Genomic DNA, 57671 nt, shown 5'->3' on the forward strand with positions numbered 1-57671 from the left:
TCTTCCCCTGGACCCAACTGGACGGGGAGGGCAGCCCCTTCGTCACGGTCTTCACCAAGATCGGCATCCCGGCGGCCGCGACCATCATGAACCTGGTCGTGATCACCGCCGTGCTGTCGGCGGTGAACGCGAGCGTGTTCACCAACAGCCGCACCTTCTACAACCTGTCGCTGCAGGGCAACGCGCCGAAGTTTCTCGGGACCGTCAATGCCCGGAACGTTCCGTCCCGGGCGATCACGCTGGTGTTCGTCACGGTGTTCGGGAGCGTCCTGCTCAACGCCCTGATGCCCGAGCAGGTCTTCGAGATCTTCTCCTCGGTCACCGTCTACGGCCTGGCCTGCGCGTGGGCGTCCATCGCGATCAGCCACCTGCGGTTCCGAAGGATCAGGATCCAAAACGGCCAGGAGGACCAGATCCGCTACAAGATGCCGTTCTTCCCCTACGGCAACTACCTCGCCCTGGTGTTCATCGCCGCGGTACTGGTCTGCATCGCCCTCCTCCCGGACATGCGCACCTCGCTGCTCGTCTCAGGAGGCTGGGTGCTGGTGGTCTTCATCGCCTACACGGTTCACACGAGAGCCGGCAGGAACAACCGAGCGAAGCCGTCCCCGGCACAGACCGAGAGTGCGCGTATCGGGTGATCGTCCGCCGCTGAGATGCGGGCCTCGAACGCGGCCCGCATCTCAGCGTTCGGCCCGCTGCCACGGCGCGTCGGGGCGGGTGGCATGCGCGTCGGCGGCGAGCCGCAGTGCGTACACCGGCCGAGCGGTGCCGCAGACGGGCCCGAGGTACTGGTGCCCGGTCAGGTGGCACCAGGCGGGCAGGTCGAGCGGCGCGGCAGGGTCGGTGGCGATGACGTGAACGACGGTGCCCGGTGCCGCCCCGCCGATGGCCCGGCGCAGGCGGAGCAGGAGGGTGACACAGAGCAGGCCGGTGCCGTCGACCGTGAGGTCGGCTCCGCAGGACGGGATGGGCCGGTTCACCGGCTGCTCGCGCTGACGGCGATGGCCGGGAGCACGGCGAGGGCGAGGACGCCGCCGGTGAGGGCGAGGACGGGGTAGCCGGCGGCGGAGACGACGAGTCCTGAGCTCAGACCGCCGGTGGCACCGGCGATGGCGATGGACACGTCGACCATTCCCTGCGTCTTGGCGCGGGTGGCCGGCGGCACGGCATCGGTGATCATGGCGGTGCCGGAGACAAGGCCGAGGTTCCAGCCCAGCCCCAGCAGGGCGAGCGCCAGGGCGAGCACGACAACGGAGTCGGCGGGCGCCGCGGCGGCGGTGATTCCGGCGGCGAGGAGGGTCAGTCCGGATGCGGCGGCGATCGGCGTACGGCCGTAGCGGTCGACGAGCCAGCCGGTCAGCGGTGAGGGCAGGTACATGGCGCCGACGTGGATGGCGATGACGAGGCCTGATGAGGTGGTGCCGTGGCCGTGGTCGTGCATGTGCACGGGAGTCATCGTCATGATCGCGACCATGACGAGCTGGGTGAGGATCATCGTCAGCGCGCCCGGAATCAGCCCCGGTCCGCGCGTCTTGTTCACGCCGGCCTGCGTCGGCTGCCGGAGGTCGAGGCTGCGGGACAGCAGGAGGGGATCCGGACGCAGCCAGACGGCCAGGACGAGGGCGGCCAGTGCGTAGGCGACGCCGGCGAGGAGGAAGGGTCCTGCCAGCGTGGGGATGCCGAGACGGTCGGCGAGGTCGCCGGTGGGTGCGGCGAGGTTGGGGCCGACGACGCCGCCGAGGGTGGTGGCGACCAGGACGGTGGAGACGGCGCGGGCGCGGTGGGCGGGGGCTGCGAGGTCGGCTCCGGCGTAGCGGGCCTGGAGGTTGGTGGCCGTACCGGCGCCGTAGACGAACAGCGCGATGAACAGCAGCACGGGGTTGTCCACGACGGCCGCGGCAATGACGCCCGCGCTGCCGACGGCACCGGTCAGATACCCCGCCGCCAGACCGGGGCGGCGGCCCCGGGCCTGGGAGATGCGGCCGATGGTGACCGCGGCGAGCGCGGAGCCGGCCGTGAACAGGGCGCTGGGCAGGCCCGCGAGGCCGGTGGAACCGAGCATGTCCTGCGCGAGCAGGGCGCCGACGGTGATGCCGGCCGCGAGCCCCGCCCCGCTCAGGATCTGGGCGCCGACCAGGACGGCGAGGACCCGGCGCTGCTCCGCGGGACGCGGGGATATACCGTCGGAAGTGTCCGGGACGGTGCTTGTCACTGGCGGATTTCTCCTTCAGAGCTACAGAACGTCGCAGACGAGATAGCCGTCGATGCGGCGCAGGTGATCGCTCTCGGGGTCGGGGGGCAGCGCGTGGCCGAGGTCGCGCGCGCGGACCTCGCTGATCCACTGGTCGTGCTGGTACTCGTGGTTGATGAGCGTGGTGAGCAAGTGGGTCGCCACGACGGCGAGTTGGGCGGGGGCACCGACCCGGCCGGCGGCGATGTCCCCGATCCGGGCGTGCACACGTTCGGCGACGGTGTCACGGAAATCGGCGAGCCGGTCGACCGTGGGCAACGCGCCGCGGAACTTCTCCGGGTTCGCCGAGTCCATCAGGGCGTCCAGCTCCGGGTCGGGGCTGGGCTCGGCCGCGGTGAGGTTGCGGATCATGAAGTGGGCGACATGGGCCTGGTGGCCCAGATGCCAGCCGATGGCGCTGAAGTCCTCGCGTGGGCGCCAGATCACCTCGTCCGGGGTGAGGTCCTTCCACAGGTTGTCGGTGTAGGCACGGGCGCGGTCATACTCGCGCAGCAACGCGTCGATCTGGATCATGAGTTCGTCTCAACCGCTTTCAAGGGCATGGGTTTTCAGGGCCAGGACTGCGTGCACCGCGCGCTCGGCGGCGGCGAGGGCACCCTCGATGTGCCCGGCGTACTGGTCGGCCGTCTCGGTCGAGGCCCAATGCAGCCTGCCGTCCAGCGCGGGCCGCTGGTAGAGGGGATGGCCGAACAGGGAGTAGTCGGCCAGGTGGTGGACGGCGGGCGGCGCGGTCCACCGCTCGCCACTCCAGTCCTGTATGTGAAGCGAGTCGGGCTCAGCGGCGGCAGGGCCGAACAGCTGGGCAAGCTGGGCGGTCACCGCCTGCTCGAAGCCGGGACCGACGGCCCGGGCCGGAGCGAAGCCGAACAGCGCGGCGGGCCGTCCGTCGGGCCCCGACATGTCGTGCAGCTCCTGCAGCGGGCCGGTTCTGCTGGCCGCTGCCCCCGCGAGCCCCACCTCCCGCCAGAAGGCGGCAGGGTAGCGGGCGACGACCTTGGCGACCGCTCCCATCCACACCGGGGTCGTGCGGGCGAGGCGGACCAGCTCCGGCGGCAGCTCCGGGCCGAAGTCGATATGCGCGAGGGCGAGCGCGGGTGGTACGGCCACGACGACGTGCTCGGCGTGCAGCACCAAATCCGGCGTACGGACTTCGAGGCCGCCGGTGGCGCGGCGGTGGATCGCGGTGACGGGGCTGTCCAGTCGTACGACATCCGCGGGTAGCTCGGCCGCGAGCGCACGGGCGAGGGCCCCGGCCCCCGGTGCGAAGCGGCGGGCGGGGGCGTCGAGCAGGTTGCCGGGCAGCCGGCGTACGCCGGTGGCGTCCTGCACGAGCGTGTCGCCGGCGAGGTGCTGCTCGAAGGTGTCGATGCCGAGCCGCGCGGCGAGATCCGCGACGCGCCGCTCCCCGTCCCAGCACCAGGTGGCCCCCAGGTCGAGGGCCCCGGGTGACGCCGGCTCGCTGAGCAGCCGCCCGCCGATGCGGTCGCGGGCCTCCAGGCACACGGTGTCGCGGCCGGCGGCGACCAGGGCGGCGGTCGCGGCCAGTCCGGCGATCCCGGCACCGGCCACGACGACGTCGTGGCCGTGATGCTGGAGCATCTACGGCTCCCTCTCTGTTTGTAGCGGTGGTCAGGTGCCGGGAACGAGGACCATCCGGAAGCGGGCCTTGCCCTCTTGCTGGGTGTCGAGCGCCTGCTGCGCCTCCTCCAGCGGGACGGTCTGCACCTGGGGGCGGACACCGGTGGCGACCGCGAAACGCATGGCCTGTTCGGTGTCGGCGGGGCTGCCGGTCAGATGACCGGAGACGCTGCGCGCGCCCATGACGAGCTTGGCCAAGGGCAGTTGGAGGGGCGATCCGTCGAAGCCGACGACGGTGAGCCGCCCGTGCGGGGCGAGCCCGTCCACCAGCTCGGCGAGCGGTTTGCTGCTGGAGGCCGTGGACAGGATCAGCCGCGCCCCGCCCAACTCCCGCAGGGCCGCTCCTGGTTCGTGCAGCTCGGTGTCGACGTAGTGCCGCGCGCCCAGTTCCTCGGCGAGCTTCCGCTTCTCCTCGCCCCGGCCGATCGCCACCGTCTCGAACCCCATGGCCGCGGCGAACTGCACCGCCAGATGCCCCAGACCCCCGATCCCCAGGACGGCGACCAGGTCGCCCGGACCGGCGCCGGAGTGCCGCAGGGCGTTGAAGGTGGTCACGCCCGCGCAGCCGAAGGGTGCGGCCTCCGCCGCCGACAGGCTCTCGGGGATCCGGGCGAGGGTGGCAGCGGGAACGGTGATGGTGCTTGCCCAGCCCCCGGCGTACGACATGCCCGGGATCTTCCGCTCCGGGCAGTGGACGACATCGCCGGTACGGCAGGCGGAGCAGTGCCCGCAGCTGCCGCCGAACCAGCCGACGGTCACCCGCTCCCCCACCTCCCACCCCTGCACCTGGGGCCCCAGCTCCGCGATGACACCGGCGACCTCATGCCCCGGAGTGACCGGGAAGCCGGTCGCCGGAGCGGGATTGCGGACCGTACCGATGTCGGCGCCGCAGATTCCGGTCGCCTCCACGTCGATACGCACCTCGCCGACCCCGGGCGGCCGCGTCTGGACCGGGACGACCCGTACGGCAGCCCCGGGCTCCGCCACTTGTGCGGCCCTGTGGACATGATTAGCGTTCGGGGACATGGAAATCCCTCCTTGAATAAAGAGGACGCGGATATCCACGGAATATCTCGCGCGCGGTTCGGTCTGTACGGTAGGGCGTCCGGGACGAGCTCGGTAGAGGATCATGGTGAATGGGGGTATAAAGAGCGGCTATAGCCATGAGAGGAAAGCAGCATGAACATCGAAGGGCTGCGCTACGCCAGGGCCGTCTCCGCGACGAAGTCGTTCAGTGCGGCCGCCCGGGCCTACGGGGTCACCCAGCCCGCTCTGTCCAACGGCATCGCGCGGCTGGAGCAGGAGCTCGGCGTGACGCTGTTCGAGCGCTCGCCGCGCGGGGTACGGCCGACCGCGGACGGCACCCGGATCCTGCCCATGATCGACCGAGCCCTCGACGCCCTGGACGCTGTCGTCGCCGAGGCCCGGCGGCTGGCCCGGCCGGCATCCGACACGATCCGCATGGGTGTCTCCCCGCTGATCGGGGCCGACCTCGTCGCCCGGGCCTTCGACGCCGCCCGCACCCTGGACCGTCCCCGGGACCTGGTCCTGCGCGAGGCGGATCTCACCCACCTGCGCGAGGATCTGAAGGCAGGAAACCTGGACGTCCTCCTCGTGCCGGCCGTGCAGGCCATGCCCACGTTCCGGCACCGCGTCATCGCCCGCGAGCCGGTGGTCGTGATCGACCCCGCCGACTCCCGGACCCAGAGCCCGGTCGAGCTGCGGGCCGCGGCCGACGCCGCCTACATCCTCGTACCGGACAGCTGCGGCCTGACCACCTTCACCACCGACCTCTTCCGCGACCACGACCTGCCGCTGCGCACCTACCCCGGAGAAGCCTCCAACTACCGGGTACTGGACGAGTGGGCGCGGATGGGCGTGGGCGCCGCGCTGCTGCCCCAGTCCAAGACCACGCATGACCAGGGCAGCTCCCGTCCCCTGGTCCGGGCCGGGACTCCCGTGGAGATCGCCTACGAGGCCGTCTGGGACAACAGCACGCCGCTCGCGGCCGACCTGGAGGACTTCGTCGCGGCTCTCACTCAGCTTGCCGACGAGGCCCCCGGTGATTGAAGGAGGTTATGCCTCGATTAATCTGGCGCCTCCGGTCGGATTCATTTCCATTAATTCAGGTCGCCGCCAAGGCGTATCCGGGCCCACGAGACGGCACGGGAAAGGAACAGCACAATGACGAGCGCGGACGCCGCCGTACTCGATGACCCGGTGGGTGCGTCACTCCGTGGACATCATGCAGGCCTGGCCCGCCAACTCGGCCGTGCCGCCACGTACTTGCCGGATGTCGCGACCTTCTCAGCGGTGTCCCCCACCGCGGACTCGACGGACTGGGGCCATCTCGCCCGGCTGCTCGGTTCGGGCGGGTTCGCCGACATGTTCAGCTGCCCGGCGATCCCACCGCCGGACTGGGAGCCGGTCTTCGTCCTCGAAGGCCGGCAGATGATCTGGCCTCGTGGCCGCCCTGGTCAGGCTGGTCCCGACGGTGTGGTCGAACTGGGTGCGGCCGATGTGCCCGAGATGCTCGACCTCGCCGCGCGGACCCAGCCGGGGCCGTTGTGGCCGCGCACCCACGAACTCGGCACCTATCTCGGCATCCGCGTGGGCGGCAGGCTGGTGGCCATGGCGGGCGAACGGCTGCGGCCTCCGGGATGGACCGAGATCAGCGCCGTGTGCACAGCCCCCGAGGCCCGCGGGCGAGGCCATGCCGCCCGCCTGGTGGGCGCACTCGCCGCAGGCATCCTGTCCCGGAACGAACGCCCCTTCCTGCACGTGGCCGAGGCGAACACCGGCGCGATCGCACTCTACGAACGACTCGGCTTCGAAAGCCGCACGCACGTGACCTTCCGAGGGTTCCGGACGCCCTGAGCGGTGGAGCAGTCGTACGGGATCTGGGTCGGCCGCCCCGTCGTGGATCTCCTCACGGTGCACAGCCCCGCACGAGGACGGCGGCCTCCTCGTCGAGTTCAGCTCGACGCGCCGGCGTGGTCGCGCGGCTCACCCCAAGGGTGCCGAAGACCTGCAATGCGGCGGAGACTTGGCACCGTTTCACTCAGGTCGAGCAGAAACACGTCGCAGCCTTCCTGCCGACGACAACCGGTCCCTGCTTCGGGCCGTGCACCTGTCCAGTAACGCGGCAAGTGCTGTACGCCGCTGCATCTCGGCAATGCTCAGAGGACGATGCGGGTTCCTTGCCAGCATCGAGACAATGTTCGGTCCGACGTACCACAGCCCCCGTGAGCGGGGCGCTGGCCGTAGCTGCTTGACCAGGTGGAAGACCTCGCTGGCTACGCAGCGTTTGAGGCGTCGGACGATTTCGCGTCGGGTCTTGCCCTCCTTGGTCCGGCGCTCGTAATTGCCCTAGGTGCGTGCCGGCACCGCAGCACGCCGGGGGCACCGCCTGCGCTTCCGCGTCAACGGACAGGCGGCAGCACGGAAGTGGGCGATCTCGGCAGAGCCGTACGGTGTACCGCACGGCTCTGCCTCAGGTGCTGTGCAGCTGTCGTGCCACCTCGGCGATCGAGCCCGAAAGGGAGGGGTACACGGTGAAGGCGTTCGCGATCTGTTCGACCGTCAGATTGTTGTCGACCGCGATCGAGATCGGGTGGATCAGTTCCGAAGCGCGCGGTGACACGACCACCCCGCCGACCACGATGCCCGTACCCGGCCGGCAGAAGATCTTGACGAAGCCGTCCCGGATGCCCTGCATCTTGGCGCGCGGGTTGCGCAGCAGCGGCAGCTTGACGACGCGGGCGTCGATCTTGCCGGCGTCCACGTCGGCCTGGGAGTAGCCGACGGTGGCGATCTCGGGGTCGGTGAAGACGTTGGAGGACACGGTCTTGAGGTTCAGCGGGGCCACGGCATCGCCGAGGAAGTGATACATGGCGATGCGCCCCTGCATCGCCGCCACCGAGGCGAGGGCGAAGACGCCGGTGACGTCACCCGCGGCATACACACCAGGCGCGGTCGTCCGGGACACCTTGTCGGTCCAGATGTGCCCGGACTCGCGCAGCCTGACCCCGGCCTCCTCCAGGCCCATGCCCGCGGAGTTCGGGATGGCGCCGACGGCCATCAGACAGTGGCTGCCACTGATGACACGCCCGTCGGCGAGGGTGACCTCGACCCGGTCGCCGACCCGCTTGGCGGCGGCGGCGCGCGAGCGGGCCATGACGTTCATGCCACGACGCCGGAAGACGTCCTCCAGCACCGCGGCGGCGTCCGGGTCCTCACCCGGCAGCACGCGGTCCCGGGACGACACGAGGGTGACCCGCGACCCGAGCGCCTGATAGGCGCCGGCGAACTCGGCACCGGTGACACCCGACCCGACCACGATGAGCTCCTCGGGCAGCTCAGTGAGGTCGTACACCTGGGTCCAGTTCAGGATCCGCTCGCCGTCGGGCTGGGCGTCGGGCAGCTCACGAGGATGACCACCGGTGGCGATCAGAACCGCGTCCGCGACGAGCGTCTCCTCGCTCCCGTCGGCGGCACGCACGACAACCTTCCGCGACCCGTCGAGGCCCTGCATGCCCTCCAGCCGGCCACGGCCGCGCATCACACGGGCACCGGCGCGCGTGACGGAGGCGGTGATGTCGTGGGACTGGGCGAGCGCGAGCCGCTTCACACGCCGGTTGACCTTGCCCAGGTCGACGCCCACGACACGCGCGGGCGTGTCGATGTGCGGGGTGTCGTCGGCGACGATGATCCCCAGCTCCTCGTACGACGAATCGAAGGTGGTCATCACCTCGGCCGTAGCGATAAGGGTCTTCGACGGCACACAGTCGGTGAGCACCGACGCCCCGCCCAGACCGTCGCAGTCGACGACGGTCACCTCCGCGCCGAGCTGGGCGGCCACCAGGGCCGCCTCGTATCCGCCGGGTCCGCCACCGATGATCACGATCCGAGCCATGTGCCCTCATCCGCCGGTCTTTCTCTGCTCGCCGCGCACCGTACCCGGGAGAAATGCCGTGCAGCCAGAGGGAAAACCGATCCGCGCTTTGTGCACACCGAATCTGAACAAGCAAAATGAGCAGAATTGTCTTTGCTTTCTGAATGCGCATAAACGCGCCAGTCGTTGCGCCGCGGCGGTAATCACATGTCCAATTGGGCGACCACCCGCCCGGTTCCCGGACAGCGCCTCGGCGGGTGGCCCAGGCAGAGGTGGACCCGGGAGTGCGGCAGGAGTAGAAAGGTGCCATGGCTCAGGTGCCGGGCCGCCGCCCGGTTTCTCCGGATGCCCCGGCCAGGGACGAATCCGCGAGCCGGCAGCGCGGCCGTCTGCGGTCGGTGCTGAATGTGCACAGCGTGATCGGCCAGATGTTCGTCCTCCAGTTGGTGATCATCCTGGGGCTGGTGGTCGCGGCCGTCGTCCTGCTGGTGCTGACCCTCCAGCGCGAGAGCACCCGTGACGCCAAGGACCGCTCCCTCGGCGTCGCGCAGGCTTTCGCCCAGGCTCCCGGAGTCGCCCAGGCCCTGCGGTCACCCGACCCGACAGCCGTGCTGCAGGCCCGGGCCGAGGCGGCCAGGGAGGGCTCCGGCATCGACTTCGTCGTCGTGGTGGACCGGGACGGGATCCGTCGCACGCATCCGAACCCCGAGCTCATCGGCGAGGACAACGACGAGGACATGAGTCCCCTGCTCGCCGGCCGGACGATCCAGAGCGAGACGACCGGCTCCCTCGGCCCGCAGTACCGCGCCTTCGTCCCCGTCCGGGCCGCCGACGGAGCGGTGGTCGGCGCGGTCAGTGCCGGCGTCACCATCGAGAACGTCGATGACAGGGTCGCGCAGGAGATCCCGGCCCTGCTGGGCGCGGCCGCGGGCGCGATGGCCCTCACCGTGGGTGGCGCGGCGCTCCTCAGCCGACGGCTGCTCCGTCAGACCCACGGCCTCGGCCCGACCGAGATCACCCGCATGTACGAGCACCACGACGCGGTCCTGCACTCGGTACGGGAGGGCGTGGTCATCGTCGACGGCGCCCGTCGTCTGCTGCTGGCCAACGACGAGGCACATCGGCTGCTCGACATTCCTCCGGACGCGCAGGGCCGCCGGACGGACGAACTCGGGCTGACGGCACCGGTCGCCGAACTGCTCGCCTCGGGCCGGGCGGCCACCGATGAGGTGATCTTCGCCGGAGGACGGCTGCTGGCCGTGAACCAGCGGCCCCTCGACCGGTACAAGGGCCCTCGGGGCAGCGTCGTGACGCTGCGGGACTCGACCGAGCTGCGCGTGCTCGCCGGAAGGGCGGAAGCGGCGACCGAACGCCTCAAGGTGCTGTACGACGCGAGCGTCCGGATCGGTACGTCCCTCGATGTGACCCGGACGGCGGAGGAACTGGCCGAGGTGGCAGTGCCGCAGTACGCCGACTTCGTCTCCGTCGATCTCGCCGAGCCGGTGCTGCACGGCGACGAGCCCGTGGGCGCCGAGAAGGAGCTCAGGCGCACCGCGGTACGAGGCATCCGAGAGGACCCGCCGTTCTATCCCCTCGGGTCACTGATCGAGTTCGTCCGCGCCACACCGCAGGCTGTTGGCCTCAACCGCGGCAGGGCCGTCCTCGAGACCGACCTGGCCGACGCCTCCGGACTCTGGGCCCAGGACGCCGAACGTGTCCGGCAGATAGTCGACTACGGCGTCCACTCCCTGATCACCGCCCCGCTCTACGCCCGTGGAGTGGTACTGGGCGTGGCGAACTTCTGGCGGTCACAGCGCTCCGAGCCGTTCGAGGACGACGATCTCGCCCTGGCGGAGGAACTGGTCGCCCGCGCCGCGGTCTGTATCGACAACGCCCGCCGCTACACCAGGGAGCACACGACAGCAGTGGCGCTCCAGCGCAGTCTGCTGCCCCGCCGGCTGCCCGAGCAGAACGCCGTCGACATCGCCTACCGCTACCTGCCGGCGCGGCAGGGAATGGGCGGTGACTGGTTCGACGTCATCCCCCTGCCGGGGGCCAGGGTCGCGCTCGTGGTGGGCGACGTCGTCGGGCAGGGCCTGTCCGCCGCGGCCGCCATGGGCCGCCTGCGTACGGCAGTGCGCACCTTCTCCTCGCTGGACCTGATGCCCGACGAACTCCTCGCCCGCCTCGACGAACTGGCCGTGGGCGAGGAGACCCGGGAGGCCGACGACGCGATCGTCGGCGCCACCTGCCTGTACGCCGTCTACGATCCGGTCGCTCGCCGCTGTGCCCTGGCCCGAGCCGGACACCCCCCGCCCGCGCTGACGCTTCCCGACGGAACCGTGCGCTACCTCGAACCGCCCGCGGGTCCGCCGCTGGGCGTCGGCGGTATGCCCTTCGAGGCCACCGAGACGGAGGTGCCGGAGGGCAGCAGGCTGGTGCTCTACACGGACGGTCTGCTCGAGCACCGCGACCGGGACATCGACGTGTGCCTGGACACCCTGGCCGGCACCTTGCGGGATGCAGACGGAACGCTCGAGGACACCTGCGGTGCGGTGCTCGACGCCCTGCTGCCGGAGCCCCAGCGCGACGACATCGCGCTGTTGGTGGCCCGTACGCACGTGCTGCGAGCGGACCGGATGGCACGCTGGGACGTGCCCCGTGACCCCGCGGCCGTGGGCCGGGTGCGCAATGCCGTGGCCGACCAGCTGACCGCGTGGGAGCTGGACGAACTCGGCTTCGTCACCGAGCTGGTCCTCAGCGAACTGATCACCAATGCCATCCGTTACGCCTCGGGCTCGATCGGCGTCCGGCTGCTCCACGACCGCAAGCTGATCTGTGAGGTGTCCGACGGCAGCAGTACCTCACCTCGCCTCCGGTACGCGGCCACCACGGACGAAGGCGGACGCGGTCTGTTCCTCGTGGCGCAGCTCGCCGACCGCTGGGGCACGCGCTACACGGCGGAGGGCAAGGTCATCTGGGCTGAGCAGACGCTGCCCTCCCGGACGGCGTGAGTCTCCTGTGACCGCAGCCACGGTCATGCCGTGGACGGGCCCCACCGTGCGGGGGACGAGTCATGCCGCCGCCCGGCCCTGGCGGACCAGTACCTGCCGCAGGGCGTGCAGCAACGCCTGCGCGCGGGGATCGCTGGTGACATTGGGCTGCAAGGTGTTGGTGACATAGGCGAAGGAGACACCCAGATCGGGGTCCGTGAAGGCGAGCGTGCCGCCGCGGCCCGGGTGTCCGAAGGCCATGGGCGACGTCATCGGGGAGGCGGGACCGTGCAGCATGAAACCCAGCCCGAAACGCGTTCTGCTGAGCAGCACCTGATCGGCCCCCGCCGTGTGGAGGCGGCGTGCCTGGGCCAGCGTCCGCCGGGTCAGGATGCGCCCCGCGGCCAGGGCGGCGTAGAAACCGGCGAGTCCACGGGCGGTGGCGATGCCGTTGGAGGCGGGGAGTTCGGCGCTCCACCAGGCGGGGTCGTTCTCGTCGGGAGACGGGGTGACGGTGGCGAAGGCCCGGCGGGTGAGCGAGTCGGCGTCGGAGTAGGCGGCGGCGACGCTCGCGCGCGGACGCGTACGCAGCGCCCCGCCGGACACGTGCGGTGATGCGGCTGCGGCGACCCGTCCGACCCTGTGGTGGTGCTCTGCCGGGAGGCCTATCCACACGTCCAGGCCGAGCAGGTCGGTGAGGTCCTCGGCGAGCACCGTGCCGAGTGAGCGCCCGTCCACCCGGCGGACCAGCTCGCCGAGCAGCCAGCTGAAGGTCTGGGCGTGGTAGCCGTGGGACGTACCGGGTTCCCACAGGGGGTGCTGTGCGGCGACGGCCGACGCACCGGTGATCTGGTCCCCCGCCCGTGCCCGGTCCAGGGCGTGGTCGAGGGCGGCCAGACCGGCCTGGTGGGACAGCAGCTGACGGGTGGTGATGCGCTCCTTGCCCGCGGCGGCGAACTCCGGCCAGTGATCGGACACGGGAGCGTCCAGATCGATCAGTCCCCGGTCGGCGAGCAGCAGCACCACGGTGGCGGCCACGCCCTTGGTCGCCGAGCGCAGGACCTGGACCGTGTCGCGGGTCCACGGCCTGCCCTCCCCGGCCGGGGCGTCGGCGTCTGCCGTGCCGCCCCACAGGTCGACGACGAGTTCGCCGGCACGGTGGACGGCGACGGCCGCGCCCCGGTCGCCGCGCTCTACGAAGTTGGCTGTGAAGGCGTCTCGCACGGCCCCGAATCCCTCGGCCGTCGCGCCATGAACGTGCGGTCCCTCAGCCGGTCTGTCAGCAGCCCCGGGTGGCAGCACGGTGATCACTTCCTTGCTCATAAACCGTTTATGACGGTGGGGCCTTTTCGCGGAGTCGAGACAATGGCACCGTTGCGTATTGCTCTTCCGGTCGGCAGCCCTTTCGCTTCTGCTCGTCCGGCACGGTAGATGCACCGCATACGGCGCCACCAGAGCGCTATTCATTGAGCGGATTACGAGCGTAAGGATCTTTGCGCCCTATTCGCTCGTTTCGCTTACTCCGCCGCGCGCAGGTGCCTGATCGGCATTTAGCGCATACTGCTCCCGGACCCACCTCTTGTTGACGCGCGTTTCGCCGCCTACGGTCGTCCGGGCCGCGGCACCCTGGGTCGGCTCATGGGCGAGTGCGGTGGTATTTCGAGTCCTGACGCCGGGAGGCGCGTGATGATCGACGTGCTGGTGGTGGACGACGACCACCGGGTTGCCCGCGTCAACGCGGCCTACGTCACCAAAATCCCGGGCTTCCGGGTCACGGGCCAGGCGCACACGGCCGCGCAGGCGCTGGGCGTTCTCGAACAGGGCACGATCGACCTCGTGCTGCTCGACCACTACCTGCCCGACGAATCCGGCCTCGCGCTGGTGCGGCGGCTGCGGGAGCACGGGCTGCACTCGGACGTGATCATGGTGACGGCGGCACGGGACATCGCCACCGTGCAGGCGGCCATGCGCCACGGCGCGCTGCAGTACCTGGTCAAGCCGTTCACCTTCGCCGGACTGCGCGTCAAGCTGGAGGGCTACGCCGCACTGCGCCGGACCCTCGCCGACGCCGGTGAGGCCGAACAGCACGAGGTCGACCGCATCTTCGGCGTGTTCGGTGGCTCGGCCCCGGACGCGGCCACCCTGCCGAAGGGCCACTCCACGTTCACCGTCGAACGAGTGAGAGAGGCGCTGCGGACGGCACCGGGCCCGCTGCCGGCCATCGAGGTCGCGGCGCAGGCCGGCCTCAGCCGTCAGACGGCCCAGCGCTACCTGCGACTGCTGGAGCGCGCAGGCAGGGTCCGGATGAGCCTGCGTTACGGCGAGAGAGGCCGCCCCGAGCACCTGTACACCTGGGTGGCTCCGCAGGGCGAGCAGCCGCATCATGACCCTCGCCCGATGCTTCGCCGGGCTTGAAGCCGGTTCCGTGAGCGCTGGCAACGACGGTTCCGTAGGCGTCGAGGTCGAATCCCGCGGAAGCGAAGAGCACCTCGGCGCGGCTGATGTCGATGTAGCGTTCCAGGTCCTGGGCTTGTTCGTCGGTGACCGGCAGAGCGACGGTACTGGCTCCGACGGTGGCGCGCAGCGCGATGAAGGAACGGATGGGGGCCACGGCGGCGATGTGTGGACTGTGCGTCGTGAAGATGAGCGAGGTGCCGCTGCGCAGCAGGTAGCCGAAGAGGTGCCGTTGCAGGCTGACGTGGAGGTGTGCTTCGGGTTCTTCCACGGCCACGAGGGTGGCGACGAACGTCCAGGCGTCCCGATCCGGCCAACGTCTGCCGGACTACTACGGCAGGTCTTCCCGGGCGAGCAGGCCTGCGGCGGCACAACATGATCCCGGCACAGCGGAACGCGTACTTACCCGGGATCTCGTCGTGTCGATCGCTCGCCGCTCGACGTCAGCAACCGCAGTGGTCCGGAGCTCGTGTTCGGCGTGCCCTATGGCTTGTTGTCGGCTTGAGGGCAGTTCCCTCCGGGAGTCGTCCGCCGGCATCAAGCCCGGGGCGCCCTCTACCACGGCGGCGCGTGAACGGCGGAATACCCGCGCCGTGACGGCAGTGGGCACACCACCATAAATAGAACACATATTTCGCTAGCGAATGCATGTCCATTTCTCATCGCTCACACGGCTCTCACGGAGTGTCTCGGCTGCTTGGGCCGCTACGCCGGCGGCTATGGTCCGGCCGCGGTCGACAGAGCGTCCGGATGAGCTGGGATGTCCGGCGCCCCGGCGGGCAACGGTTGAGAGTCTGCACGAGTGAAGGACGGTGGCGCATGGCACGGTCGGGTCGTTGCTGGACAGTCCGGCTGGTCCCCAAGGGGCGTCCGGCCGAGGGCACGAGTGTTATCGACTGCTCGGCACCGCTGTGCAGACCGCCTGGTGAACGCTACCGCGATCCGCGATCCGCCCGGGCAGCGGCGCTGCATCATATCCGCGCGCACGTGCAGCAGATCCGAGTGTCCACGACGGGTGTCTGCCGCTGCAGGGCCGCGGGCTGTGCCTGGCATGGCGGCCGCCGCAAAGGCTGTGGTGGTCCGGTGGTCCTTGTGCTGGTGCCCGGTGTAGCGGACCGGGTGTGGACGGTCGCCGAGGTGTGTTCGGAGTGCGCCCGCGTTATCCCGCGCAGCGCCGTTCTCAAGAGCGGCGCCGCTCCGGTCGGGTCCCCACCGGATCAGGTGAGCGGCAAGTCGCGTGCGCGGAAGCCGGTGAGGGCTTTGCCATGTCCGGTCTGCGCTCAGGAAGGTGCGCTTCAGGCTCGCCGCACGGCCGTAACCACCCCGCCGTCTGCGTGGGTGCCTTCGGCAGCGGAGGCTGCCGGCGTCGGGGCCGTGGTGCGGCAACTCAGCGAGGCCGGTGCCGGGCGATCTGCGCCGGCACGGCTGCTGGCGTTGCTGCTCGCTCTGCGCAGTGGCCACAGTGGCACGGCCTGGCTCACGGCCGAGGATCTCCAGCCGCATCGCACCGGGTTGTCCGAGACTGCCGTACACGAACTCCGTGCAGACGGCTGGCTGCGCAGCCCCGTTTCGACGCCGACGTCCGAGGCGCCGGTCATGGCCTGCGCGCTGACTGAGAACCGCCTGGGATTGCAGACAGGGCTGTCCCGGCACTGCGGCCGGACCGTGGACGACTGGGTGTGGCGGGTGGCCAGCCACCCGCTACTGCGGGGCCTTCGCGCGGATGTGCGTCTGGCCGCCGTGTATCTCATGGCACGCGGCCACCGGGAGCACACAGGTCAGGTGCGCCCGCGGCTGCTTGCCCGACACTGCGCTCACCCTTCACCCGAGGACGGCGCTCAGGCTCTGCGGGTGCTGCTCGGCGCGGGCTGGCTCGGCGTGCTGCACCTCAACTGCGGGTGGAGGCAGCCGGCGACCTATCAACTCGCCGACAAGGTGCAGCCTCTCCTCCCCCACGCCGCCTCGGCCGTGACGTCGGGTGGCAGCAGTGCGATCAATGTGGCCGGGCAGGAGAGGGCGATGGCGGCCTGGACTCACGCCTACTACCGCCGCCACCGGCATTCACCGACGCTGCGGGACGTTCTCGTCGCCCACTGCGCGCAGGATCCGGGCGGGCCGTGGAGCACCGGTCAACTGGCGGCGGCTGCCGATGTGTTGCAGTCCGCGGGCTGGCTGGAGGTCGACGGCATGGTGGACCACCTCGTGCGGCCGGGGCCGCGCTACCGGCAGCGGATGTCCGCGCCCGTGCGGCGCAAGCGGCATGCTCTGTCTCCGCGTATTGAGAACCGGCCGTTGCCTTCCGTGCGCCGTGCCGTGCGGGCGCCCGCCCCTTCGGGCGGGGCGCCGCAGCATCCGAGACCGGGCCTTCCGCCCCACGCATCCCGGCACCAGGACCTGCCTGTGTCCGAGGAGACGGTGACGCCCAGGGGGATCTGGCTCATCCCTGGTGCTCGCTTCGTCCTGCAGCAGGAGCAGGCGTGAGTATCCCGCGACGGTCGGCCCACTGCAGGGACAGGAGGGGCAGTCTGCCCACCTGCACGGGACAGCGAAGTGAGCGGGCCCGCTCGTCGCCTGGCGGGTCGGGGCTGTTGCCGGAAGCGGCATCTGGCAGTGAGGAACTGCTGTTACTGTGCCGGAAGTTGGAGGATCAGACTTTTGTGGCTGCGGTGTTCGCGCGGTGCAGCAACGCTTCTTGGTTTGCCCCGCCCCGAGCACGCCGGCCGTATCCGGCTCGTGTGGAGGCTGCATGACAGCACGCGCGTCAGCTCCTCTGGGCAGCCTGGCTCCCGCGGCCGTGGCGGGTCGGGTGTTCTTGCAGGTCGGTCACCGGCGGGCTGCTCGCTACCGCGACCGGGTCGATGCGTCTGTGAGCGGCCTGGTGTTGACGGGGGACGGGGCGCTGGCCAGGGCCGGGCAACTGCGGGAGGAGGGCTTCGAGGCGGCGCTGCTGGTCGACGAGGCCTGCTACCGGGAGGCCGAGGCCTGTGAGGAGGCGCCGTTCCCGGTCCTGGATGACGGGCCGGCGCCGTTGTTCGGGGATCCGCTGGAGCATCAGATGCTGGCGCATCTGGCGTTCGCGGACGCGGCGTTGGCGCCGACGGGATATCTGCGTGCCGGGGCGGTGAGGGCGCTGGAGGCGGCGGCTGTGCGGGTGGCGCGGCTGGGTGATCCGCGGGTGGTGCTGACCGTGCCGGTCGATGCGGGCTGGTTTCAGGCAGAGCTGCTGAAGCAGCTGACTGATGTGCTGGGGCGGTACCCGGGGCCGAAGGCACTCATCGTGGGTGGCTCGCTGCCGGGTACGCCGGCCGGCGTGGCGGGACTGGTGCGGCTTCTGGATGCAGTGCCGGACGCAGGGGTACTGCGCACGGGGCTGGGCGCGTTCGGGGGTCTGGCGCGGGGTGCCGGGTTCGCTGCCTTCGGCGCCGACGGCAGCATGCGCCGTGCCGAGCCGCCGGAACCGGCCAAGGAGCCTTCGCGGGGCGGCCCGAGCAGCCCGATGGTTCTCTTCCCGGAGCTGATGAACTTTTCCCTCGGTCTCACTCTGGCCAGACGGCTGGGCGATGAGGTCCCGGCCTGCTGGTGCGAGCAGTGCCAGGGCGAGGACCTGGGCCGGTTCACGACCATGGAGCATCAGACGGAGGCCGCCGGGCACAATGCCGCCGTCCTGATGGAGTGGATAGCGCAGGTGTGTGCCATCGACGTGGCGGGGCGAGGCGGGTGGTGGCGCGAGCGGTGTCGGCAGGCGCTGGACAAGTACCCGGTGTGGAATGGCCGCATCCAGCATGAGTCGGGATTCACCCCTCCTGCGGAGCTGGCCGCATGGGCCGAACTCCCGGCCCCTCAGGCGGCGGCGTCGCGTCGTGGCTGAGCGGGGGTGTCAGGGCAGGCGGGCGTGGAGTTGCTCGGTGAAGTGCCAGGCGACGGCGGTGTGGCGACGCGGCCGGTAGGGCTCGGGCAGCAGCGCCCAGGCGAGGCCGTCGGTGGCGGGTTCGAGAATGCCGATACCCAGGTAGGCGGCGCGCATGAGGAGGTCGTCTCGCGCGGGGGCCGGGGGGTCAACGAGCAGGGCTCGGCGGGTGAACGTGCGGAAGCGGCTGGCGCGGGCCAGCCCGCCCTCCCAGTGGGTGCTGCGGGCGCGGACGACCGCCAGGTCGACGGTCAACGGGCGGACTGCCTGCCGGCAGACGTGATCGCCGGTGAGGGTCACGGCGCCACGGGGCAGCTTGGGCAACTTGGCCTGCAGCGCCTCGGGCAGTGAGTGAAGCGGGATGGGGATGTCGGCGGGGAGCTGGAGCAGGGCCGTGAGAGCGCCGATGCCCAGGGGGGCGGCGTCCTGCTGGCGGCGGCGTTCGCATTCGAGGTGGTCGCGCCGGTAGAAGACGAGTGTGTTCCGGCTGCCTTCGAGTGTCATCTCTGCGGTCTGTACGCCCTCGCCCACCAGGAGGGCCGAGGCGTGCTCGACGAAGGCCCGGGTTTGCGCTGCCGGTGCCATGCCGGCCTCCTTCGTTCCATGTGCTGATGGTGGTTGTTGCGAGCTAGGCGGCGTTGCCGGGTGTGCGGTGTTCCTGAAGCCGGGCGACGGTGGCGGCCAGTGACTGCCAGGCCTGGGCGCTGCCGCGGCGCCGGTACCAGCGGCGCCGCTCCCCCGCCACCGGCGCGATGCGCTCGGCCAGGCCGAGGGTGATCAGGGCGCGCGCCGGAGGCAGGTAGACGCTGGCCGGCACCTGCTGGGTCAGGGCCAGGTCGCCCAGGCAGACACCGTCGTCGCCGGCGGCGGCCAGGGCGGCGATGAGTTCGGCCCGGTAGCGGTTGCCGAAGATCCCTGCCGACAGGCGCCGCAACTCCTCCGCATGCTGCATGATTTATTTATCGCGAATCGCGAATCATTTGTCAATACAGGCAAGTTGATGTTGGCGGGTACCTGGACGTAGGGCGCGATCTATGACGCACGGGCGCCGGGTTGATGCTGTCCGGAACACGCTGTACGGACGGGGCCGGCGAGCGGGCGGTGTGTTATGAGGTCTGGCAGCCCGCCCGTCGGCAGCCGCTCGGGCACGCGGCGGGCGGCAGGCGAGGGAGCGTTCATGGCACGGGAGTTACGGGTTCTCCACCAAGACCAGTACGGAGTGCGGCGGACACGGCCGGCCGAGCGGATGGCAGAGGTTCCGCTGACCGAGCGGGGCGAGGTGTGGCAGCCGTCGCGGCACCCGTCCCAGCGCAGCATCGTCACCTGGTGGTGGGCGGCGACCAACAGGCGGCTTGTGGGCTGTCGGTCGCTGGACCGGCTGTCGATGGCGATGCTGCTGGATTTCCATCCGGGGGTGGTCGACTTCAGCGCCTGGGCGGCGCAGCTGGTCTGGCGGGAAAAGGGCCGGCAGCGGCAGCTGGTGCCGGACTTCTTCGTGCGCACCGCGGCCGGTCAGACGCTGGTGGTGGCCTGCCCGCCGCAGACGGGACCGAGCGGCAGGTTCGAGCGGCAGCTGGCGGTGCTGCGCGAGGCCTGTGAGCAGACGGGCTGGCAGCTCGCCGCGCCGCGGCTGCCGGGAACGGTGGCGCTGGTCAATCTGCGGTGGGTCTCGCGCCGCCGCCATCCCCGGTACGGCGACGCGGAGGTGGAGGCAGCACTGGCGCGGTCCTTCACCCGGCCACGGCCGCTGATGGAAGGCGTGGAGGCGTGCGGGGTGCCGCGGACGCTGGCCCTGCCCCGGCTCTACCACATGCTGTGGCACCGTCGGCTGGGCGTGGACTGGAGCGTGCCGCTCGGTCCCGGGGCGGCGGTGGGGCCGCTGGCTGCGGGCGAACCGGACGCGGTGCGCCGCCCGTTGGCGACGGAGCAGCCGTGACGGCGGCCGCAGTGGAGCGGGCATCGCTGGTGGTGCGGCGCGCCCCGCGCGGGGTGCTGGTGCGCGGCGACCAAGTGCGCTGGCGCGGAAGCCGGTACACGGTGGCCGGTCTGGACGGGGCGAAAGTACTCCTGGTTCCCGGCGGCGGAGGGCAGGATCCGGTGTCGGTGCTGCTGGCCATGCTGGCCTCGGCTGCGGACTTCGCGGTCCTGGACGAGGCGGGGCAGCCCGTCACGCAGGCCGAGCTGCCCGACTTCGCTGCCCTGGAAGGCATTCCCGCACATGCGGCGCAGGCGGCGCAGCAGTGGTGGCGGGCGGTCATCGAGGTCGATACCGGGCTGCCGCCGGACGCGGCTGCGGGGGCGCGGCCGCGGCCCATGTACAACCCGGCCACCACCACGTTCATCGAGCGTTACCAGGCCAAGGCGGCGGAGCTGCGCGCGGTGCTGGGCTGGTCGGTGTCCTGGCAGACGGTGCAGGCCAAACGGCTGGCGTACCGCAAGAAGCGCACGGTGGCGTCGCTGGTGGATCAGCGCAGCACCAAGAAGCAGCGGCTGTACGGGCTGACCGATCAGCGGGTGGTGGACCAGCTTCTGTTGCTGGTGGACCGGCAGCGGCGGCGGCAGGATACGCCCAGCGACGCGCGCAAGTTGTTCAAGCAGCTGCGCCGTTCGGTGCGTGCCGCGCACGGCGAGTCGGTCAAGGTCCCGGCCGAGCCGACGCTCTACAAGCTGCTGCAGCGGCTGGGCATCGACGCGAGGGACCTGGGCGGCAGCCGGGGTGCTCGGGGCCAATCGGGTGCGGGGTCGGTGCCGCCGTTCTCGGTGACGTCGGCGACGATGCCGGGCGAGCTGGTGCAGATCGACTCCACCGATCTGGACATCTGGGTGCTGGGCGATGACGGCCAGCCGGCCCGGGTCGAGCTGACCTGCGCGGTGTGTGTGGCGACCCGCAGCATCATCGCCGCGGTGGTGCGCCCCAAGCAGCCGGGCCGGCGCGGCAAACGACGCAAGGGCGGACAGGGCGGGCTGGTGGGAGCCCCGCGCCGCAAAGGCCGGGCGACGAAGGCGGTGGACGCCTGCGAGCTGCTGGCGCAGGCCCTGGTTCCGGTGCCGATGCGGCCCGGTTTCGACGCGGCCGTCCACGCCAGCGCATCTGCCCTGCCCTATGAGGAACTGGTCGCCGTCGATGCCCGGTTCGCGCAGGCCGCTGCCCGGCCGGTGATCATCCCGGATCTGATCGTCATCGACCACGGCACGGTGTTCGCCGGGCGGACCTTCTTCGACGCCTGCGAATACCTGGGCATCTCGGTGCGGCCGGCCCGCAAGCGCACCGGTCAGGACAAGTCGGTCGTGGAGCGCACCTTCGGCTCCATCAAGTCGATGTTCAGCCAGCACGTGAACACGTACACCGGGAACGATCCGGTGCGGGTGCGGCGGACGGTGGACGGCGAGCGGCTGTGGACGCTGGCCGAGCTCGACGACATGCTCCAGCAGTGGATCGCGCTTGAGTGGCAGAACAAGCCGCACCCCGAGCTCGCCGACCCGTACGACGCCTACCTTCCCGAGCTGACGCCGAACGAGATGTACGCCGCGTGCGTGGCCGTCGAGGGCTACCTGCCGATCCCGCTGGCCCAGGACGACTACCTGCGGCTGCTGCCGACCGCGTGGGTGGGAGTGAGCCCGCAGGGTATCCGCTTCAAGAACCGCACCTATGACAACCCCGAGCGCGATCCGAAGAAGGGGCTGAACCCCTGCCGGAAAACCCGTTCAGGACTGCGGGGCAAACGCAAGGGCCGGTGGGAGGTGCGGTATACGCCGAACGACCCGTCCCGGGTATGGCTGCGCGACCACCACAGGAACGAGTGGGTGGAGGCGACATGGGTGCACCAGCACGTGGTCGGGCGACCGTTCACGCAGTTCCTATGGGACATCGCCGCCTCCCAGCATCTGGAACGTGGCGGCCGCCTCGACGACGAGGAGGCGATCGCCCACGCGCTCGCCGATCTGCTGGAGCGTGCCGCCCAGGGCCCGGACCGGGCTGCGCTGGTGCAGATGCCCGACGGCTACACCTCCGTGCCGCCGCCGGCGCCCCCGGCGGAGTTCGACCCGTATGCGGGTCGCGCCCCGCTGGATCGGTCCCAGCTGCTTCCCGACCCTGACTCGGAACTGGGCGACGGCCCCCTGGTCTTGGACGACACCGGCCTGTACGCGACGAGTCCGGCGGGGGCAGCCATCGACTGGGAGAGCGGGCCGGCGGCGCCGGATGCCTCCCTCGCGGCGTGGGAAGGCGTACAGCCCGGTGAGGCAGCCGGCGAGGAGGGCGAGGACCTGACGGCCCGGTATCGCAGGATTATCGCCGAAATCCGCCAGACGCCCCCCGACGGCGACGGCGAGGATGACGACCCAGGCAGTGAGTGAAACCACTCTTGCGGCGAGACCGGCCGCCAGCACCCTGGTCGGCAGCAGCCGGGCGACGACAGACGGAGGAGGAGCGTTGGAGCAAGATCTGACCAGCAAGGAGCAGCGGCTGCTGCGCAGCGTGAGCGAGGCACAGGAGATGTTCCTGGCCCCGCCGGTTCCTTTGTGGCCGCAGGACTGCTTTGCCTGGCGGCGACTGGCCGCCACGCTGTCGAAGCCACCGGATCTGGCTGACTGCGCCCCGCACGGCACCAAGGTCACCGAAAACGACAAACGGCTGCTCTACCACGGGCACATGGGCACGGTGATCACCCCGGCGATCACCCGGGCACTGCGGGTGGTGGCCCAGCAGGTCATGTCCAACCGGCAGCGCACCGACGGCAAGATCGGGATCACCGTGGACGGCCCGCGCGGCACCGGCAAGAGCGCCCTGCTGCAGTGGATCGGCGTGCACTGGGAGCGGCGGCTTGCGGAGCTGTACGGGCCGGACGAGAACCGGATCCCGGTCATCCCACTGAGCGTGCCGCCGCCGGTGCGCGGCAACGTGCGCAACTGGGCCGGCGCGTTCGCCCGCTTTCTGGGCCAGGAGCGGGAGAGCGGGGATCCGACGGAGTCGGTCATCCGCGCGATGCGCAACGCACGCACGCTGCTCGTCCTCATCGACGGCATTGAGCGGCTGCGCACCGCCGTGGACGCGGAGCTGACGTTCCAGTACCTGGATGTGATCGGTGAGGAGACCGGCGCGACGTTCATCTACTGCGGGCGCGGTGCACGTTCCATCGTCGATCCTTTCATCCGGGACAATGACACCCCTCTGGAGCGGGACGAGCAGCCGTGGGGCGATCATCCGGTGCTGCAGACCAGCAGGATCGGCTTCAGCGACGAGGAAATGCGCACGTTCGCCACCATCGTCGACCGGTTCGACAAGCATTTGCGGCTGTACCGGCACACGCGCGGCGACCTGTTGGAACTGTCGCAGGAACTGCACAAGCGCAGCCGCGGATACATGCGCGCACTGTCGCACTTGATCTGCCAGGCAGCTCAGAAAGCGATCCGTTCTGGGGAGGAGCGCATCACCAAGGATCTGCTGGACACGATCCAGGTCGGCGGTGTCGTGCGGCTGTGAGGTGCCCGGCTCCCCTGTCCAGCCGGGGTGCCGTGGTGGATACCCCGGGGGCCGTCGACGCTGCTGCGGCTACGGGCCGGGGGGCGGCTTGGGGCGCTTACGGCGTCCCAGCTTGGGGTCCCAGACCATGCGCAGCGCCTCAAGGGCGTGGCGCTGTTCCTCAGTGAGCCGCTCGGGGTGCTTGCGGCATTGGTGCACCCACTCCCCCAGCGCATAGGGCGCGGACCGGCGGCCGTCGCCGGTTCGCCCCTGCTGCTCACGGTGGTGACGGGGCACGTTCGCGTGGCCTTCGCGGGCCAGGAACACGGCGAGGTAGCCCAGGCCCACGTAGAAGGCGTGGCGTTCGGGATCGATGGAGCTGTCGTGGAACACGCCGTCGGGCAGGGGCGGGATGCGCAGCTGAAGCAGCAGGTCCTGCTGCTGTTCGTGCAGGTGGAAGAAGTTCAGGCGTTGGCGGTGGATCCAGTTGACCGTCGAGCGGTCCTGATCGCTCGTCCCGGTGTCGTCGTGCATGTCCAGCCGCCAGCGGGAGGCGCGCACCAGGGCCTGGGCGCGGACGTACTGGCGCTGCCAGTCGCGTGGCCAGGGCGCGTTCCAGTACGGGTCGATGGCGTCGAGCGCCTCGCGGTGAGCATCGGGCAGTTGGCCACTGGCGGCCTTGCGGCGCAGGGTGGCCAGCCAGGCACCGATCCTGTGGCCGCCGACGTGCTCCTTGACGGGGGCACTGAGGTGGCCGTGCTCGGCCGCCCAGGCGCGGGCCCGCTCGAGCATGACGTCGAACGTCTGCTCAGGGGCGGCCCACAGCATGCCGAGCGCGTCCAGGGCCTGTTCGTGTTCGTCCGGCAGCCGGTCCAGCAGGTGGCGCAGACGGAGGTTGGCCAGGCACTCGCCCAGAGCGAAGCCGTCTTCGTCGATGTAGTCGCCGGGGACGTCGAGATGCCCGAAGCGGGCGCGGTAGGCGGTGGCGGCGGCATGGGCCTGCTCCCAGGTGCCAACAGCCGGCAAAGTGAGCTCCAGGCCCAGGGCACGGGCCAGCTGGGCGGCGCGCTCGGGGCGGGCGTAGTAGTGGGCGCGTTCGGCTGCAGCCGGGTTGCGCGGGCGAGTGCGGGCGGGCAGGGCGATGCGGTCCATGAACGACTCGTCGTGGGAGCGGAGCGCCTGCAGGAGGGTGATCAGGTTCGCGAAGGCGGAGTCCTCCAGCAGGTTGGTGGTATCGGCCCCGCGGCGCAGATACACGGGGATGACCAGGGTGGTCTTCTTCTGCGCTCCGGGCGGCTGGCGCAGGCCGCGGCCTATGCCCTGCACGGCGTCGATGACGCTGTAACGGGGATCGACGAAGATCACGGCGTCGACGTCGGGCATGTCGACGCCCTCGTTGAGCACGCGCACGTTGGACAGCACCGCGCATTCCCGGTCGGGGTCGGCGAAGTCCTCCAGCAGGTCGCGTCGCCACTCGCCGGACTGCTTGGAGTGGATCGCCTGCGCCCACAGGTTCTCGATCCTCAGCTCTTCGCCGACTTCGAGCGCGGTCTGAGGCAGGGAGGCGGCGAAGGCCTTCGCCCATGCGATGCGGTTGTGGAAGAGCAGGACGCGGCGCAGCCCGTGCTCGGCGATCGCCCGCAGGACGGCGACCTGCATGGCACCGTTGCGCAGCCCGTTGTGGTGCGCGGTGGTGTTCGGGCGGCGCTCGGCAAGGATGGCGTGCAGGTCTGCGTCGTCGACGATCGGCATGACGACCTGGTAGTCAGCCAGAATGCCGCGCTCGATGGCCTTCGCCATGCCCAGTTCGAATACGGTCGGGCCGAAGATCTCCCGGTGGTCCATGGTGGCCAGCGGGATGCGTTCCATGAACGGCGTCAGCTCATCAGGAGCCGGGGTGTCCCAGACGCGGGGCGTGGCGGTCATGTAGAGGCGGATCTTGGCGGGGATCGCCGCGTCGTCGTGGATGGTGCCCCAGCCGTCCCCGAAGGCGGAGCAGGTGCGGTGGGCCTCGTCGGCGATCACGAGGTCCCAGGGCGCAAGACCGTGCTGGTCATGGGCTTCCTTGATGTGGTGCAGCGAATCGTAGGTGGCGAACACGGTGACCGGGCCGCCCACCCGCATCGCCCGGGCGATCGCCCGGGCTCCACGGGTCATCAACGCCTCGCCCGGGGCCAGTCCGCTCTCGGTCTGGCGCAGGGAGCAGACGCCGAGGGCCAGTCCCGGATGGCCGGTCTCACGCCAGCGGCGGGCGGTCTGCGTCACCAGGGCTTTCGTCGGCATCAGTACCAGCACGGCGCCCTGAGGGGCCAGACGCTGTGCGGCCTGCTGGGCGATCAAGGTCTTGCCGGTGCCGCACGCGGACACGACCGTCATGCGCTGCTCTCCCGCGGCCGCAGCGGTCTCGATCGCGGCGAGCGCCTCGATCTGGTGGTCGCGTAACCTCACACCGCCTCCTCAACCGTGCCGCCGGCCTTGAGATCGCGGGAATGTACCCACTCGGCGGGCCCGCCCGGGCACGCAGCAGGCACTTTCAGCCAATGTCTGGGCCGGGTGAGGCGTGATGGCCAGAAGAGGAAGCGCGTAACGGCGTGGCGTCGTAGACAAGGAGGGACCTGCGCGAGGAGGCCTTTCGTTTCCCGGCATTGTTGATGACATCCGAACCAGGCTGGCCCGCCGAGGGCACCGCGATCGAAAAGCGAGGCGAGGAGGCCATGACGGCGGCCCGAACTCCCCGCAGCACCACGGGCAGAGCGCGCCGTACGAAGAGATGGAAGCCGGCGCGGCGGCTCGGGCTATCCGTGGTGCCGTTCATCGGCGGGGAATCGACCGGCTCCTACACGCGGCGTCTGGCGGACCTCAACGGCATCCCGGATGAAGAGTTCTGGCTCATGTTCGGCACGCCGTTGCGTCAAGACGGTGTGGTGGGTGATCCGCTGTGTGGCGACGGCTATCTCAACCGGGCCGCGCTGGAACGGCTGGCCGTCATGGCCCATCGCCCCGTGGCCCAGTTGCAGTTCGCTCTGCCGAACCTGCGCGAGCACCGGCTGCTGGAAGACAAGGGCCCGCCGGCGTGGGACTGGCCCTGGGACACGACCGGCTGCTTTTTGGTGCGGGTGTGTGAACTGTGCGCCCAGAACAAGCGCACCCGCCTGGAGGCGTACCTGGCCAGCGATGCCACCTGGCAGGTGTGCGTGGCGCACGGCCGCTGGCTGGACAACCGCCGCGAACCGGGCGCCGCCGCCATTGCCCTGACCGCGCTGCCCGAGGTCGTGAACGCCCACCGGCGGCGGCTGTATCTGGAGCGGCGTCTGGGACCGGGGGGCCGCGCCATGTTCGCGGACGCCTACGCCCTCACCTCGTGCTGGTGGAACATCCCCGCCCTCAACGCGCCGGTGTGGCAGGCTCGCAGACGGGTGCTGGGGCGGGCCGGGCGCGACGAACTGCGCGTCGCCCCGCTGCTGTTCTACCCCGAGGCGGTCCGCCTGGCCGAGGCGTTGGCCGCGCGGGAGCGGCGGCGCCTGCGGTACACCCTCACCCCACAAGAGGACGGCTGCTGGCTGGAGCAGGTCGCGCTGCTCCTGGACGAGTGGGGCATCCCGGTCGCCGAGGCATTGGAACTCGTCAGTATCTGGGCGTCACGGCATCCCCTCCTGCCCCGGCCACGCCGCGCGGGACCGTCTGCGACACAGCGGCCGGCCCGCGGCCGCTACCGGCGCCTGCCGATGGCCGGCCCGCACACCGACGAGTCGCTTCAGGCAACGCTCGGCGAGCGCTCCTGTCTGCCATGGCAACTGGGCGAGATGATCACCACCGAACTGGCCCCCGCGCCCGGAGGCTGGCGCCTGGGCGGCCGTGCCTGACGTCGCCCTGGCGGGGAGTGTCAGATGTTCACGGTGTTGAGGAGTGTGCCGGCACGGTCGTTGTCGATGGTCTCGACGGAAGCGGTGTAGACGGTGCCGGGGTTGGAGGGTGGCGGGGTGCTGGCGGCTGGGTCGCTCACTTCGGGTGCGCGGGTTGCGAGGAGGTCGTAGAGGTCGGGCATGTCGGCTCCGGGGTGTCGGTAGGGGTGCTGCCGTGCACTGTGCACAGCAGCACGGTGAAGAAGATCAGGGCAGAGGCGATCGCGAGCGTCGCTGCGTCCCGGAAGACGGTGAGGAACGTCCTGACGGTCTCCTCTCCGGTGCTGGCGTTGTGGACGTATCCGGCGGCGAGCTGCTTCTGGAGCGGTGGAGTTCCTTGTGCTGCCAGGGCGGTGTCTATCCGGGCCAGGACGGCTCGTCCGGTCAGAACCGCGGCGGTTCCCGCGACCGCCAGGACGGCAAGGCCGCATGACAGGGCCCAGGCGGCGATGAGCGCCCAGTGCTCGGAGAGCACTTCTTGCGATCTGGCGATGAGCGCGGCGGTCAGGGCGAGGGAGACCGTGGCCAAGGCGCCTGCCCGGTTGCGGATGCGGTCCAGGTCTGCTGCCTGCCGATCGAATTGGCGGCGCCCTTCCTCGATCAGCAGGGCGAGGTCCTCCGGCGGGAGGTGGTCGAGGCTGCCGGTGTAGGGGGCAGGGTCGGCGAAGGTGGGCAGCGGTCGCCCGGGGTGCAGCAGGGCCGCGCAGTAGTGGAGGTAGAGGCGGGCTTCGGCGAACCGGCCGGTGACCGTCGGCATGTCAGGCGCCCTTCAGCCAACCGGCCAGGCAGTCTGCGATCTGGGCCGTCATGCTGTCGGGCAGGAAGAGCCACTGTCCGCCGGGGTTGAGGTCGAGGAAGGCGGGGCCGGCCTCGTCAACGACCCAGTCCTGGCAGGTGAAGCCGGTTCCCAGGCGGTCGGCCAGGTCGAGGGCGGCTTGTTCTGTATCCCGCCACCGGGAGGTCGGGCGGAAGGCGTGGTGCGCTGATGTGGACTGGCGCCAGTCCAACGGGAGCCCGTCGGCGTCGAGTTCGGCGGCCCAGGCCCGGCCGGCGACGGTGACGATCCGCAGGTGGGTACGGGCGGTGAGGCATTCCTGCGCCAGGAAGGGTGCGTCGAGCAGGTCCGTGCCGGCCAGGTCGGCCGCGGTCACGGCCTGGGCGGGCACGACGCGCTCGTGGCCGTCGTCTCCCGTGAAGTTGCCCGGCCCCAGCGGTTTGACGACGAACGGTTCACCGAGGGCGTCGGCCAGGACGGCGGGGCTGGCGCTGATGGCGGTTTTGGGGGTGCGCAGTCCGGTCGTGCGGGCCGCCCGGTACTGGACGATCTTGTTCTCGGCGGCGAAGAGCGCGTCGACGGGGCACAGCCAGGTGAGCCTGTCGTCCCGCAGGAGGGCGGCCAGTAGTGCCGTGCGTGCGGCGAGTCGGGCAGCGGCGTGGCCGCCCAGGACGGCGCCCGTGTCCCAGCCCGCGGGGGCGAGGCGCCGGATCCACCCGCGGGCGGGATGCTGTGCGGACATGTGGACCGGTTCGCCGGTGCGGTCGAGCAGCGTGCTGTGCTGGGGGTTGAGATCGCGCAGTGTGTTGGGAAGGGAGGCCGCGTCGACGGTGACGGTGCCGTGTCGGGGAAGCCGGTCAAGGACCGCGGCCATGTGCGGGTCCGTCGGGTCACCGATGAGCAGAACGGACAGGGACCTGCTCGCGGATGACGGCGGGCCGGAGGGGCAGCCGCCCTCCTGGGGCGGGGACGATCTCACACATCAACCGTACATGCGTGCGACATTATGCCTGCTGCCGGCGGTGCCGAGGCGGCTGATCTGCCCCGTCTGGAGCGGGGTGGCTGACGCGGGAGTGGCTGGGCTGTACGCCGTTCCACCAGCATCACGAGCCTCGGCCGCAGCTTGCCCCTCAGCGCGTCGATGCAGGGAACCCGGCGGATGCCACAGCAGCGGGCTGACTGTATCGCTCCAGTGATCACCAGGCGAACGGGTCGGTGTGCTCGATGTCGTCCGTCCAGTATCCGTACCGGTCGCCCAGGACGGCCAGCAGGGTCTGCGGGTCGAGAGCACCGCGGCGGACGACCAGGCCAAGGGCGCGTGCCGTACTCACGGCGGCCGCGGACAGGTGTGAGCGCAGAGCGCGTTCGGTGAAGGCCTCCGCGGGAACGGGAGGGTCATCGGGGTTTTCGGGTGCCTGAGGTTTCCCCGTCATGCGGGAGCCGCTGATCAGCTGGTCAGCAGGGGGTGACGGGTGTTCAGATTCGTTGGTTCGGCCGTCGCCTGCTCGGCGTAGTACTTCTCCTCGAACTCGATCGGGCTGAGGAAGCCGAGCCGTTCCTGGATGCGGCGGGAGTTATAGAAGCCGTCGATGTACTCGAAGAGCGCGAGATTCGCCTCGGCCCTTGTGGTGAAGGTGCGGCCACGGAGGCCCTCGGTTTTGATGAGCATCCAGAGGTTCTCCGCGAGGGCGTTGTCGTACGAGTCTCCGACGGAGCCCATGGATGCCTCAACTCCCGCCCGAATCAGTCTAGTTGTGAGCTTGATGGACGTGTGCTCTGCCCAGGTTCAAGGAGTCGTTGCAACACTTCCGTTTTGTGTTGATAGTAGATGACTACTGAGCGTTTCGGCGGGTGTCCTCCACTCAAGGGTCTTGCGGGGTCTGCTGTTGAGGGCTGCGGCGACGGCCGCGAGATCCTCGCGGGTGTGTCTGCTGAGGTCGGTGCCCTTCGGGAAGTACTGCCGCAGAAGGCCGTTGGCTGCGCAAGCCAGCTCGCGGTGATCTGCCGTAGGGAATGCTGCTCGCTGCAGGCAGTGGAACCGAGGGGCGAGCGTGTCGCCACCGGCAGCTTCCGAGCGGCCACCACCGTCGTACGTCCAGGCGCCAGCGCGCACGAGAACCATGGCCTGACAGCATGATCGCGCTCATGCTTGCGCTCGTCGTCGGCGCCACCGTCGCCCTGGCACAGGGTGGGCTCGGCGGAGGAGGCAGCATCCTCGCCGTACCTGCCCTGATCTACCTCCTCCACTTCACCCCGGCGGCAGCGACGACAGCCAGCCTCCTCGTCATCCCCACCTCGGTCACAGCACTGACCGGACATGCTCGTGACGGCAACGTAGCCTGGCACACAGGACTGTTCCTTGCCTCGGCCGGCATAATGCCCGCGATGCTCGCCGGAGCCGCAACCGGCCATCTGCCCCAGTCCGTGCTGACCATCGCCTTTGCCGTCGTCGCCGGCGCCGCAGCCCTGAGCATGCTGCATCCTCGGGACGGCGAACCGTCCGGCCGGGTACATCCGGGTACGGCCAGTGCAGCCGGTGCCGGGCTCGGCGCGGTGACCGGCTTCCTCGCCGTGCCGACGCTGGTCAGCGTCCTCGGGCTGAGCATGCGCCGAGCAGTCGGGACCAACCTGCTGGTCATCACCGTGAACTCGTTGGCCGCAGCGGCAGCACGGGCCAGCACCGGTGTGAAGCTCGCCTGGGCAGTCATCGCCCCCTTCACCGCGGCGGCGCTTTTGGGCGCTTGGGACGGCAAACGTCTGTCGAACAGGATCAAGCGTCAAGCCTTGCAGCGTCTGTTCGCCTACGTGCTGCTCGCGGTCGCGGTGCTCATGCTCATCGACGCGGTCGTCTGACTTCTACACACAGCCCACCTGCCCAGACGTGCGGGCCGCCCCTCCCCCCAACCCAGGACGCCGGAGACCGGTGTCGCGTTGCGAAAGACAGGAGAGAGAAAGTGACGGTTTTGAGTGGAGTGCAGTTGCCGTGGTGCGGGTGGTTGGCGTGAACGCTGCGACCCCTCCGACCGAGCGCCGGGGCTCCGCCCGAGTCGGCGCGATCTCCGAGTCCGCCACCCTCGCCGTGGACGCCAAGGCCAAGGCCCTCAAGGCCGCCGGGCGTCCGGTGATCGGCTTCGGCGCGGGCGAGCCCGACTTCCCGACGCCGGACTACATCGTCGAGGCCGCCATCGAGGCGTGCAAAAACCCGAAGTACCACCGGTATACCCCGGCCGGCGGTCTGCCCGAGCTGAAGGCCGCGATCGCCGCGAAGACGCTGCGCGACTCCGGCTACGAGCCCGACGTCTCGCAGATCCTCGTCACCAACGGCGGCAAGCAGGCCATCTACGAGGCCTTCGCCGCGATCCTCGACCCGGGCGACGAGGTCATCGTCCCGGCCCCGTACTGGACGACGTACCCGGAGTCGATCCGCCTCGCGGGCGGTGTCCCGGTCGAGGTCGTCGCCGACGAGACCACCGGCTACCGCGTCTCCGTCGAGCAGCTCGAGGCGGCCCGCACCGAGAAGACCAAAGTCGTTCTCTTCGTGTCACCGTGCAATCCGACCGGCGCGATGTATTCCGGGGGCCGAGGCCGAGGCGATCGGCCGCTGGGCAGTCGAGCACGGCCTGTGGGTGCTGACGGACGAGATCTACGAGCACCTGGTCTACGGCGGCGCGAAGTTCAGCTCGCTGCCGGCACTGCTGCCCGAGTTGCGTGACAAGTGCGTGGTCGTCAACGGTGTCGCCAAGACGTACGCGATGACCGGCTGGCGGGTCGGGTGGATCATCGGCCCGAAGGACGTCGTCAAGGCCGCAACCAACCTCCAGTCCCACGCCACCTCGAACGTCTCGAACGTGGCCCAGGTCGCCGCGATCGCCGCCGTCTCCAGCGACCTGCAGGCGGTGGAGAAGATGAAGGATGCGTTCGACCGCCGCCGTAAGACGATCGTGCGGATGCTCAACGAGATCGACGGCGTGCTCTGCCCGGAACCCGAGGGCGCCTTCTACGCGTACCCGTCGATGAAGGCCCTGCTCGGCAAAGAGATCCGCGGCAAGCGCCCGCAGAGTTCGGCAGCGCTGGCCGCGCTGATCCTGGAGGAGGCCGAGGTCGCCGTCGTCCCCGGTGAGGCGTTCGGCACGCCGGGCTATCTGCGCTGTCGTACGCGCTCGGTGACGAGGACCTCGTCGAGGGCGTGAGCCGGATCCAGAAGCTGCTGGCGGAAGCACGGCATTGACCGGCCCGAACATACGCGGCTGCGGCCGGTACTACCCGGCCGCAGCGCAACCAACGGCATTTGTGTACAAGGCGCCCTGCCTGCGCACCTCCCTGGTCGGCGGCGTGATCGCTCTCCGGGCTCCAGGCTGTGGCCCTCCCCCCAACAGTTGGCGCCCGCGGCCAGCACCGAAGTTCTGCCACGACACCCCGAGCCCGGTCTGAGCCTGCGTGAGCCTGGTCTCCTCGCGATTTGATCGTTTCGCCGGTGTGCCTCCGGTTCAGACCGTCTTGATCGTGCCGCCGTCGATGACGTAGTCGACGCCGGTGATGTTTCCGGCCACGTCGGACAGGAGGAACGCGATCAGGGCCGCCACTTCCTCGGGTTCCGCCATGCGGCCCGTCGTGACGTTCTGGGCCTTGGCCATATGCCCGACGAATTCCTCGAGGCTCTGGCCCGCCGCAGCAGCCCACTTGGCGACCTGGCCGTCGGGGTCCTGGTAGACGGAGGTGCGGACCAAGCCGGGGGAAATGGTGTTTACACGTACGCCTCGAGGGCCGAATTCCTCGGACAGGGACTTGCCGAGCGCAGTGAGTGCCGCCTTCGCCGAGCACATGGCGACCGGGAAACCCCCTGGCATTTGGGCGAGAATGGACGAGATGTTGACGATCGCCCCGCGGCGCTCGATCAGGCTGGGCAAAGCCGCACGCGTGGCACGCACGGTGCTGAGCACGTTCATGTCGAACGTGCGGGTCCACTCGGTGTCGTCGACTTCGAGGAAGCCGACGGTCGCCTTGTCTCCGCCGCCCACGTTGTTCACCAGCAGATCGATGCCACCCAGCTCGGCGAGAGCGCTGTCGATGAGGGTGGACACCCCTTCCGCGGTGCTCAGGTCGGCCGACACGGCGTGCGCGCCGGTCTCCTTCAGCTCAGGCGTGATGGTGCGGGCGGCGCCCATGACACGGACACCTTCGTCGATCAGGGTCCGCACGGTGGCGAGTCCGATGCCCCGGCTGGCGCCGGTGACGACGGCTGTCTTGTTAGTGAGATTGAGGTTCATGACACTCCGATTCCTGAACCATGGGTACAGACGTGGATGATGAGCGCCGAACACGACGTCGGCGAAGCGAACTGGTTCGTCGCGGTCGACGCTCCGAGCCGGGTGCTAGGCGCCCCGTCGACGGCGCTGAAGAGGATCGGCGATCGAGGGTGGCGTGGCGTTGTATGTGTCGGCCGGGTTGACGTTGGTGCCGGGCGGGACGATCGCGTCGATGGCGTCGAGTACGTCGTCGGTGAGCACGAGGTCGGAGGCCGCGATCGACTCCTGGAGCTGCTGCGGTGTGCGGGGGCCGATGATCACGGAGGTGATGGCCGGGTGCGCGCGGACGAATGCGTGGGCCAGCTGCGGCAAGGAGGTGCCGACCTGGTCGGCGACCTTGGCCAGCGCGTCGACGATCTCGGCGCGGCGGGCGTTGGCCGGGTTGGCCGTGTCGAACATCGGCGGGTTGAGCTTGGCGCGGTGGTGGTCGGCGTGGTCACGGCCGCTGAGCCAGCCGTGGGCCAGCGGACTGTAGCTCAGTACGCCCATGCCGTAGTGCTGCGCGGTGGGCAGGACCGCGGTCTCGACCGCCCGGTTGACGATCGAGTACAGGGGCTGCTCGGTGAGGAACCGGGCGTAGCCGCGCCGCTCGGCGACCCACTGCGCCTCGACGATCTTTTCGGCGGGGAACGTCGTGTGCCCGAACGCACGGATGAGACCGGCCCGTTGCAGATCGGTCAGGGCGCCGAGGGTCTCGGCCAGACCGGTGTTCCAGTCGTAGCGGTGCAACTGGAAGAGGTCGACGTGGTCGGTGCGCAGCCGGCGCAGGCTGGCCTCAAGGGCGCGGCGGATCCAGCGCGGGGATGCGCCCTGGTGGTTGGGGTGGTCGGCGCCCGGCAGGCCGAATTTGGTGGCCAGGACGACCTCGTCACGGCGCCCCTGTAGCGCCTCGCCCACGATCTCCTCGCTCTCGCCGGCGCCGTAGACGTCGGCCGTGTCGATGAAGTCGATCCCGGCGTCGACCGCATCGCGGATCATGCGGACGGTCTCGGCGCGGTCGGTGTTCCCCCAGCCGCCGAAGTTCATGGTGCCGAGTGCGGTGGCGCTGACCGACATGCCGGTCGCACCGAGATACCTGCGTTCCATGGCGCTCCTTACGAGAAACGGGACGCACCGGGGCTTGTCGGTTTCGGTTGCCGCCGGCGCGGGTGATGAAGGTCGAGGTGCGGTTGATTCCGGTATCGATCGCTGTGCCCTCACTCGGACGCGGATCGTGCCGGACGGTGTCACCGGCCGACCTGCCGGTCGCGCCGGGGACAACCCTGGTCAGTGGGGCGTTTCAGTCGCGGATAGTCATGCAGCCGTCGATCGACCCAGGCCTGCCTGCTCGTTGACCCACTCCGCGTCGTCGGACAGCAGCAAGGCGGCGGACGGCGGGGCGGGCTCGCACAGTCGCAGACCGCGGATCGTGGCCGAAACCCTGGTCCTCGTTTCCTCTCCGACCTGTCCTTCCGCTGTTTCGTCATGGTCACGTCGGATGGTCGAGGCCCTTGGTCAGGGTCTGGGCGGCGTAGAGGTGGAGGTCGCGGATGGCGAGCGAGGCGCCTTCCTCCGTGAGCCGTTCGGCCGTGGTCGCGCCGATTCCGGCGGCGCCGGCGGCGGGGACGATCCTCTTGCCCTGCAGTCTCCTCACGTCCCATTTCCCTCTCTTGCCTGTGCCGAGCACCGTTTCCTGTCCGGTCCACGGCATGTAAGGGTCCGCTGCCCACGGCGATGACGACTCCAAGCCCACGTTAGCCTACGGATGCAGGTTTACCATCAGGCGACTGAAAGCCTTCACATGTAGGCATACCTGCACGTGCGTGAGAGGATACAGTTCGGAGGATGTCCGTGACCAAGAGCAGCAGCCAGTCAGGCGACCGACGTGTACGGCGCACCCGGGCGACCTTGCAGCGCGCCCTGATCGATCTCGTCGAGGAGAGGGACCTGTCGCAGGTCAGCGTCGCCGATGTCGTCGACCGGGCTGAGGTGAGTCGCTCGACGTTCTACGACCATTACCGGGACGTGCATGAACTGGCCGAAGCCGCCAGCACGTCAATGATCGATGACATGATCGGGTTCGTCCTGGCCCTCGACCCCGCCCCCGCGAACCCATCAAAGCAACCGGAGGGCCCGTACCCGGCGTTGACGGCCTTCTTCGCGCATTTCGCCGAGCACGCGGGCCTGTACCGCAGCCTGCTGGGCCCGACGGGAAGCGCACGCGTCATCGAGCACGTACGCCTCCGCACCGCCACAGCCGCCCACTCCTCCGGACACCTCGCCACGACGGACGAGTCCACAGCGCCGGACACGGCCGACGCGTCCGGCCTCCCGCACGACGTTCCTGCGGCGTTCGTCGCCGGCGCGCTCATCGGGGTGGCCAACGACTGGCTGCAGCGCGGATGCCCGCGAACGCCGATGGAGATGTCCGCCCTGACCAAGCCACTTCTGCTCGCCTTGACGGCCGGCACCCAGGTACGCCCCACGCCGTAGCACCAGGCGCGGCTGCGCGCCTGCCGGACGCGCCGCGCCTTCCTTCGATGCGGCTTGGCTTCCTCCCCGGGCTGGAGCTCGGGGAGGCCCCTTTGAGGGGTTCGGCCGGTTACCCGGCGTACGGGTCCTGGTTCGCAGACCGGCTGGTGCCGGGGTCTCTAAGTCCGCTAACAACAGCGCCTTTGTGCACAGGGAGTTGGTGGCCGCGCTGTGTCCGGAAGGGTGTTAACGCCGTTGTCGCTGCCACCAGCGCCGCGGTGCGCCCATCTCTGCACTGGCTGCGGCACCGTTGTCGGCGTGGGCGAGCGGAGCGGTGAGTGTGACGGGTGAGTTGTCGCCCGTCGTGATGTTGATGTTCTGAACGGCCCGATGGACCTGTTCAGGGGTGGGTTTGCCGACTCCGGCAGGCATCGTGGAGCGCAGCTCGGCGACGAACTGCGTGAGTCGGGTACGGACTTGGTCGAGGATGTCGTGCAGTACAGAGTGTGAGACCGCCCAGTACAGGTCGTCGATCACGATGGCTCGGCCGCGGTACCTGTCCATCGCGCTCATCAGCGTCCGCAGTTCGGCCGCACCGGGAAGGCTGAGGTGGACAGCCTGGCCGGGAGGGGTACGGTCGATCAGGCTCTGCAGCTGGCCGATGCCGAACGTGATGATCACTTCTTCGTTGATCTTTCCCCGTGTGATCTCGGGGAGGTGCAGGGCGCTGATGGTCTCACCGTGACGTTGCCAGGCAAGCGAGTGCGAGTCGGCTTGGATGGGCGCACGCGGGCGCCGGTAGTCCGGAACGCTGGTGGCGGGTTTACCTCCGTAGCCCTCGAGTTCGTTGAGGGCCCATTGTTTCAAGGGCTGGGAGGCAGCGTGACCGCCGATGACGAGCGCGAGGCGCAGCAGTCCGGCGAGCGGAGCGGTGTCGTCGAGGACACCTTGCTCCAGCTGTTCCAGGGGCTGCGTCCCCTGGTGGGGGGACTCGGTCATTTACCCAGGGCGAGGTAGGCGACGACGACGCCCGCGACTGTTGCCAACGCGCTCACGGCACCCCAGAAGATACCGCTGCGGTACCAGGGCAGAGGGGTGGACCCGGTGGCCTGGTCTGCTGGTGCCGGCTGGCCGGCGCTCGCGTTGCCGCCCTGAGTGGCGTGCGCGTAGGGGGCGTTCACCGTGATGGGCGAGTTGTCTCCGGCGGTGATCTGAACCGAAGAGCCTGGCTGGGGTTCTTGGGGAGTGGGTAGGTGGCCTCTTCGGCTCATGGCGTTCATCAGCTCCTTGTAGCGGTCAAGTACGGTATCGCGGGCCCGGGATAGATTGCGCAGTGTCTGGGCGTACCTCTCGGGGGCGGTGCGCTGCCACTCCGGCGGGACTTCGCTGTAGGCGGCATCGTGATCAGGGGTGAACGTTCCGCCGATCTCGTCGTCGAGCCGGGCGAGCGCGTCCGCGAAGCGGCGGTGAGCGGTGTTGAGTTCGGGGTCGACGAAGTCGATGACGTCACGCCGCAGGGCCTCCAGGGCATCCCCGACTCCCTCGGTGACGAAGTCGGGGATGCGGCGCATCGGCATGCGCCGGGACAGATGGGTCAGCCAGGCAGCATCCGGCTGCACCGCTTGGGCTGTACGCATGGCCTTGGCCCGGTCGGAAGCCGTGGCCGTCACCGATACTCCCTCTCGGTGGGCAGCTGCGACGAAGGCTTCGAGTGCTTGCCTCACGGCGTCGGTGTGCCGGGTGAAGGCTGCCTCGTCGAGAGCGCACAGGCGCTCGGTGCTGCTGACGTTCTGGATGTGCAGGTCGAATTGGGCGTCGGCGGCAGCTCGGACTGCCGTGTAGAGGTCCTGTGCGGCCGCAGTGACGTGGGGTGTGGCCGTCAGTTGCAGCTCACGAAGCCCGTCTTGCAGGTTCAGCACCGCCGCGTCCACCTGAGCGGTCGACTCCGGTACCGGCGCGTCAGCGGCAGCAACTGGAGACGCCAGCCAACCGCGAGTCAGAGCGGCCTGCCCCGCGTGCGCAGCCCGCAGGAACGTCGCGCTATGGCTCACGAAACGGCCTTTCTCGTCACACTGTGATCGGTTGATTCTGCTTCACGACGGGGCCGATTGTTGCCCGGATCTTCGATCAGTGATGTCGAAGCTGCGGTCATGTCGGCGACTCAAGGGGCCTGTTTCACAGGCTCAGCAGGACATCATGCAGCGCCTGTCCGCGGAGGAGCAGTTTCATGACCCGCTACTATGTCGCGCCCGACCGGAACGAGTTGATCGCAACCTGGGGTACCGGCGAGGGTGACCTGGCCGCCAGCATCGCCACTCTGCCGGCCAGCCGCCGCCTGTCCCCGCTCCCCCGCGGATCCCCATGAGTCCTTCCAGGGGAGGTGCACCGCCTCAAGGAGAAGCCTGGGGGGTTGATAGGGATCTTTGAAATTCCCCACCCCCTGCTCAGGGGGTGGACAGGCCTGCTCACTTCGGTTCCCCACCCTGGCCGCGCTGAGCTGCGGACGGTCGGCACACGGGAGGGGCCGCCCGATAGCCAGCCAGCACCAGGGGCGGGGCGAGTTGTCCAGGGTGGGCGAAGCCCAGCGCGCAGCGCCGCCGCAGGCGCCCTTGACCACTTGGCGCGACCCGCACGCTCAAGAACCGGGCGGCCCCGCCCTCTTCGTTCACCGCTGAACCAAGTGGGGATTTTGAGCGAGCCTGGGGAAAATCGCGGATCCCCATCATGGTGGCCTGCGCGGCTACATGGAGTGGCCGGCGGGCAGCGGCGACACGCTGCTGCAGGCGTTGATCGCCTCCACCAAGGCGGAGCGCACCCGTGAGTTCTGCGGGGCACCTGGCCGCACCCGCACCCGCGATGACCGGCCGGGAGGGTGACGCAAAGCCATATGCGGCACCTGTCGGCGACGCGTGAATCGTGACCCAGTTCCGACGGGTGAAAAGTGACCCCCACTGCATCAGTTGATGTTGGTCATTCCCCAGTGTTGGCGGCGGGAACCCGTCCGAGGTCGCGGCCGCGCATGCGGTAGCTGTCGCCCTTGAGTGAGATCACCTCAGCGTGGTGGACGAGGCGGTCGATCATCGCGGCGGCGACGGTGTCGTCGCCGAAGACCTCGCCCCAGCGCCCGAACGGCTTGTTGCTGGTCACGATCACCGAGGCGCGTTCGTAGCGGCCCGAGATGAACTGGAAGAACAGGTTGGCGGCCTCGGGTTCGAAGGGGATGTAGCCGACCTCGTCCACGATGATCAGCGGGATCCGTCCCAGCCTGGTCAACTCGTCACTGAGCCTGCCCACTTGATGCGCCTCGGCGAGGCGGGTGACCCACTGGGCGGCGGTGGCGAAGGCGACCCGGTGGCCGGCCTGGCAGGCCCGGATGCCGAGACCGGTGGCGAGGTGGGTCTTGCCGGTGCCGGGCGGCCCCAGGAAGATGACGTTCTCCTTGCCGACGACGAAGTCCAGCGTCCCCAGATGGGCGATGACCTCGCGTTTCACGGACCGCTGGTGGTCGAAGTCGAAGTCCTCCAGGGACTTGCGGGAGGGGAATCGGGCGGCCCTGATGCGCCCCTCGGCGCCGTGGGAGTCGCGGGCGGCGACCTCCCGCTGCAGGCAGGCGGCGAGATACTCCTCGTGGCTCCAGCCCTCGTCGCGGGCCCGCTCAGCGAGCCGGGCGGCCGCGTCCCGCAGGGCCGGGGCCTTCAACGCCTTGGTCAGGTAGACGAGTTCAGAGGTCACATCCCGGCTGGTCCTGGCCTGGTTCGTGCTGTTCTTCGTGCTCATCAGGCTGCCCCTTCACCCGTGCTCAGACCGCCGTCGATCACGCCGAAGATCCGGTCGTAGGAGTCCAGCGACCGCTCCTCGACCTCGGTGACCTCCGCTGGCACCGGTTTCCTGTCCGCAGCCGTCTTGCGGGCGGCCGCGGCAGCCGCCGCGTGATCGGGGTCGGTGATGGTCTGGTGGCGGGCCCAGCTGCGGGCATGACGGGCGACTTCGACGCCGTCGCAGGTCACCAGGACCTGGTCCAGGTCGGCGGCGACGTCGATGCGGCGGCCGACGGCCAGCGGATGGACGGAGTAGTCGCAGGTGTCGAGGCGGACATAGTGGTCGCGGGGTAGCCGCAGGGATGCCTTCCACCAGCCCGGCGGGGCGATCGGCGGCAGGGCCAGCATGCGGGAGCGGTCGGCCTCCAGCCGGTCCGACGGGCGGGCCTGCAAGGTGCGGTGGATGCGCCGGTTGGCCTTCGTGAGCCAGTCGGCGAGCTGGATGTTGAAGTCGGCCGGCGAGGTGAACACCCGCCCGGGCAAAAACAACGTCTCCAGATAGCCGTTGGCCCGTTCGACCAGGCCCTTCGCCTCTGGATCCCGCGGCTTGCAGAGCAGGAACTTGATACCCAGCAGCCCGGCGAACGCGGCGAATTCGTCGGTGAGTTGAGAGCCGCCGGACCGCCAGGAGCCGACGGCTCCCTCGTTGTCCCAGACCAACACCCTGGGGACGGTACCCAGCTCGGTCAGCAGCCGCCAGTGCCCGGCGATCAGGTCGGCTGCCGACCGGGAGGGCAGCATCCGGGCGGTGATCCACCGTGAGTAGCCCGCGATGACCAGCACCGGTGGCCGTCCAACCTGGCCGAAGCCGAGCGGGATGTCGGCGGGCGGGAACCACAGGTCGCACTGGGCGATCTCGCCTGGCTCATAGACCGTCCGCGAAGCCGGATCCGCAGGCCGATAGGCCGGCCGCAACTCCCGGATCCGGTCCTTGAGCACGGTCAGGCCGCGGTCCCAGCCAATCCGCTCGGCGATCACCGTCGCCGGCATCTCGCACCACTGCTCGAGCAATTCGCGGATCTGAGGCTCGACCGCGTCCACGATCGAGCCCTTCGGCGCCCGCTGGTACTTCGGCGGCGCGTCGTCCGCGACCGCCCTGCGGACGGTGTTCCTCGAGATCCCCAGCTTCCTCGCGATCGCCCGCACCGGCATCCGCTCGGCCCGGTGAAGCCGGCGGATCTCCGCCCAGTCCTCCACGCTGATCACCACTCCTCCCGGCCTGGCTCAACGAGCCAGACCCCTTGGAGGGGGTCAACTTTCGAGCGTCGCTACTGGTCCACTTTTCAGCCGTCGCCGACAGCACCCTCCCCAGCGCATGGTCGGCACATCGCATCATGATCGTCTGCGGCATGGTGCGGGCCCGCAGGTGAGGACACCGGTCGGCGTGGCGCCGGAGGCGGACCTCGCTTCGTGCGTCAGTGGCTCGTCCCTGGTTGAGCCGGACGCCTGGCCCGCACGCCTGGCTGCGGCCGGTTCTCCATTTCGATGAGCAGCGGCCTCTGCCCCCTGCACCAGTCGGTGAACCAGTCCGGAACCGTTCCGGACCCTTGCAGGGTGCGCAGTTCTTTGAGACTGAAGGGCTCTGCTCCCGAAATCACCGTGCGTCCAGGGCCTTTGGCCCGGGTGGCTGCCACCCTCTCGAACCACGGCTGGCCATGGACGAAACCGACATGCTTATGGAAGGAGTGGTACGCGGGCGCCGTCACTTCGAACAGGGCACAGCAGGCCCAGATGAGGGCGTCCCGGATGTCACGGTTCTGAGTTGCCTCGGCCAGCCTGTCGGGATCGGGAAGGGAGATGCCCTCACCGATGCGGGCGAAGGCCGCTTTGAGGAACCTGCCGTCCACCCGTGGCAGGCTGGCTCGGATGGATGCGCCGAAAGCGGCGGTGATCCTGCCCGCACCGCCGTCCTCCCCCACCTCGCCGAGGAGCTCTTCCATATCCAGGAGAACCGGCCCCGGGACCGTCTCGCCGAATGCCTGGAATCCCAGGCCCCACTCCCATCCGGCCGGAAGCTCGCCGATGTCCACCAGTTCGTTGCGCAGCAGGTAGGCCAGGAGCGGCGGATCCTGCAACCCCGGTCTCTCCATTCCGAGGGCCACCTCGTACATCTGCTGGTCCCACTGGGGATCGAACATGAGGGCTTCCCCTCGCCAGTAGAAGCGCGCCCACCTGGCGAGGGCTTGTCTGGCATGGAGTGAGTCCGTGCGGAGCTTGGCGATGAATCTGTTCCTGGGGTCCCGGGAGAGTTCGAACACCGCCAGTGCCGTGTCCCGGCTGGATTCCAGGCCGGCGGTGTCCCAGGTGTCCAGGAGAACGTCGAAGATGGCGTCGGTCGACTGAGGGGGCAGGGGAGCTGCGTTCATGACGCGCAGGCACAGTGAGAGGTGCTTCGCCGAGGCCTGCTGGCTGCTGTTCTTGGACCTCTCCATGAGGCTGGAGACGATGTCACGTGCACCGCCGTCGTACTTGTCGTCGGCACACTGGAAGATCACATCGACCAGTACCGAGCTGGCGTCCCGGTCGTAGGCAACTACCATCTCCTCGACCACCTCGTCGAGGGTGCGTGCACGCCGCACGAGGGCCTCCGCGGCGAAGTACTCCATGAAGGTGCGGTGGGTGAAGCCGAACAACCGGTGATCGACGGAGTCCGTGCCCTGGTAGGACAGCAGCCAGGCCCGGTCCGCGCAGAAGTCCAGGAAGTCCTGTGCTCGGGATCGGGCATCGACCTCGTCCACCGAGGCCGTGTCCGTGAAGAAGGTGGCGATCAGCTTTTTCAGCTGTCCTTCTTGCACACCGGCCTGCGCCGCCTGGCTTTTGTAGAAGAAGAGCGCGAGTTCCTGCATCAGACGGGTCCCGTAGTGCCGGTGATCCATCGGCTGCTCGATATGGCGCATGGCGTCCCACCGTTGGAACAGCAGGTCGGCACATGCCTCGTACACCATGCGGCGGTTGCGCGGGATGTAGCCGCGGGCGCGGTACAGGGCGCACAGCAGGGAGAGCATGAGGGGGTTGGTGCGGATGTCGGGGACGTTCTCGGTCTCCCTTAGGAAGGCCAGGCGGTCCTGCTCCGATCGTCCTGTGTTCCCGAACCATTTTTCGGTGTACTGCCCGACCTGCTCCAGGGAGAAGTCGTCCAGTTCGTAGATGTCGAAGTGCCTGGTGTCGAACGGCGCCTTGCTGTAGCCGACGCGCCGGGCCGTGACGAGGATCGGGATGAGCGGGAACCGGTTGGCGAATGCCTCGATGGTCCGTACGAAGGCCATGCGGCGTCCGACGTCCACAATCTCGTCGATGCCGTCGAAGATCACGAAGGAGCGGCCGAGTGTGGCCAGGTCACGGATCTCCTCTTCCTGCACGTCGAGTTGGAGGCTCTCGCGGAGGGAGCGTGTGATCGCCGACACTATGTGCGCGGTTCCGTCCGCCCCGGGGACGTCCTTGCAGGACACCACGAGAGGCGCATAGGCGGTGCCGGAACCGGGCCGTGAGAGCTGGTGGACGAGGTTCTGCGTCATGGTGCTCTTGCCGACGCCCGGGTTGCCCAGGACCACGCAGCGCGGGCGGCTCAGGGGCGAGACCAGGAAGGAGTCGTCATGGAACTCGTCCGAGCCGCGTTTGCGCAGGTTGCGGGGCACGTACAGCACATCATGGTCGAAGCGGGACGTCTCGCTGGTGTGGCTGAAGGTGTGGGCGAGGCTGAGCTCGGCGTAGCGGCGTTCCGACGCGGCTCGGATGTCTGTGAGTACCTCGCGGGCGCGCTTCACCCGGGGCGAGGAGCCGAGGATGTCGACGATGTCCCGGAAGGCGGCATTGGGAGGGGCGTCGCTGCCCGACACCTGTGGTGCGGCCCCGATGTAGGCGGTGACCTTCTCCAGGTCGGCGGCACTGAGCGTCGCGGTGATGCTGTCATCGCGGGGGAAGACGCTCTCCATGTAGGCCGTGACGAGTTCCCAGAGTGCGCCTGCCAGCCCGGCCCAGGTGTATCCGTGTTCCTCGCAGAAGTCCTCCGCGCGGGCCGTGAACGTCTCCTCGTACTCCTGGGCGAGTTCCGACAGCTCCCGGCGGGATCTGATGCCGAGCCTGGCGATGAACAGAAACTGCGACAGGGCGACGGTCTCGGGCTGCTCGAGGAACTGCGACACCTGGGTGACCTGGTCCTGGGTCAGCAGGGCGATCGCCTCGCCGGTGCCGTCCGTGAGGAGGAGGCCGCCCCGCTCGTCGGACTCTTCCGCCCACTGGGACGGCGGAATGTCTCCTGTTACGGGGGCCGACGACCTCGTCACGAACGCTGCTGCCACGCGTCCGACCACACTGCCCACAATTGCCGGCTCCACCGATGCTCCTCCCCGCAATCTGACCCACATCCTCGCAGAAGGAACCCCCCTTGCCCGGGACCACTCCCCCGGCTCGACGGGCCGCCCGACCTGTCTGAGGCTGGACCTGACGCCGCGCAAGCCGCAGGTCCAGCCACGGCCGCCGGGTGGAAAGCCGCGGCATCGGCCCCGAAGCGCAGCTGACAAACCAGCCGAGCACTGGTATCGGCGGGCACCTTGGGGCCCGGGCCACGGGCCGTCGGCGTCAAAGAGCCGGTAACCGACTGCACGGTGGCGCGTTGCCCAAGCGAGGGGAACGCGCCACCGGCGCGACGGCCCGATGAACACGTGTACGCGTGCCGGGCCAATCACTCCTCCTTAGCCGGGCCGACCCCGTGCGCCGGCTGTCACGGATCACACTGGGGAGGGACGTGTCCTACCGTCGCGGTATCGGCACCCCGGCCGCGTTGTCCGTTCAGCGCGCCGCGTTGCAGCAGGACGGATCGCCGGGGTCGGCCGGCGCCGGCCCCTACTCCACCGGGGGTGGCGGGACCGTCCTGGAGCACCGCTACGGAGCGGTGCTGTTGTCGCATCTGCTGACCGGAACCCCTGTGCCCGGTCTGGGGGACGCCGTGACGCCGGTCCGGATCCGCTTTCAGGCGCGCTCCGTCAGCCGCGTGGACGACATCGTTGTGGTCGGAACGGCACCCACCAAAACGGAAGTTGTGCTGTCCATCGGGGTGCGCAGAAAGCCGAAGCTGGTGCCGAGCGAGGCGGACTCCGTCAGGCTCATCGGCGACTTCCTGCACGTCGCGCGCACCAGGCGGGCGCTGGTGGACAGCGGCCGCTGGAAGCTCGCCCTGGCCGTAGTGCCCTCCTGCGTTCCCGCTCAGCAGCTCAAGACGTTGGCCGAGATGGCTTCGGCGGCGGGCAGCTGGACGGAGTTCCAGGACCGACTGCGCCGTCCAGGCAGCCTGCAGGCAGCAGTGCGCAATCGGCTGACCCAGTTGGAGGCGATCGTTGCTTCCCTGGCCCCCGAGCCGCCGGCGCAGGCGGCGCGGGAGAACTGGCGGCTGCTGTCGACCCTGCGTCTGACCGAGATGCGCCTGGAAGGCGCCGACTGCACGGACCGGACCTACAGCGTGGAACGTCTGCGGGCCGTGACGCCGCAGCGCAGCAACGACGCAGCGAACGCCCTGTTCGCCCATCTCGCGGAGCAAGTGGGCGCCTACGCTCCCGCTGGCGCGGTGGTGGATCTGTCCCGGCTGCACGCTGACCTTCAGGGACTGGACTGCTTCGCCCCGGCGTCGCGCCTGCCCTCCCCCACCGCTGCTGCGCCCGCCCGGCCGGCGGCGACGCGAACGCCACGGCCGAGCCGGCGCCGTGCACGCGCCAGGCTGCGGTGGAAGGCCCGTCTGCTGTCCGGGGCAGCACAGCAGCCCCAAGTGCACGACGGCACCGTAGTGGTGGTCGACGACTGCTGGACGCTCGCCTTCGATGCGGACTCCGGCGACCAACGCTGGGGCAAGAAGGCCGGCGGCGGGCACAGAGCCGTGGTCGCAGGCGGGGCGTGCTTCGCCTCCGACCCACTGGGCCATGCCCGGGCCTGGGATCTGCGCACCGGTCAGCGCAGCGCGCCGCTACGTCTGCGCATGCAGGACGGCCTGGCCGCGGTGTCGGACGGGGTGCTGTTCGCCGCGCACCCCACGACGGGGCTGAGTGCCTACGACGTCGCCTCGAAAGCGGTGCTGTGGTCGGGCGCCGGGGACCGCCTGCCGGTCGCGGCGGCGCCCCGCACTCGCGGCGACACGGTGTTCGCGCTGCTGCGGGCCCCGTCGGCACCCGCGTGCGAGCAGCAGGTTCTCGCTGCCTTCGAGGCGAGGAGCGGGCGTACGGTGTGGTGCTGGCCGAGCGGCTCGTGCGCCATCACGCGCTGGAGCGCCGGCGACCAGGTCCTCACCGCCATTCTCGACACACAGGATCACAAACGGGAGATCGTCGCCCTGGACCGCATCAGCGGAGAGCTGCTGTGGCGCCACGAACTGGCCGGCGAAGCGGCAGCAGCACCGGTGCATGCGGGTACGGCGGTTCATCTGACGACCCGTTGCGGCCGGGCACTGACCTGGGATGCACGGGGTGGACGCCTGCGGTGGGACGTTCAGGCCGCCCGGCGCATCACTACGGCTCCCCTGGTCACTGACGACGGCGTCTGTATCGCCGCTTTCGCCCCGGGGCGGCTGGTGGTCCTCGATCCGTCCTCGGGCAGCGAGTTGTGGCGCAAGAGCGTGAGCGGTGCCTTCACCGCCGCGCCGTTCATGGCGGGCGATCGCATCTGGGCCGCTGACCGTACCGGAGTCCTGTACAGCTGGGATCCGGGCACCCGCCGGAGCACGGCACAGCAGTTGGAGCGGTGGAGCGAGGAGGGCGGCGGGCAGCCAGCCATCGAGGGTCGCACGTTGTTCGTCTCCACCTGCAGCGGCTGGCTCCAGGCGTGGGAACTGCCCTAACAGGGCCCGCCGGTCATCGCGGGCAACCGCATCCCCGTCGTAGGCACAGCCTTGGCCTGGGCTGTCAGCGTTCGATCGACAGCGGCACGCGTACGTAGCTGGTGAGCCCGGCGTGGATCGCGGGGTCGATGCAGTCCACGTCGGCCATCGGCCCGGTGATGACCACAACGTCGCCGGTGGTGGCGACAGCACGCTGCCATGTGTGCTGCGACGGCATGGAGCCGTCGTAGAGGTAGCTCGTGTCGGGGAAACGGATCACGAGAGCCTCGTCGGGCAGTCGCAGCTCGGCGCTCCAGCCCGGGGTGCGCTGGGAGGCGAAGAGGGATGTCGTGGTGAGCTGCTGTCCGCCCGCCCGTCGTACCAGGAACTCGACGGCGTCGGGGATCTCGACCTGGTCCTGGGCATCGCGGACCTGCAGGGTGTGGGGTTGCAGGATGAAGATCGCTGCTTCGTCGGCAAAGTGCCCGCTCGCCGCCTGGAGTTGCATCTCGGCGATGCCCGGGAGGTGGGGCGGCAGCGAGGTGTCGTGGTTGCTCATCACATCTCCTCTTGTCCTCTTGCGCGTTCAGGGGGACGGCCGGGGGTCACTGGTAAAGGAAGTCCGTCGACCACCGGGACAGGCCGGCGACGAGGGTGACAGCGGTGTCCGCCGCTTCGCGGCGCTGTGCTGCTGTGCGGTGGATCCAGACGGTGTCCTCGATCCGCCCGTGTGCGCCGTACTGCCGGGCCAGCGCACGGAAAGTGGCCGAAGCCCGGAACGGGGCGTCAGGCGGCTCGTCGTCGGCGACGAGCCGTGACGGGATGCCGCAGTACGTTTCGGACGTGATGAAGCAGGCCCAAAACACCAGCTCCAGCGTCGCTCGCTCATCACCCGCGACACGGTCCAGCAGGGCAGGCCGGCACTGCTGGCAGTCATCCAGCGTCACGTAGGTCAGCTGGTCCAGTACGTCGGGAAACGGCGCGGGCAGTTCGCATGTGAGGTACGCCCGGGACGGCGGGATGAACCGCAGTCTCTGCGCCGCGGCATCGTGCCGATGGTCGGCGCGGCTCGTCTTCTCCATGGGCTCTCCCGTAACAGGCTCGCTCCCTGGCACCACGGCTCATCCTTGCGGACCTTCACGCCCGGCGGTGGGAAAGTCACGAACCCGCCATGCGGCGGCAGATCTTCCGGTAGGGAGGCACTAGTCTGCCCGTGGCGGACGACCACCCGCCGTCCGATGGCCGAAGAAGAACCCTGCTCGTCGCTGTCCGCCCCGAAGACCGGCTGGCTCGGGGTGTGGGTACCGCGGGTGCGCTGGCCGCCCGCAGCCCTCGAGACGAGGCTGCCACCCACACGGATCTGCGGAACCCAGCCGGAGTCAGTCGTCTGCGTGCCGCAGGACAGCACTGCCCGATAGCGGGATCCACTCATCGCTGAGGGGAGCCAGTGCATCAGCCGGCGCGAGCGTTCCGACGGGTGCCGTGTACGCCCGCACAGTGTGCTCCCAGCAGGTCGACGTCAGCACGACCTCCCGGTCGAACAGCGCGGCCTGGAGCCCGAGAAGGCCGGCGCTCTGGAGGGCGCGAACGTAGTTGAGGAGTTCGATCGCCTTGACCATGACCCAGGCGATCAGGGGTACAGCGGCACGGAACCGTTCGGCCAGGCCAAAGGGATCGGCCTCTTCGAGGAGACCGGTGTCGTGGTGAACCACGTCGCCGTAGATCCATGCCATGGCCAGCTTGCGGTCGTCGAGATCGGTGGTCCAGCCCTCGGCGGCGTCGCCGAGCATGACCTGGTAGCCGCCTTCGCGTGCGGCGTTCGGCTCCGCTCTCGTGCGCCACTCGGCCCGCGCCGCCTTCACCCACATCGTGTCGTGCGGCAGTTCCCGGCAGAAGTACCCCACCGCGGCCAGCGCCTTCAGATACGAGCAGGCGTCACCTTCCAGCAGCAGAGGCCTGACCCGGGCCGCAGCCGACTCCACGACCTCCTCGGCCGGGTACTCCTGCCGGACTTGTACCTCACCGTTGCCGAGAGCCGTCACCACGTACGGTGCGCTGGACAAGGCAACCAGCGCGTCCCAGTCCGCCGCCAGCGAGTGTGCCTCCACCCGGCGGGCACGCACCACGAACGCCTCGAGTCTGCCGCGGTGCAGCGCCGCCGGATCCGCCCCTGCTTGAGCGTGGGTTTTCATCAGCCCCTCCAGGAGTAGGTGAACCGCCTGGTCCAGAGCCGCACGGCTTCGGCAAGCATGACGCGGCAGCCACACCAGCGGCAATCCGATTCAGGACGGCCAGCCGGGTGTCCCGCGCGCAGGCTGCCGGGTGTCGGGCCGGGTCAGGGCGAGGATGCGGGCTGTGTGGATGTTCTGCGGCGCGACCATGAGCTGGGTGCCGGCAGGTTGCCGTTGACGACGATGGCTGCGACGAGTGACGGCGCCTGTAGGTTGATCAGGCCGTGGAGCGCGGGCTGGAGGGTGAAGAGGTAGTTCTCCGGCACGCCGACGGGTGAGGTCTTGCGGCTCATGTCCAGGATGCACAGGATCGACAGGCGTGCGCCGTCGGCGGCTGCGTACTGGGTGGGCTGACCCATGTACTTGGGGGCGCGCTCTTGGGTGACCGGGGTGGTGCGCTCGACCTTCAGTTCGGCGGTGATGCCGTCGTGCCGGACGTCGAGGTATCCCAGGGCGAGCGGGCTGCCCCGTTCCAGGCGCCCGCCGAGTTCCGGCTCTGCCTGCAGTTCCTTGTACAGATCATCATGGAACTTGCGTTCGGTGACGTGACTGCCGCGTTTGTACTGCTTGCTCCAGGTCATGGTGAGTCCGGTGCGGCAGATGGCGGTGAACAGGCGGCAGAAGGCCTGGAGCTGGCCCTCGTCGTAGCCAGCGCGGTGGAGGCTTTCGTAGAGGGCGAGCAGACGTTCGTCGAAGACGGGGAAGCTGGTCAGGAAGTCGCGTGAGGCGTCGAAGGGCCGCAAGCGGATCTCTCGGTGCCCGGCAGCATCGAGGCTCTGGGTGAAGGGTTTCCCGTCCTTGGTGCCGCGCCAGCGCAGGTTGACCGAGAACGGTGGGGCAGGGCTGCCGGCGGGCAGGGCGAAGCGGAGGATGAGCGTGCCGGTGGCGCTCAGTGTCACCGGATCCTCGGGGCGTGGCGGGCGCGGCCACAAATAGGTGGGGGTTTCCGCCTCGGCGGGGGTGAAGTGGCCGAGGAGGTCTGCTTCGAGGCTCTGGGCCCAATCGGGCCAGGGGCCGGTGCGGACGTCGAGGCGGAGTTCGTAGACCGTGGAGGGGCGCAGGATCTGCGGGCCGGTGATGAGGCGTCCGTCGACGCTGGCCAGGACGACGGCGGCGGCCGACTGGTCCTCGGCGGCCCGGGCGTCAGTGTCGGTGTCCGCCGTGCCGGAGCGAAGCGGTGTGCGGCGTCGGCCTCGGGCGATCACCAGGGGCAGGGGCAGCGCGGCGAAGCGGGTGAGGAGGTCGGCCACGCCGCTGGCACCGGTGAGGGCCTGTGCCTGCTCCAGGACGACCAGCAGTGGTCCGGCCAGCGGGTCGGTGTCCGTGAAGCGCTTGTGAAGGTCGGCGGCGGTGGCGATGGCGCGTCGGCGGGCTGCGGTGGCCAGCGCGGTCATCTGGGCGGTGTCGGCGTCGAGTTCGGCCGCATCGAGCAGGACCAGGAAGGAGGCCACCTCACACAGTCCGGCGAAGGACCGCACGTAGGCGGCAGTCGCCGTCGCTTCCTGGGCCTGGTCTCTGAGGGTGTCCGCGGCGGCGCGGAGTTGGGCTGCGCGGGCCCGCAGTGCGTCGGCCGGGTCGCCGACTACGTCGCCGGGTCGCCGGTCCGTGTCGTACTGGCCAGTGCCGTCGGCCGGCGCCGGTTCGTGGCCGGTGAGAAGGCCGCGGAGCGTGACCCGGAGACGGGCCTGCTCGGTCAGAGCGCGGGCGTCGCTGTCTGCGTCCAAGGCGTGGGCAGCGTGGGTCAGCGCGCGGGCGGCCTCCCGCGTGTGTCCCCCGGCCGCGGCGGCGGCATCGAACGCGGCCGCGGCGGCGATCAGCGAGGCCAGCGCCCGGTGGACGGTGAAGGCGGGCTCGTCCGGTGTCGCCTCGAGGACGGCGTTCATGAGGGCGGCGGCATCTGCCTGGCGGGCTGCCCGCCAGGCGACTTCGGCATATTCGGCCGCACCGAACACCCCGTGCGGCCCGAGTTCGAGGGCGGCCTCCCGCAGATCCTGCATCGGCAGGCCTGCCAGGCCCGGGCCGCACTCCAGCAGCGCGCACAGTTCCTCGTTGTCGTGGGCGTTGAACCGGTCGTTGATGTGCGGGTCGCGTACCTGGCGCAGGCGCAGCTTCGCCATGGCCGAGGTGGCCGTGGTCTGCGGCAGCCAGTCGCGGCTCAGGGCATCGCGCAGGTGGTAGCGGTCGAGGTCGGCGGCGCGCTTGAGGATCTGCTGTTCGGTGAGGGCCCGGAGGGCTTCGTCGCCGCAGGAGAGACGGGAAGCGGCCGCCATGGCCTTCGTGACGGTGTCCGGGAACCGGTCGTTGTCGACCTGCGCGCAGACCAGCAGGGCGTAGCGCAGCAGAAGATGCGTGTCCTGGGTGCTCCACTCCAGACGGAGGGCGGTGTCGAGTACGCCGTCGATGACACCGAGGTAGGGGTCGTTGAGCAGGGCCGGCAGGAGGTCGGAGACGCTGGAGGGCAGCCGGTGGGCGCCGCCGATGTGGGCCCAGGCGCTCAGCGCGGCCGACCGGGAGGCGACATCGGCGTCGACGAGGTAGGTGTGCAGCAGCGGGAGAATCATCCGCAGCAGGCCGGGATGGTCACCGTGACGCCGTCCGAGCGTCCCCAGCAGGGGCAGCAGACGCGGCACGATGACCTGTCTGCGCCGACTGTCGCGTTCGTCGGTGATGGTGTCGATGACCGCGGCGCACACGGCTACCGCGTCGAGGGCGGCGAGGTGTTCCAACGCGTCCAGGAGCCTGACAATGCCGGACGCGAAGGACTGCAGGTGGGCCTCCCGTTCGAGGAACCGCAGCTGTGGCGGGAGTGTTTCGGGGGTGGCCAGGAGCGGGGCGGGTACGCTGTCCGCCGACTCCAGCATGTCGATGGCGGTCAGGACCGTGCCCAGGAGGGCAGGCAGGTACGGGCCGGCCCAAGCGGGGTGGGCTCGGGTCAGATGCTCGGCCAGGGTCGCGGCCTGGACGCGTACGTCGTCGCCCCAGTCTCCCCCGACACGGGCCAGGCACGTGGAGAGCAGTTCCTCGAAGACGGCCTGCTGCCGGCCCTCTCCGGGCTGGGGATCGCTCGAGGTACGGAACCGGTCCTCGGGGTCGATGAGGCGGCCGGCCTGTTCCAGGACCCCGAACAGGCGCTGGCGCAGGGTGTCTCCGGCTGTGCTGCCGGTCCGCTCGAGCTGGGCGGGCACATCCCCCACCTCCAGGACGAGCAGGGCGGCAAGGGCTTGCTGGAGGGTGCCCACCGGCGCGGGGTCGTTGTGGTGGTCACCGTCGACGCCCAGATTCAGCAACATCGCCGGCACGAGCGCGCCCGCCGCGTCCGGGTGCGTGAACCCCAGGGCCCGTACGGCGGCTGCGGCAGCGCGCCGGTCGGTCTCGGCCTCTCGTCGTGTCCGGGGTGCGGGCCGCACTCCGGCAGGCACCGCCAGCGACGCGGACGGCCGGGGGGCGGGCAGCATGCCGGTCAGTGCCGCGGCCACGGCGCGGGGGGACGCTCCCGCTGCCACCCGAAGACCGCTGGCGTCCCCGGTTCCGCCTTCATAGGACCCCAGACGTCGGCTTCGCGGCTCAGCGAGATACACCAAGGACCGGACCGCCGCCTCATCGAGCCGGCCGTCGTCGTCAGGAGTCAGCAGGTCAGCCACGCAGCGGCCGGCCTCCTCGACCGGGCCGCGCCGCAAGGTGTTCAGGGCCGCCATCAGGACATCCGCCGCGAACTCGCCGCGGGAGCGGGCCACGTGCCGCAGCGGCGTCAACAACGGTGAGACGCGCACGTCAGCCACCAGCCCCAGGGCCAGCTCGATCACTTCGGTGGTGAAGGTCTCCGGCGCCCGTTCCGCCAGCGCGGTCAGCCGACGCAGCGCACCGTCGCAGGTCGCCTTGTCCCGTTCCGTACCGGGCTCCTGGTCCAGGACGCCGATATCGTCCAGCGCACCGGCCATCGCTGTGTCCGATGACGCCTGCGTACCCCGGCGGTGCTCGGCGCGCCGCTCCCACGCGTGGTGCTGTCGTGCGGTTTCGGCTCGCTCGGCTTCCTCTGCTCTGGCCGCGGCTTCCCTGCGTTCGTCCATGACCGTGGCGAGGTTCGGCACATCGCCCGTGGGACGGCGGTGAACGCACCCCGCGCAGTGCTGTTCGTAGAACTCGCCGGCGATCCAGTCCAGGTTCCCGCTGGCACTGCCGTGCGCCACGAGGCAGCCCACCTGCCGCATGTTGATCGGCAGGCCGGTGGCCGCCTCGGCCATTCCCTGGCCACCGCACTCGGTGAACGTCATGTTCAGACAGTGGCGGCGGGCCATCTCCACGGTGACGGCGTTCCTGCGGCCGGTCCTGACCGCATCCTCGAAGATTCGCTCTGTCTGACTGTCCACCCCATCACTGTCTCAGGCACCACTGACAACGCCGACCGCCGTTCATTCCGCCCTTGTGCGCTTCGTGCTGTCTGCCCGCACCGCCTTCGCTTTTCAGGTCATCCCACGGGCGGTACTGCGCCGCACTGTCACGGGGCCGACGCAGTCCGCGTCGGCCATCGGCCCGGTGATGATCACGACGTCGCCGGTGGGGGCGACATCGCGCTGCGATGTGGGCTCCGACGACGGGGAGCCGTCGCAGAGGCGGCTCGTGTCCGGGAGCCGGGCCATCAGTGCCTCATCGGGCAGCCGCAGTTCGGGGTGCGCCGGGGCACGGGAGTGAAGAGTGGACGTCGTGGTGAGCTGCAGTCCGCCCGCGCGTCGCACCGGGTCTCGACGGCATCGGGTATCGGTATCTCGGCCTGGTCCTGAGCGTCGCGGACCTGCAGGGTGTGGGGCTGCAGGGCGAAGATCGCCATCAGCGAAGTGCCCGCCCGCCGCCTGCGGTTGCTTCTCGCCGATGCCCGGGAGGCGCGGCGGCAGCGGGGATGTGGTGGTAACTCATCGCGTCTCTTCCTGTCCTCTTGCCCGCTCGGGAGGCGGGGCGGCCAGGGGGGCACTGGTGTTCACGCCCCGGCGGTGGGAAAGTCACGAACCCGCCGTGCGGCGGCAGATCTTCCGGTAGGAGGAGCGAGCAGGCCCGGCTATCGTCAGCCTTGACGTCACGGGCGCCTCCACCGACTCGAACTCGCCAGCGCTGTACGCCTTCTGGAGGAACTACGCCAAGGGCACCATGGAGTAGCGGCACGGGCAAGGTGGTGGCCGCCTCCTGTATCCCGTACGCCTCTTACAGTCGCCCCCGAGGGGGTGGGCGCGATAGAAACCGGGGCATGGGGTTGAAGAAGGTGTGGTCGGCCGTGATGGCCGTGCTGGGCGTGGCCGGGCTGGCGGGGGTGCTGGCCCTGATGTTCACTCCGCTGAGCTGGCGCCTGGCACGCTGGCTGGCCGGGCAGGACTGGCCGTTGATGGACGCCGCGGCCCGGTCTGCGGCGGTGGGGCAGTTCCGGCTGGCCGTGGTGCAGGCCGTTGCGGGCGTCGGTGCCGGCATCGCCCTGATCTATACCGCCCGGTCCTACCGGCTGAGCCGTCGCGGGCAGGTGACGGACCGTTTCACGAAGGCGCTGGAGCGGCTGAGTTCGGATGAGCCGTATGTGTGCATCGGAGGTGTTCTGGCACTGGAACAGATCGTCCAGGACGCCCCTGACCAGGGAAGGCATGCCGCTCGGGTGCTGAATGCATTCGTGCGCCGCCATACACAGCCTGCCGGTGCGCCGCGCGGTCTGGCGTCCGTACAGCTTCCGGGGGAACCCGACGAGATGGTTCAGGAGGCGCTGCGGGCACTCACCGCACCTGGTTCACGGCGTCGAGGAGGTTCCTGGCCGCCGGTCGATCTCACGGGGCGTCATCTCGCGAAGGCCCGCCTGCCGGGAGCTGACCTGCGGGGGGCTCTTCTCAAGGGGACGACGCTCAAGGGCGCCGTTCTGTGTCGGGCGCGGCTCGACGGTGCGGACCTGGCGGATGCCGATCTGGTGCGAGCGGACCTGTCCGACGCACGGGGGCTGACGGTCGAGCAGGTTCTTGCGGCCCGCGGTTTGCACGACTGTGTGCTGCCGGAGCCCGTGCGCAGTGATCCCCGGGTCGTGGAGCGTGTCAGCCGGGGGGAGTGACGCCGGTGGCTTACGAAGGGTGCGTGTCAGGCTTCCAGAGTCCAGTCCGCGACGTCTTCGGGAAGCCTGTCCAGGACGTGTGTGCGGGTGGTCAGTTCGCGCAGGTTCTGCCAGAAGCGCCGTCTGACTTGTTCTGGTGTCATGCCGCGGAGTTCGGCGAGCCGTTGTTCGAGCCGGTCGATGTGGCCGGGGCGTGATGCGCCGGTGGTACGTCGGCTGGCCGGGAAGTCGGTCTCCGGCAGCAGACGTGTCAGGGGCAGGGAGGTCAGGATGTCGTCGGGCATGGCGGCGTTGACAGAGAAGTAGGCGCCCAGGTCGATGGCGTGTCGCCGCTCGGCGGGGCTGCCGAGGAACCAGTGCAGGATCATTCCGGGGTGCGGCTGGTCGGTCAGCAGGTCCAGGAGAGGGCCGGTGCGTCCGGTGCTGTGCAGCGACAGCAGAACGGGCTGGTCATGAGCGGCCTCAAGGATCTGGGCGAGTACGGTGCGTTGCCGCTCGAGGTTGCCTCGGCGGTCGAGGCCGACTTCCCCGATGAGGCAGCTGTGCCGCAGGGTGGCACGGAACTGCTGCAGGTCGAAGGCGTCGAGCGCTTCGGGTACGCCGGGGTGTACGCCGGATCCCCATACCAGGCGCGTGTCACGGCGTCGGCAGGCGCGGTGTGCTTCGGCCGGTGTGCGGGTGACGGCGAAGACGACGGCTCCGTGCAGGGCATCGATCTGCGCGGGGGTCACATCGGGTGCGATGTGGGCGTGGCAGTCCAGCGGTGGCAGTTCGTCAGGGAAGGGGGACATGGTTCAGCTCCTGCAGACCTCGTTGGCACAGGTCCACGACGGCGTCGAGGTCGGTGTCGGGGGGAAGTTCACCGACGGCGAGGATGTCGGTGTCGTCGATGCCGCGGACGATGGCCTGCCGCACGTCGTGGACGTCTTTACGACGGCGGTCCAGCAGCAACTGGTGTGCTGCGCCGGTGAGGTGATGGACGAGGTAGGTGGTGGTGTCGTGGTGGGGGCCCGCGGTGAATGATCCCCTGCGGACCAGGCAGGCCAGGCACAGGCCGCAGTTGAGGGTGGGGTCCCCGCCGGAGTACCAGTTGCCATCGAGTTTGCTGCACGAGAGGGTTGCCGCCCCAGCCTGCAGCAGGGACTGGCCCGCACGGTCCAAGGCTCGTGCCAGGAGCTGTCCCTTGGTGAGGTAGGCGTAGGGGTTGGCCACCGTCACGGGGAGGTCCAGGCTCGCCAGGAGCTCGTTGATTCGGGCGAACGTGCCCGGGTGGGTCGAGCGGGTGGACAGGGCGCCGCCCCGGGCGGCGGTCAGGGGCGGGTTGATGCTGGTGAAGCCGTTCTCGGGGACGGTCACCCGCCGGCTCGAAGCACCGGCGGCGACCGCTGAGGCCAGGGCGGCGAACAGCAGGCTGCGGCTGCGTGAGGAGGATTCCGCGGCGGTGTGGGTCTGGCAGAGTTTCACGCTGAGGTGGCGCAGCGGCTGCCGTGCACGGTCGTTGAGCCAGGCACTGGTCTGCTGCTGGGCGTGGCGGATGACGGTGCTGCCGTCGTAGTGGCTGAGGTGGATGCGCTCTGCCGTGTCCCCGAGATGGTCCGCGGCGCCGCACAGGGAGTCGAGTCCGCCGCTGAGGAGCATCACGTCGTCGGCATCGGGCACGGGTGCCGGGCGGTGGCCGCCGGGGGCGGTGGGTACGGCCTGCAGGTGCCAGGCGTCGCCGGTGAGCCAGGACAGCAGTTCTTCGGCGAGCCGGCCGGACGCAGCGTTCCAGGGGTCGGGGTCGACGGTGTGGACAGTGAGGTCGATGGTGCGCGTGAAGGTGGTGAGGGGACGGCGGGTGCTGCGGTCGGCGAGGTAGGCGGAGGCGGCGATACGGACGAGGTCGGCGGCGGCTGCCGGTGCGGGGCCCAGGAGGTCGAGGTCCCAGCCGAGTGTGCAGGTGACGGTCAGTGTGGGGCTGTGGGCGCGGGTGCGGGGCCAGTGCAGGGCGGTGGCGGAGGGCTCGTGCTGCTGTCCGTCGTGCGGCAGTACTTCGTAGGCGGTTGTCATGAGCGTCCTGCGCGCAGAATGCGCAGTGCCTCCCTCGTCACTCTCGCTGCTGTGGCGGTGAATTCCTTGACGGTCATGCGTCGCGTGTCGGGCACCGAGATGTGGCGTACTTTGCGCTGCAGCCAGGACCGCAGCCAGCCCTGTTTGCGGACAGCCTCCTCCGGGGTGAGGTTGTCGCTGGCTTTCTGGGACTGGAGCTCGACCAGGCCGAGTTCGTAGATCCATTCGGCGACGAGGCCGCGCAGGCTGTCTTCCGGGGTGGGCGGCTCGGCGGCGAGGAGGACGTCTTTGACGTGCTTGACGGTGGCTCTGCGCAGCGCCGCCTCGTCGGGGTGTCCGGCGTCGCCGAGGATGGCCTGCAGGATGCGGGAGATCTGGGTGCGCCGTGGCAAGCTGCTCAGCTCGGTGAAGTCCAGGCCGAGTTCACGCAGCTGCGCGGCATCGCCGTTGCGCAGGGCGTAAGCGCCCGCGAGGGCCGCGGCACCGCGCGAGGAACCCTTGAGTACCTGGCGCTGTGATCCGCCGCCGACACGGCCCGGGCCTGCCGCTCCCCCGGCCCCTCCTCCTCCGCCGCTGCCACGGGCCGGGGCGATCAGGGCGGAGAGCGGATAGCCTCCGGCGGGCACCGTGCCGTGGTCCGCGTCGTCCTTGTTCAGCGCGTTGGCC

The 57671-nt window shown here is 69.9% G+C and carries 47 protein-coding genes and 3 pseudogenes (2 of these 50 running past the window's edge); 18 read left to right on the forward strand and 32 right to left on the reverse strand.

Translation table 11 applies throughout. The annotated features are described in order from the left end of the window. On the forward strand, window positions 1-641 hold the 3' end of the coding sequence (locus IM697_RS23535) for an amino acid permease (RefSeq protein ID WP_194037974.1). The gene continues 790 nt to the left of window position 1, outside the view; 641 of the gene's 1431 nt are visible here — the last part of the coding sequence; the start codon falls outside the window, past its left edge; it ends in the stop codon at window positions 639-641. A 42-nt stretch (window positions 642-683) separates the two neighbouring features. Here IM697_RS23535 and IM697_RS23540 read toward each other — a convergent pair whose 3' ends face one another. Genes IM697_RS23540 through IM697_RS23560 form a run of 5 tightly spaced genes read right to left on the reverse strand, consistent with a single transcriptional unit; the run spans window position 684 to window position 4918 of the window. After that, window positions 684-983, reverse strand: a complete 300-nt coding sequence (locus tag IM697_RS23540; RefSeq protein WP_194037976.1) for a sulfurtransferase TusA family protein — start codon at window positions 981-983, stop codon at window positions 684-686. Further along, the gene (locus IM697_RS23545; protein ID WP_194037978.1) at window positions 980-2215 is read right to left on the reverse strand and encodes an MFS transporter; all 1236 of its coding nucleotides are present in this window, start codon (window positions 2213-2215) and stop codon (window positions 980-982) included. Before IM697_RS23545 ends, IM697_RS23540 begins: the two co-directional genes overlap by 4 nt. Before the next feature lie 21 nt (window positions 2216-2236). After that, window positions 2237-2767, reverse strand: a complete 531-nt coding sequence (locus tag IM697_RS23550) for a DinB family protein (RefSeq protein ID WP_194037980.1) — start codon at window positions 2765-2767, stop codon at window positions 2237-2239. Between the two features lie 9 nt (window positions 2768-2776). After that, complete coding sequence (locus IM697_RS23555) at window positions 2777-3853, reverse strand: flavin monoamine oxidase family protein (protein ID WP_194037982.1); 1077 nt, start codon at window positions 3851-3853, stop codon at window positions 2777-2779. Between the two features lie 30 nt (window positions 3854-3883). After that, on the reverse strand, window positions 3884-4918 hold the full coding sequence (locus IM697_RS23560; RefSeq protein ID WP_194037984.1) for an alcohol dehydrogenase catalytic domain-containing protein: 1035 nt from the start codon (window positions 4916-4918) through the stop codon (window positions 3884-3886). 153 nt (window positions 4919-5071) lie between these two features. On the opposite strand from IM697_RS23560, the gene IM697_RS23565 reads away from it, so the two are divergent. Then, window positions 5072-5962, forward strand: a complete 891-nt coding sequence (locus IM697_RS23565; RefSeq protein ID WP_194037985.1) for a LysR family transcriptional regulator — start codon at window positions 5072-5074, stop codon at window positions 5960-5962. Between the two features lie 114 nt (window positions 5963-6076). Continuing rightward, window positions 6077-6769, forward strand: coding sequence for a GNAT family N-acetyltransferase (locus tag IM697_RS23570; protein WP_194037987.1), 693 nt, complete (start codon window positions 6077-6079; stop codon window positions 6767-6769). Window positions 6770-7385: 616 nt separating this feature from the next. Here the strand turns inward: IM697_RS23570 and IM697_RS23575 are convergent. Continuing rightward, complete coding sequence (locus IM697_RS23575) at window positions 7386-8807, reverse strand: NAD(P)H-quinone dehydrogenase (protein WP_194037989.1); 1422 nt, start codon at window positions 8805-8807, stop codon at window positions 7386-7388. A gap of 287 nt (window positions 8808-9094) precedes the next feature. Here IM697_RS23575 and IM697_RS23580 point away from each other — a divergent pair, with 287 nt between their 5' ends. Then, window positions 9095-11800: a SpoIIE family protein phosphatase gene (locus IM697_RS23580; RefSeq protein WP_407699547.1), complete on the forward strand. Its 2706-nt coding sequence runs from the start codon at window positions 9095-9097 to the stop codon at window positions 11798-11800. A gap of 60 nt (window positions 11801-11860) precedes the next feature. Here the strand turns inward: IM697_RS23580 and IM697_RS23585 are convergent, their stop codons facing one another. Then, window positions 11861-13003, reverse strand: coding sequence for a serine hydrolase domain-containing protein (locus IM697_RS23585; protein WP_322734528.1), 1143 nt, complete (start codon window positions 13001-13003; stop codon window positions 11861-11863). Window positions 13004-13465: 462 nt separating this feature from the next. Between IM697_RS23585 and IM697_RS23590 the strand changes: the two genes are divergently transcribed. Continuing rightward, window positions 13466-14194: a response regulator gene (locus IM697_RS23590; protein WP_194037993.1), complete on the forward strand. Its 729-nt coding sequence runs from the start codon at window positions 13466-13468 to the stop codon at window positions 14192-14194. Window positions 14195-14453: 259 nt separating this feature from the next. On the opposite strand, the pseudogene IM697_RS45965 reads toward IM697_RS23590, so the two are convergent. Continuing rightward, window positions 14454-14510: pseudogene (locus tag IM697_RS45965) on the reverse strand (hypothetical protein); the annotation flags it as partial. A gap of 1097 nt (window positions 14511-15607) precedes the next feature. On the opposite strand from IM697_RS45965, the gene IM697_RS23600 reads away from it, so the two are divergent. Further along, complete coding sequence (locus tag IM697_RS23600) at window positions 15608-16714, forward strand: hypothetical protein (RefSeq protein ID WP_194037995.1); 1107 nt, start codon at window positions 15608-15610, stop codon at window positions 16712-16714. Between the two features lie 265 nt (window positions 16715-16979). Continuing rightward, window positions 16980-18101: a hypothetical protein gene (locus IM697_RS23605; protein WP_194037997.1), complete on the forward strand. Its 1122-nt coding sequence runs from the start codon at window positions 16980-16982 to the stop codon at window positions 18099-18101. 9 nt (window positions 18102-18110) lie between these two features. Here the strand turns inward: IM697_RS23605 and IM697_RS23610 are convergent, their stop codons facing one another. Beyond that, window positions 18111-18725 (reverse strand): hypothetical protein, encoded by a 615-nt coding sequence (locus IM697_RS23610; protein ID WP_194037999.1) that lies wholly within the window; start codon window positions 18723-18725, stop codon window positions 18111-18113. A 43-nt stretch (window positions 18726-18768) separates the two neighbouring features. Beyond that, a complete protein-coding gene (locus IM697_RS23615) occupies window positions 18769-19092 on the reverse strand; it encodes a hypothetical protein (RefSeq protein ID WP_194038001.1) in 324 nt (107 codons plus the stop codon). Between the two features lie 225 nt (window positions 19093-19317). On the opposite strand from IM697_RS23615, the gene IM697_RS23620 reads away from it, so the two are divergent. From IM697_RS23620 to IM697_RS23630, 3 genes are read left to right on the forward strand one after another with little or no spacing between them, the layout of a single operon-like run. Continuing rightward, entirely contained in the window at window positions 19318-20076 is a 759-nt protein-coding gene (locus tag IM697_RS23620) for a TnsA-like heteromeric transposase endonuclease subunit (protein WP_194038003.1), read from the forward strand. After that, on the forward strand, window positions 20073-22496 hold the full coding sequence (locus IM697_RS23625; protein ID WP_194038006.1) for a DDE-type integrase/transposase/recombinase: 2424 nt from the start codon (window positions 20073-20075) through the stop codon (window positions 22494-22496). The genes IM697_RS23620 and IM697_RS23625 overlap by 4 nt, the downstream gene beginning before the upstream one ends. Next, window positions 22474-23622: an AAA family ATPase gene (locus IM697_RS23630; protein WP_228044130.1), complete on the forward strand. Its 1149-nt coding sequence runs from the start codon at window positions 22474-22476 to the stop codon at window positions 23620-23622. Before IM697_RS23625 ends, IM697_RS23630 begins: the two co-directional genes overlap by 23 nt. Before the next feature lie 69 nt (window positions 23623-23691). Here the strand turns inward: IM697_RS23630 and IM697_RS23635 are convergent, their stop codons facing one another. Next, on the reverse strand, window positions 23692-26049 hold the full coding sequence (locus IM697_RS23635) for a DEAD/DEAH box helicase (protein ID WP_194038010.1): 2358 nt from the start codon (window positions 26047-26049) through the stop codon (window positions 23692-23694). 266 nt (window positions 26050-26315) lie between these two features. Here IM697_RS23635 and IM697_RS23640 point away from each other — a divergent pair, with 266 nt between their 5' ends. Then, window positions 26316-27464, forward strand: a complete 1149-nt coding sequence (locus IM697_RS23640; RefSeq protein ID WP_194038012.1) for a hypothetical protein — start codon at window positions 26316-26318, stop codon at window positions 27462-27464. Between the two features lie 136 nt (window positions 27465-27600). Here IM697_RS23640 and IM697_RS23645 read toward each other — a convergent pair whose 3' ends face one another. The 5 genes and pseudogenes from IM697_RS23645 to IM697_RS23660 all read right to left on the reverse strand — a co-directional run. Next, window positions 27601-28260, reverse strand: coding sequence for a hypothetical protein (locus tag IM697_RS23645; protein WP_194038014.1), 660 nt, complete (start codon window positions 28258-28260; stop codon window positions 27601-27603). Between the two features lies 1 nt (window position 28261). After that, entirely contained in the window at window positions 28262-29257 is a 996-nt protein-coding gene (locus IM697_RS23650; RefSeq protein WP_194038016.1) for an ATP-grasp domain-containing protein, read from the reverse strand. A 217-nt stretch (window positions 29258-29474) separates the two neighbouring features. Continuing rightward, window positions 29475-29609, reverse strand: coding sequence for a hypothetical protein (locus tag IM697_RS45485; RefSeq protein WP_265582662.1), 135 nt, complete (start codon window positions 29607-29609; stop codon window positions 29475-29477). Between the two features lie 116 nt (window positions 29610-29725). After that, on the reverse strand, window positions 29726-29998 hold the full coding sequence (locus IM697_RS23655) for an IS3 family transposase (protein ID WP_194038018.1): 273 nt from the start codon (window positions 29996-29998) through the stop codon (window positions 29726-29728). Between the two features lie 66 nt (window positions 29999-30064). Continuing rightward, window positions 30065-30253 (reverse strand): annotated as a pseudogene (locus IM697_RS23660) (IS30 family transposase); the annotation flags it as partial. A 158-nt stretch (window positions 30254-30411) separates the two neighbouring features. On the opposite strand from IM697_RS23660, the gene IM697_RS23665 reads away from it, so the two are divergent. Together IM697_RS23665 and IM697_RS23670 are read left to right on the forward strand one after the other, a co-directional pair. After that, entirely contained in the window at window positions 30412-31131 is a 720-nt protein-coding gene (locus tag IM697_RS23665) for a sulfite exporter TauE/SafE family protein (protein WP_194038020.1), read from the forward strand. Window positions 31132-31279: 148 nt separating this feature from the next. Then, window positions 31280-32506 (forward strand): annotated as a pseudogene (locus IM697_RS23670) (pyridoxal phosphate-dependent aminotransferase). A 259-nt stretch (window positions 32507-32765) separates the two neighbouring features. Here the strand turns inward: IM697_RS23670 and IM697_RS23675 are convergent. The 3 genes from IM697_RS23675 to IM697_RS23685 form a co-directional block, all read right to left on the reverse strand. After that, window positions 32766-33545 carry an oxidoreductase gene (locus IM697_RS23675; protein ID WP_194049836.1) on the reverse strand — a complete coding sequence of 260 codons (780 nt, stop codon included), beginning with the start codon at window positions 33543-33545 and terminating at the stop codon, window positions 32766-32768. Window positions 33546-33650: 105 nt separating this feature from the next. Next, window positions 33651-34670, reverse strand: a complete 1020-nt coding sequence (locus IM697_RS23680) for an aldo/keto reductase (RefSeq protein ID WP_194038022.1) — start codon at window positions 34668-34670, stop codon at window positions 33651-33653. A 382-nt stretch (window positions 34671-35052) separates the two neighbouring features. Further along, window positions 35053-35217, reverse strand: a complete 165-nt coding sequence (locus tag IM697_RS23685) for a hypothetical protein (protein ID WP_194038025.1) — start codon at window positions 35215-35217, stop codon at window positions 35053-35055. A 191-nt stretch (window positions 35218-35408) separates the two neighbouring features. On the opposite strand from IM697_RS23685, the gene IM697_RS23690 reads away from it, so the two are divergent. Continuing rightward, on the forward strand, window positions 35409-36056 hold the full coding sequence (locus IM697_RS23690; protein WP_194038027.1) for a TetR/AcrR family transcriptional regulator: 648 nt from the start codon (window positions 35409-35411) through the stop codon (window positions 36054-36056). Window positions 36057-36281: 225 nt separating this feature from the next. Here IM697_RS23690 and IM697_RS23695 read toward each other — a convergent pair whose 3' ends face one another. Both IM697_RS23695 and IM697_RS23700 read right to left on the reverse strand, forming a co-directional pair. After that, entirely contained in the window at window positions 36282-37034 is a 753-nt protein-coding gene (locus tag IM697_RS23695; protein WP_194038029.1) for an AbiTii domain-containing protein, read from the reverse strand. Beyond that, window positions 37031-38086 (reverse strand): hypothetical protein, encoded by a 1056-nt coding sequence (locus IM697_RS23700; RefSeq protein WP_194038032.1) that lies wholly within the window; start codon window positions 38084-38086, stop codon window positions 37031-37033. The genes IM697_RS23695 and IM697_RS23700 overlap by 4 nt, the downstream gene beginning before the upstream one ends. 176 nt (window positions 38087-38262) lie before the next feature. Here IM697_RS23700 and IM697_RS23705 point away from each other — a divergent pair, with 176 nt between their 5' ends. Then, a complete protein-coding gene (locus tag IM697_RS23705) occupies window positions 38263-38400 on the forward strand; it encodes a hypothetical protein (RefSeq protein WP_194038034.1) in 138 nt (45 codons plus the stop codon). Window positions 38401-38779: 379 nt separating this feature from the next. After that, window positions 38780-38911 carry a hypothetical protein gene (locus IM697_RS45490; RefSeq protein ID WP_265582663.1) on the forward strand — a complete coding sequence of 44 codons (132 nt, stop codon included), beginning with the start codon at window positions 38780-38782 and terminating at the stop codon, window positions 38909-38911. 94 nt (window positions 38912-39005) lie between these two features. On the opposite strand, the gene istB is transcribed toward IM697_RS45490, so the two are convergent. From istB to IM697_RS23720, 3 genes are all read right to left on the reverse strand, one after another. Then, entirely contained in the window at window positions 39006-39812 is an 807-nt protein-coding gene (gene istB, locus IM697_RS23710; protein WP_194038036.1) for an IS21-like element helper ATPase IstB, read from the reverse strand. Further along, on the reverse strand, window positions 39812-41059 hold the full coding sequence (istA, locus tag IM697_RS23715) for an IS21 family transposase (RefSeq protein WP_194038038.1): 1248 nt from the start codon (window positions 41057-41059) through the stop codon (window positions 39812-39814). Before istA ends, istB begins: the two co-directional genes overlap by 1 nt. Window positions 41060-41268: 209 nt before the next feature. Continuing rightward, window positions 41269-44151, reverse strand: a complete 2883-nt coding sequence (locus IM697_RS23720; protein WP_194038040.1) for an NACHT domain-containing protein — start codon at window positions 44149-44151, stop codon at window positions 41269-41271. A 446-nt stretch (window positions 44152-44597) separates the two neighbouring features. On the opposite strand from IM697_RS23720, the gene IM697_RS23725 reads away from it, so the two are divergent. Further along, a complete protein-coding gene (locus IM697_RS23725; RefSeq protein ID WP_194038042.1) occupies window positions 44598-46673 on the forward strand; it encodes a PQQ-binding-like beta-propeller repeat protein in 2076 nt (691 codons plus the stop codon). Between the two features lie 64 nt (window positions 46674-46737). Here the strand turns inward: IM697_RS23725 and IM697_RS23730 are convergent, their stop codons facing one another. From IM697_RS23730 to IM697_RS23750, 5 genes are all read right to left on the reverse strand, one after another. Next, window positions 46738-47211: a hypothetical protein gene (locus tag IM697_RS23730; RefSeq protein WP_194038044.1), complete on the reverse strand. Its 474-nt coding sequence runs from the start codon at window positions 47209-47211 to the stop codon at window positions 46738-46740. A gap of 46 nt (window positions 47212-47257) precedes the next feature. Then, on the reverse strand, window positions 47258-47734 hold the full coding sequence (locus IM697_RS23735) for a hypothetical protein (protein WP_194038046.1): 477 nt from the start codon (window positions 47732-47734) through the stop codon (window positions 47258-47260). A gap of 297 nt (window positions 47735-48031) precedes the next feature. Then, window positions 48032-48844, reverse strand: coding sequence for a hypothetical protein (locus IM697_RS23740; RefSeq protein WP_194038048.1), 813 nt, complete (start codon window positions 48842-48844; stop codon window positions 48032-48034). Window positions 48845-48987: 143 nt separating this feature from the next. Continuing rightward, complete coding sequence (locus tag IM697_RS23745; RefSeq protein WP_194038050.1) at window positions 48988-53250, reverse strand: hypothetical protein; 4263 nt, start codon at window positions 53248-53250, stop codon at window positions 48988-48990. A 93-nt stretch (window positions 53251-53343) separates the two neighbouring features. Continuing rightward, a complete protein-coding gene (locus tag IM697_RS23750) occupies window positions 53344-53616 on the reverse strand; it encodes a hypothetical protein (protein ID WP_194038052.1) in 273 nt (90 codons plus the stop codon). Between the two features lie 503 nt (window positions 53617-54119). Between IM697_RS23750 and IM697_RS44875 the strand changes: the two genes are divergently transcribed. Next, a complete protein-coding gene (locus IM697_RS44875; RefSeq protein ID WP_228044131.1) occupies window positions 54120-54956 on the forward strand; it encodes a pentapeptide repeat-containing protein in 837 nt (278 codons plus the stop codon). 26 nt (window positions 54957-54982) lie between these two features. Here IM697_RS44875 and IM697_RS23760 read toward each other — a convergent pair whose 3' ends face one another. The 3 genes in view from IM697_RS23760 to IM697_RS23770 are tightly spaced (each overlapping or abutting the next) and all read right to left on the reverse strand, a layout consistent with a single transcriptional unit that may run on beyond the window. Continuing rightward, window positions 54983-55747: a TatD family hydrolase gene (locus tag IM697_RS23760; protein ID WP_194038054.1), complete on the reverse strand. Its 765-nt coding sequence runs from the start codon at window positions 55745-55747 to the stop codon at window positions 54983-54985. Beyond that, window positions 55731-57005, reverse strand: coding sequence for a queuosine biosynthesis protein queC (locus IM697_RS23765; RefSeq protein WP_194038056.1), 1275 nt, complete (start codon window positions 57003-57005; stop codon window positions 55731-55733). The genes IM697_RS23760 and IM697_RS23765 overlap by 17 nt, the downstream gene beginning before the upstream one ends. Beyond that, on the reverse strand, window positions 57002-57671 hold the 3' portion of the coding sequence (locus IM697_RS23770) for a hypothetical protein (RefSeq protein ID WP_194038058.1). Its footprint extends 167 nt past the window's final position; the window shows 670 of its 837 coding nt (coding positions 168-837); its start codon lies off the right edge, out of view; its stop codon occupies window positions 57002-57004. Before IM697_RS23770 ends, IM697_RS23765 begins: the two co-directional genes overlap by 4 nt.

It is taken from the genome of Streptomyces ferrugineus (assembly GCF_015160855.1).
In the GTDB taxonomy this organism is placed as follows: Bacteria; Actinomycetota; Actinomycetes; order Streptomycetales; family Streptomycetaceae; genus Streptomyces; species Streptomyces ferrugineus.

Excerpts from the sequence above, each read along its gene's own strand:
- IM697_RS23580 (WP_407699547.1), top strand. The coding sequence starts at position 9,095 with ATGGCTCAGGTGCCGGGCCGCCGCCCGGTTTCTCCGGATGCCCCGGCC.
- IM697_RS23555 (WP_194037982.1), bottom strand. The coding sequence starts at position 3,853 with ATGCTCCAGCATCACGGCCACGACGTCGTCGTGGCCGGTGCCGGGATC.
- IM697_RS23665 (WP_194038020.1), top strand. The coding sequence starts at position 30,412 with ATGATCGCGCTCATGCTTGCGCTCGTCGTCGGCGCCACCGTCGCCCTG.
- IM697_RS23675 (WP_194049836.1), bottom strand. The coding sequence starts at position 33,545 with ATGAACCTCAATCTCACTAACAAGACAGCCGTCGTCACCGGCGCCAGC.
- IM697_RS23610 (WP_194037999.1), bottom strand. The coding sequence starts at position 18,725 with ATGGCACCGGCAGCGCAAACCCGGGCCTTCGTCGAGCACGCCTCGGCC.
- IM697_RS23615 (WP_194038001.1), bottom strand. The coding sequence starts at position 19,092 with ATGCAGCATGCGGAGGAGTTGCGGCGCCTGTCGGCAGGGATCTTCGGC.
- IM697_RS23560 (WP_194037984.1), bottom strand. The coding sequence starts at position 4,918 with ATGTCCCCGAACGCTAATCATGTCCACAGGGCCGCACAAGTGGCGGAG.
- IM697_RS23740 (WP_194038048.1), bottom strand. The coding sequence starts at position 48,844 with ATGAAAACCCACGCTCAAGCAGGGGCGGATCCGGCGGCGCTGCACCGC.
- IM697_RS23620 (WP_194038003.1), top strand. The coding sequence starts at position 19,318 with ATGGCACGGGAGTTACGGGTTCTCCACCAAGACCAGTACGGAGTGCGG.
- IM697_RS23695 (WP_194038029.1), bottom strand. The coding sequence starts at position 37,034 with ATGACCGAGTCCCCCCACCAGGGGACGCAGCCCCTGGAACAGCTGGAG.
- IM697_RS23630 (WP_228044130.1), top strand. The coding sequence starts at position 22,474 with ATGACGACCCAGGCAGTGAGTGAAACCACTCTTGCGGCGAGACCGGCC.
- IM697_RS45490 (WP_265582663.1), top strand. The coding sequence starts at position 38,780 with ATGGAGTGGCCGGCGGGCAGCGGCGACACGCTGCTGCAGGCGTTGATC.
- IM697_RS23575 (WP_194037989.1), bottom strand. The coding sequence starts at position 8,807 with ATGGCTCGGATCGTGATCATCGGTGGCGGACCCGGCGGATACGAGGCG.
- IM697_RS23735 (WP_194038046.1), bottom strand. The coding sequence starts at position 47,734 with ATGGAGAAGACGAGCCGCGCCGACCATCGGCACGATGCCGCGGCGCAG.
- IM697_RS23655 (WP_194038018.1), bottom strand. The coding sequence starts at position 29,998 with ATGGGCTCCGTCGGAGACTCGTACGACAACGCCCTCGCGGAGAACCTC.
- IM697_RS23680 (WP_194038022.1), bottom strand. The coding sequence starts at position 34,670 with ATGGAACGCAGGTATCTCGGTGCGACCGGCATGTCGGTCAGCGCCACC.
- IM697_RS23645 (WP_194038014.1), bottom strand. The coding sequence starts at position 28,260 with ATGCCGACGGTCACCGGCCGGTTCGCCGAAGCCCGCCTCTACCTCCAC.
- IM697_RS23765 (WP_194038056.1), bottom strand. The coding sequence starts at position 57,005 with ATGACAACCGCCTACGAAGTACTGCCGCACGACGGACAGCAGCACGAG.
- IM697_RS23690 (WP_194038027.1), top strand. The coding sequence starts at position 35,409 with ATGTCCGTGACCAAGAGCAGCAGCCAGTCAGGCGACCGACGTGTACGG.
- IM697_RS23760 (WP_194038054.1), bottom strand. The coding sequence starts at position 55,747 with ATGTCCCCCTTCCCTGACGAACTGCCACCGCTGGACTGCCACGCCCAC.
- IM697_RS23730 (WP_194038044.1), bottom strand. The coding sequence starts at position 47,211 with ATGAGCAACCACGACACCTCGCTGCCGCCCCACCTCCCGGGCATCGCC.
- IM697_RS44875 (WP_228044131.1), top strand. The coding sequence starts at position 54,120 with ATGGGGTTGAAGAAGGTGTGGTCGGCCGTGATGGCCGTGCTGGGCGTG.
- IM697_RS23550 (WP_194037980.1), bottom strand. The coding sequence starts at position 2,767 with ATGATCCAGATCGACGCGTTGCTGCGCGAGTATGACCGCGCCCGTGCC.
- istB (WP_194038036.1), bottom strand. The coding sequence starts at position 39,812 with ATGAGCACGAAGAACAGCACGAACCAGGCCAGGACCAGCCGGGATGTG.
- IM697_RS23565 (WP_194037985.1), top strand. The coding sequence starts at position 5,072 with ATGAACATCGAAGGGCTGCGCTACGCCAGGGCCGTCTCCGCGACGAAG.
- IM697_RS23570 (WP_194037987.1), top strand. The coding sequence starts at position 6,077 with ATGACGAGCGCGGACGCCGCCGTACTCGATGACCCGGTGGGTGCGTCA.
- IM697_RS23705 (WP_194038034.1), top strand. The coding sequence starts at position 38,263 with ATGACCCGCTACTATGTCGCGCCCGACCGGAACGAGTTGATCGCAACC.
- IM697_RS23605 (WP_194037997.1), top strand. The coding sequence starts at position 16,980 with ATGACAGCACGCGCGTCAGCTCCTCTGGGCAGCCTGGCTCCCGCGGCC.
- IM697_RS23640 (WP_194038012.1), top strand. The coding sequence starts at position 26,316 with ATGACGGCGGCCCGAACTCCCCGCAGCACCACGGGCAGAGCGCGCCGT.
- IM697_RS23590 (WP_194037993.1), top strand. The coding sequence starts at position 13,466 with ATGATCGACGTGCTGGTGGTGGACGACGACCACCGGGTTGCCCGCGTC.